The organism is Rhodococcus sp. NPDC080181, from assembly GCF_040702225.1.
Classification (GTDB): domain Bacteria; phylum Actinomycetota; class Actinomycetes; order Mycobacteriales; family Mycobacteriaceae; genus Rhodococcoides; species Rhodococcoides fascians.
The window spans coordinates 1-56,548 of record NZ_JBFBKN010000020.1; the positions used below are offsets into that span (position 1 = coordinate 1).

Consider the following 56,548-nt stretch of genomic DNA (forward strand, 5'->3'; position numbering starts at 1 on the left):
CCCACATCTGTGGCTCTACCGGCCAGGACCCACTCCTGTCGGCAACCCACGCTTACATGCGGAGGGGCCCCAGCCAAGACCTCCATACCGTCTACCTCTCGGCCCGCGCCCAGCACGCGATGACACGGAACGATTATCGGTACCGGGTTTCGGCCCAGTGCCCCGCCCACCGCCTGGGCCGCGCCCGGCACCCCGAGTCGACGCGCGATGTCTCCGTACGTCAGCGTTGCGCCCCGGGGAATCGCGCTGCACACGGTGTAGACCGAGGCGTCGAACGCCGAAACCTCGAGCACCAACGGGATCGGGCTCATGTCCACGGCGCGCCCGGCGAGGAGCGCCACGATTCGATCGATCGCGTCCTCGGCGAGAGCGTCGACCGGACCTAGGTCAGCGGCGAAGCCGGCCAGGTAATCGAGCATCGCCTCGTCCGACGGCTCGGGTAGTGCCACGGCCATCACGCCGTCCGCGCTCCAGGCAAGACCGCATCGCCCGATGGCCGTGTCGAAGAGGGTGCTGCTCGGCATGGGTCGAGTATCCACCGGACGCCGACAGGCAGTCCAGTCGAACGCCCAATGGACTTGAAAGTTCGATGCCAGTGGGTGAATATGGGCTGTATGGCCTCCAGAGTGCTCAATGCAACGTCACTGGCACGAGATCTCGGAAGCTGGCGCGGCGACGCGTCGGCCGATGGATCCGGCAGGCGCAAGGCCTCCCGTCCCACGTACAGGGCTCTCGCAGACGGGGTTCGACTGCTCATTCACGACGGCCGCATCCCGTTGGGTGTCGGGTTGCCGAGTGAACGCGATCTGTCCGCTGCTCTCGATCTGAGTCGTACCACGATCACCTCGTCGTATTCGGTGCTGCGTGACGAGGGTTATCTCATCAGCAAGCAGGGATCGCGCAGCACTGTGGCGTTGCCTGCCGCGCCGACCCCCAACGGCATGTTGATTCAGTCGACGTCGCCGTCGGGTCCGGTGGTGGATATGAGCCATGCGGCCATGTCGGCGGCCGACGGAACCATGACGGCAGCGTACGAGTCTGCGCTGCAGGCACTTCCGACGTATCTGCCCACTCACGGTATGGAGCCCATCGGACTCGCAGTGCTGCGGGAGGCCATCGCGCAGCGTTTCGTCGAACGTGGATTGCCCACCACTGCCGACCAGATCATGGTCACTTCGGGTGCGCAGCAGGCGGTTCGGTTGCTACTGGGTACGCTGACCTCGCCCGGTGACCGCGTCCTGATCGATCACCCGACGTATCCCAATGCACTCGAGGCCATCAGGCGCGTCGGTGCCCGGCCGGTGCCGGTGCCGGTCCGTCCCGTCGAAGGGGATTGGGATCTCGACGGAATCCGCAGTGCCGCAAGGCAAACCGCCGCCAAGGTGGCGTACTTGATTCCGGACTTCCACAACCCCACCGGGCAGGTGCTCGACGCGGAGGGGCGCGCCGAGCTCGCGCGCATCACCCGAGACACCCGAATGACGCTCATCGTCGACGAAACCATGGTGGACCTGTGGCTCGATGCGCCACCGCCGCCACCGGTCGCATCGTTCGGACGGGTGTCCGGTTCGGATATCGTCACGATCGGTTCGGCGTCCAAGTCGTTCTGGGGCGGTCTGCGCATCGGGTGGATCAGAGCGCATCCTTCGCTCGTCTCGCAGCTCGCCGGCTCGCGAGCAGCACATGACCTCGGTACCTCGATCGTCGATCAATTGGCGTCGTCGTTCCTGCTGCAGGACGCCGAACCCGCGCTGGAGGTCCGTCGATCCCAACTGCGGGAGCGTCGAGATGTGCTCGAAGATGCCCTGGCCGAACATGTTCCGGAGTGGAAGTACCGGCGCTCGGAGGGCGGGATGTCGCTGTGGCTTCAGCTCCCCGCTCCGGTGTCGAGTGCGCTCGCCGCTACTGCGCCCGCGTTCGGGGCAGTATTGGCCGCAGGTCCGCGGTTCGGGGTCGAGGGTGCGTTCGAGCGTTACCTTCGGCTGCCGTACACCCGTGAGCCGCAGGAGCTTCGGGCTGCGGTTGCGGCCACTGCCGCGGCGTATCGAGCCTTGGCACCGAGCGTCGAATCCGAACAGCCGGCCCTGGTGTTCTGAGCGGCGGTGTTCTGACCGCGAGCTCGAAGTTATGGACGAGAATCAGCCGTAAAGCGTCCATAACTTCGAGTTCGGCGCAAAGAATTACGCCCAGACGGATGCGATGTCGGTGGCGGTGGCGGGCGGTGGCGTCGGGACGCCGTTTTCGGTGCGCGAGAACCGCGGTGCCGGACGGTGCTGCGTCACGCCGCCGATGTCGATGAGCGAGTCTCGGTCCTTCATGTGTGGGTGGTTCGGAGCCTCGGCGAAGGTGAGGACGGGGGAGACGCAGGCGTCGGTGCCGTCGAAGATCGCGGCCCATTCGTCGCGGGTCTTGGTCAGGAATGTCGCGGTGAACGTCTCGCGCAGTTCCGGCCAGCGCGGCTTGTCCATCTGTGACGGTAGGTCTGCATCGGCGAGGCCGAGACCGGTCACGAGCTGGGCGTAGAACTGCGGTTCGAGGGACCCGACCGCCATGTACTTGCCGTCCGATGTCTCGTAGGTGTCGTAGAACGGCGCGCCGGTGTCGAGCAGGTTGACGCCGCGGTCGTCGCTCCATGCTCCGACGCCTCGCCAGGCCCAGATCATGTGCGACAGTGCTGCGGTGCCGTCGACCATGGCCGCGTCGACGACCTGGCCCTGTCCCGAATTCTGTCGTTCGTACAGTGCCGCCATGATGCCGAAGACGAGGAACATCGATCCGCCGCCGAAATCGCCGACCATGTTCATCGGTGGCACCGGTCGTTCGCCGTCGCGGCCGATAGCGTTGAGGACGCCTGTGACGGAGATGTAGTTGATGTCGTGGCCGGCGGTCTGTGCCCAGGGGCCTTCCTGCCCCCAGCCCGTCATGCGGCCGTAGACCAGTCGCGGGTTTCGGGCGAGGGCGTCGTCGGGCCCGAGGCCGAGCCGTTCGGTGACGCCGGGGCGAAAGCCTTCGATGAGGACGTCGGCGCGTTCGATCAGGCCGAGGACCTTCTCGATGTCGGCGGGATCCTTGAGGTTCGCTTCGACGATGGTGCGGCTGCGCAGCTGGTGATCGTGTGGAGAGACCTGTCCGGCGCGCTGGACGCGGACGACGTCTGCGCCGAGGTCGGCGAGCAATAGCGCTGCGTGCGGACCGGGCCCGATCCCGGCGAGTTCGACGACGCGGAGCCCTGCGAGCGGTCCACCAGTGTTAGCCACGTTTGTTGCCTCGTTCCGACTCGTCAGCTGCGATTGTGAATGGAGACTAACTTGTACTAGGGCGTCCAAGTGATGTGGGTGTGGATAATAGGGCTGTGACTGCCCCAGAACCCGTCCGCATCGGTACTCCACTCACGCCCGGTGCCACCCGGGTCATGCTCCTCGGAGCAGGTGAGCTGGGCAAAGAGGTCATCATTGCGTTCCAGCGCCTCGGTGTCGAGGTGATTGCCGTCGACCGTTACGACAACGCCCCGGGCCATCAGGTAGCGCATCACGCGTACACGATCGACATGAGCAATCCCGAAGAGCTGCTGGCGCTGATCGACGCTCAGCAGCCGGACTTCGTCGTCCCGGAGATCGAAGCCATTGCCACCGATGCGCTCGCCAAGGTGGAGGCCAAAAGACGCTCCGTGGTCATTCCGACCGCGCGTGCAACACAATTGACGATGAATCGCGAAGGAATCAGGCGGCTCGCGGCCGAGGAGCTCGGCCTGCCGACCTCGCCGTACGCGTTCGCCGATTCGTTGGACGAGGTGCGACAAGCGTTGTCCCACATCGGCTTCCCTGCTGTCATCAAGCCGGTGATGTCCTCGTCCGGCAAGGGGCAGTCGGTGGTACGGAGCGAAGCCGACGTCGAAACGGCGTGGGACTACGCGTTGAAGGGCGGTCGAGTCGACCTGGGCCGCGTCATCGTCGAGGGATTCGTCGATTTCGATTACGAGATAACACTTCTCACCGTGCGCGCGATAAACGGGACTTCGTTCTGCGAGCCGATTGGCCATCTGCAGGAGTCGGGCGACTACATCGAATCCTGGCAGCCGCAACCGATGTCCGACGCGGCACTCGCGTCGGCGCGCGAAGTGGCCGAGAGAATCACGACGGCGCTCGGTGGTCGGGGACTGTTCGGCGTGGAGCTGTTCGTGCAGGGCGACAACGTGTACTTCTCCGAGGTCAGCCCCCGGCCACACGACACCGGCCTGGTAACGCTTCGTACGCAACGGTTCTCGGAGTTCGAGCTGCATGCCCGCGCCGTTCTCGGGCTACCGATCGACACGACGCTGCTCTCCCCGGGAGCGTCGGCGGTCATCTACGGCGGTGTCGATGCGGACGGAATCTCGTTCGAAGGCGTCGCCGATGCCCTCGCGGTTCCCGAAACCGACCTTCGACTGTTCGGCAAGCCCGCCAGCTTCGTCCGGCGGCGAATGGGTGTTGCGGTGTCGACGGCGTCGGACATCGAGACTGCGCGGGCTCGGGCCCGCGAGGCAGCAGGCAAGGTTCGACCGACCGTCTAGATCGCGCCGTCTAGATTGCGGCCACCACCGCTGCGGTAGCAACGGCGTTGTTCATCGTGTGCAGTGCGATGCCCGGAATCAACGATCGGTGCAGTCGAACCAGCAGGGCCGCAGCAGAGCCGATGCAGACCATGATCAGCGCGATGGCGGGCAGCACGTGGACGGCCCCGAAGCACACCGCGGATCCGAGAACCGCGATCTGCCATCGTGTTCGGGTGTCGAACCACCCGAAGATCACCCGACGGAAGAGGACTTCCTCGAGTACCGGTGCGATCAGCACAGTGCAGACGATGGTGAGGGTTCCGGCGACCACACCCACGTCGAGTGCATCGAGAGTCGACGCGCTTCCGCCGGCATCCGAGGCGGGAGCTATGTCGACAGCGCCGGCGAGTGCAATGCCGACGCCCATGGCGGCGATCCACGCGACGGGTACTTCCCACAGCAGGTGCCACAGCGATCGTGGACCCGACGTGAGCTGCAGATCCTTCCACGTCCAGCCGCGGCGACTCAGCGACTGCCACAAGGTAACTGCGAACACCGCCGTCGCCAGCGGAATGGCGTACCCGAGTACCCAATTCAGGTCGAACACACCGACGAGAAGCACGACCGCGGCCACCACAGCGATGGCACCGATGAGCAGGCAGCCGATGGACAGCAGGGCGTCGCCGCCGGAAACAGGACGTTCGAAAGTCGCGGTTCGGGGCACAGGCGTCAACTTACCGGCGATCGGCGTGCACACTTGACCACCATGAGCGCTCTCGGAGAAATACTGGTCGGCCTGGTGATTCTGGTCGGACTCGTCGGCATCGTCGTGCCCGTCCTGCCGGGCACCATCTTGATCTTCGCGGCTGTTGCGGTGTGGGCGTGGGTTACCGGCGGCACCGCCGCGTGGACGGTGTTCGGCATCGCGACCGTGCTGCTGGTTCTGAGCGGCGTCGTGAAGTACACCTGGCCGGGCCGCCGGATGCGGGAGGCCGGAGTGCCGATGCGGTCGCTGATCGTCGGCGGCCTGCTCGGCATCGTCGGCTTCTTCGTCATCCCGGTCGTCGGGCTCTTCATCGGCTTCATCGCCGGCGTCTACGTGGCCGAACTACCCAGGCACCGCAACCATTCCGAGGCCTGGCGATCGACCGTGCATGCGACCAAGGCGGCCGGGCTGTCCATCCTGGTGGAGCTGTTCGGTGCGTTGCTCGCCTCGGCCGTGTGGCTCGGGGGAGCAGTACTGATCTAGGGGACCCGATACCAGGCCCGGGCATTACCGTCGAGCACAGCGGGGAGGTCGCCGCCGACGGCCCCGGAGATGATGTCGATGTCGGTCTCGGAGAACGGCCGTGGGGCTCGTGTACCGGGCAGGTCGGTGCCGAACAGCAGTGCCTCCGGGTTCACGCGGTGGATCTGCTGCAGGGTATCGACGATGTCGAGGTCCACGCGCCCGAATCCCGTTGCCTTGACGCGTACTCCGCGGTCGACGAGGTTCAACAGATAGGGAAGTCCCTGCGTCGACAGTCCCAGATGGTCGATGCTCACCGCCGGTAGTTTCGCGAGGATCGGCTCGAGCGAGAGCAGCAACGACGCGTCGACGTACAGCTCGGCGTGCCAGCCCACCAGTTCGTGCACGCGTCGGGCCTGCGTGGTGAGCATCTCGACGTCGGTTTCACCGCGTTTGAGGTTGAATCGCATCGCCCGCACGCCTGCCTCGTCGAGGGCGACGATCTCCTCGTCCGTGCACTCCGGATCGAGCTGAGCCACCCCCACCCAGCCGCGTCCGAGCGTCTCCAGTGCGGCCAGCAGATAGCTCTGATCGGTGCCCTGGAACGATGCGGTGACCACGGCACCGCCGGTGATCCCGAGCCCGTCGACGTCGTAGAGATAGTTCGAGACGGTGTACGGATCCGGCGTGTATCCCTGGTTCTCGATCAGCGGAAATCTGGGGTCGATGATGTGTAGGTGGGCGTCGAACACGGGTCCCAGCATGCCAGCTCGCCGATTCGCCGTCGCGGCGACCTGGCTCGGTGTTTGAATGCGAAACATGAAACCGGAGACCACCGTCGTTCTCGACGGATACACGTATTTCGAATGTCCCCGCTGGCACGACGGGAGGATCTGGGTATCGGACTTCTACAGCCATCGCGTCGTATCCGCCCTCGAGGACGGTTCCGATGTGCGAGTCGAGGCCGAGGTGCCCAATCAGCCGTCGGGCCTGGGCTGGTTACCCGACGGGCGGTTGCTGATCGTCTCGATGCGCGATTACAAACTGCTACTACGCGAGCACGATGGTTCGCTGACCGTCCATGCCGATCTGTCGACGTACGTGAAGGCGAACCTCAACGACATGCTCGTCGACGCGCAGGGACGCGCGTACATCGGCAATTTCGGATTCGACCTGATGAACTTCGCGCCCGTCGAGACGGCAGATCTGATTCGCGTCGACCCGGACGGGTCCGCGCACGTCGTGGCCTCGGACCTGTACTTCCCCAACGGAATGGCGTTCACCGATTCCGGTGAACTGCTCGTCGACGAGACGGTCGGGAACCGGGTCAGTGCCTTCGACATCGCCGAGGACGGATCACTGGGGGAGCGGCGTGATTGGGCGACGTTCGGTGAACTGCCGTCGTCGACGGACATGGCAACGGCCATGAGTGAGGTGAAGGTGGCTGCCGACGGCTGCTGCATCGACACCGACGGCACGATGTGGATCGCCGACGCACTCGGTCAGCGCGTGTTGCACGTCGCGCCGGGCGGAGAGGTTCTCGAGCAGCTCGACTTCGACCTCGGCGTGTTCGCGTGTGGACTCGGCGGATCCGACGGCCGCACGCTGTTCGTTTGCGCTGCACCCGATTTCAACGAGCATCAACGCAAGATCGAAACCGAGGGAAAGCTGCTGGCGGTTCGGGTGTAGAGCGCTCCGCGCATGTGAGTGAAAATTCGTAGCGGGCTACGAGGCAGGAGTGGAGCCTGCGGAACGACCCGCAGGCTCCACACTCACATGCGGCGCCAGCCGCTCTAGGCCTTGTCGGGCTCGGAGGCTTTCAGCATGTCTTCGCGCTCGACGACCTTGACGCGCTCGCGGCCTTCTTCTTCGCCGAGGGAGCGTTCGTGGGCGTCGAGGCGGTACCAGCCGTCCCAGGTGGTGAACGGAACCTGCTTGCCTTCGAGGAACGAGGTGACGGCATCGAGGTCCGGCTCGGCCGCACCGGCGAAGCTCGGCGCATCCTCGAGCAGGTTCGCGACTGTTTCGTTGGCGTCGCCCTTGGTGTGACCGATGAGGCCGACGGGTCCGCGCTTGATCCAGCCGGTGACGTACGTGGCGGGAACGGGCGTGGTGGAGTGCGGCGATTCGACGACGCGTCCGGCCTCGTTGGGGATGGTGCCTGCCTGCTCGTCGAACGGGAGCTGGCTGATGTTCTGGCTGAGGTAGCCCACGGCGCGGTAGACGGCCTGGACGTCCCAGTCGTTGTACTTTCCGGTGCCGCGGACGTTGCCGGTGCCGTCGAGTTCGGTGCGTTCGGTACGTAGACCGACGACCTTGCCGTCCTCGCCGAGTACCTCGTGCGGGGACTCGAAGAAGTGCAGGAACAGCTTGTGCGGGCGAGCGCCGACGTCGCGGATGGCCCAGTCCTGCAGGGTGTTGGCGACCATGTCGATCTGCTTGGAGCTGCGGCGAGCCTGCTCGGAGCCTTCGTCGTAGTCGATGTCCTCGGGGGCGACGATGACCTCGATGTTGGGCGAGTGGTCGAGCTCGCGCAGTTCGAGCGGGGTGAACTTGGCCTGAGCCGGGCCGCGACGTCCGAAGACGTGCACTTCGAGTGCCTTGTTGGCCTTGAGGCCTTCGTAGACGTTGGCGGGGATTTCGGTGGGGAGCAGTTCGTCGCCGGTCTTGGCGAGAACGCGTGCGACGTCGAGGGCGACGTTGCCGACGCCGAGGACGGCGACCTTCTCGGCCTCGAGGGGCCAGGTGCGGGGGACGTCGGGGTGGCCGTCGTACCAGGAGACGAAGTCGGCGGCACCGTAGCTGCCGTCGAGGTCGATGCCGGGGATGTTCAGTGCGCGGTCCGCGTTGGCTCCGGTGGAGAAGATGACGGCGTCGTAGAAGCGACGCAGGTCGTCGAGGTTGATGTCGGTGCCGTAGTCGATGTTGCCGAGCAGGCGAACCTGAGGCTTGTCGAGCACCTTGTGCAGGGCGGTGATGATGCCCTTGATGCGTGGGTGGTCAGGGGCAACGCCGTAGCGAATGAGCCCGAACGGGGCCGGCATCCGCTCGAAGAGGTCGATGCTCACGCCCGGTCCGCTGACATTGTGGTCGGACTTCATGAGCGCGTCGGCGGCGTAGATGCCTGCCGGTCCGGCACCGACGATGGCGACGCGGAGTGGACGAGTCTGATCAGTCATGTGCAGCGAGCTACCTTCTTCGAGGGAAGTGCGGACACCCCAGCATAAATTAAGGACAACCTGAGCTGGGGCAGTGGGCAACTTGCCGTATTCCCCGGGTTCCGGTAGGAATTGACCCGTGCAGACGACATACCTGGTCCGACGGTTCACCGTCGACTTCTGTCGCACCTGCACCAACATGTGTTGTCGGTGACCTGACCCGACGCCCAATCCCTGTTCCCCGACGTCGTCGGGACGGGATCCCTCCCTCGACGGCCGTGCCGCGACCAGTAGGCGCACCGCTGTCTCTCGGATTCGAGGACACATGACCACTCTGGAACAGACAGTTTCGCTCACTCTCGACAAGCTCGGCCCGTCGTTCGGTGCCGAAGTCATCGGTCTCGATGTCGCGTCGGCCTCCGATGCGCAGATCCACGCCGTCCGCCGAGCTCTCGTCGAGCACAAGGTTCTCGTGCTCCGAGGTCAGTCGATCGACGACGCAGGCCACATCGAGTTCGGCCGCCGACTCGGTGACCTCACCGCCGGGCACCCCGTGCACGACAGTGGTCACGTCGCCCCCGAGGTCTATGCCCTCGACAGCCAGGACAACGGTTTCGCCGACGTGTGGCACACCGACGTGACATTCATGGAGCGCCCACCGATGGGGTCGATCCTGCGGCCCGTCGTACTACCTCCGCACGGCGGCGACACCAACTGGGCCGACAGTCAACTGGCCTACGAGTCCCTGTCCGCTCCGGTTCGCCGAATGATCGACGGGCTCACCGCAATTCACGACGGCAACCGTGAGTTCGGCTACTACCTCGCGCAGAAGCGCGGCGGCAAGGGCAACGTGTGGGACGGCAAGGAAGTGACCGCGCTGGTTCCCGTCGAACATCCCGTCGTGCGGGTGCATCCGGAAACCGGCCGCAAGGGGCTGTTCGTCAATCCGGGTTTCACCTCCCACATCGTGGGCGTCTCGGAGGCGGAGAGCCGCGGAATCCTGGATCTGCTGTACGCGCACCTCACCAAGCCCGAGCACATCGTCCGCCACCGTTGGCGTCTGGGAGATCTGGTGCTGTGGGACAACCGCAGCACCTCGCACTACGCCAACCGCGATTACGGCACCGAGCACCGCAAGATGCATCGCATCACGTTGAAGGGCGACATCCCCGTCGGGCCCACTCGCTGAAGGACCCACTTACTACAAGGACCCACACACTGCAGGACCCAGCTGAACGCAGACCCGTCGGATCGAGGAAGATTGCCTACATGGCGTCGTGGAGTGAACGTAGGCAGCAGTGGGTCGACAGTCGTGAGGAAGCGCGCAACAACGCTTCCAAAGCGGCCGCCGACTCCGGTGAGCAGCGTCCGCCCACCGCGTGGCCGTTCATCATCGCTGCGGGCATCGTCGTCGTGCTGCTCGTCGGCATCTTTGCGGCGTCCAAGTTCGCCCCCGCGGAGGACAACGTGACACAGGCGCAGTTGCTCACCGACGCCGTCGACGGTTTCCTCGAAGCACAGAACACCGGTGACGCGGATCTGCTGCGCGCGAACACGTGCGCCGATCAGGTCGAGCGCCTGATTCCCGGCGACGACGCCCAGTACCGCACCGACCGCGCAGGCGACGTGGAACGCAACGGCGAGACGTCGATCGACGGAGTGCCCACGGGGTACGAGGTCAACGGCGACCGCGGCGTCGTCACGGTACCGCTGAAGGAAGAGAAATCCGGAGCGCGATCCGACGACGAATGGAAGTTCGTCCGGGTGAACGACACGTGGTTGGTGTGCAATGTCTGATCTCGGTATGTGTGACGTAACAGCAAGTGACGGAAGGCTGATCCAGTGACCTACGCAGGTGACATAACCCCGCAGGCGGCGTGGGAGTTGTTGCAGAGCAACCCCGATGCCGTTCTCGTCGACGTCCGCACGCACGCCGAGTGGCAGTACGTCGGCGTACCCGACACCTCCGGCATCGATCGCCCGACCCACCTGATCGAGTGGGTGAGCTACCCCGACGGCGCTCGCAACACCGGCTTCGTCGACGAGCTGAAAGCCGCAGGCGTGGACGGCGATCGGCCGGTGGTGTTCCTGTGCCGCTCCGGTCAGCGATCCATCGGTGCGGCCGAGGCCGCCACGGCTGCGGGGATCGGCCCGTCCTACAACGTGCTCGACGGTTTCGAAGGTGCCACCGATGCTGACGGCCACCGCGGTGCCGTGGGGTGGCGTGCGGTCGGGTTGCCCTGGAGGCAGTCGTGACGAACATTCCCAGAGGCGGGGGTTTTCAGAAGCCGCTACCCGACGGTGTGGGTCAGGGAACGCTGGGAGTTCGCGGCGGTCTGATGCGATCGGGCTTCGACGAGAACGCCGAAGCGCTGTATCTCACTTCGGGTTTCGTCTACGAGAGTGCCGGTGCCGCCGAGCGGGCGTTCACCGGTGACATCGATCATTTCGTGTACTCGCGCTACGGCAACCCGACGGTCAAGATGTTCGAGGAGCGGTTGCGGCTGATCGAGGGTGCCGAGGCGTGCTTCGGCACGTCGAGTGGAATGTCGGCAGTGTTCACCGCGCTCGGCGCACTGTTGAAGGCCGGCGATCGATTGGTCGCTGCGCGTAGCCTTTTCGGTTCCTGCTTCGTGGTGTGCAACGAGATTCTGCCGCGCTGGGGTGTCGAGACCGTCTTCGTCGACGGCGAGGACCTCGAGCAGTGGGAGCAGGCGCTGTCGGTGCCGACGACCGCGGTGTTCTTCGAGACTCCGTCCAATCCGATGCAGTCGCTCGTCGACGTCAGGCGGGTGTCCGAGATGGCGCACGCCGCCGGCGCAACGGTGGTGTTGGACAACGTGTTCGCGACGCCTCTGCTGCAGCGCAGCCTGGAACTCGGTGCCGACGTGGTGGTGTATTCCGGCACCAAGCACATCGACGGTCAGGGCCGGGTACTCGGCGGTGCGATCCTGGGATCGAAAGAGTACATCGACGGTCCGGTGCAGACGCTGATGCGGCACACCGGCCCGGCGCTGAGCCCGTTCAACGCCTGGACACTGCTCAAGGGCTTGGAGACGATGCCGGTGCGCGTGCGGCATTCGGTGAACTCCGCGCTGCAGATCGCCGAGTTCCTCGAAGGGCATTCGGCGGTGCGGTGGGTCAAATACCCGTTCCTGCCGTCACATCCGCAGTACGAGCTGGCGACGTCGCAGATGTCGGGCGGCGGCACGGTCGTCACGTTCGAGCTCGATGCCCCCGAGGGCGCAGGCAAGCAGCGTGCTTTCGAGTTGCTCGACGGCCTGAAGATCGTGGACATCTCGAACAACCTCGGCGATTCCAAGACGCTGATCACCCACCCGGCCACCACCACGCACCGCGCGATGGGGCCGGAAGGTCGTGCCGCAGTGGGCATCACCGATGGCGTCGTGCGGATCTCCATCGGTCTCGAGGACACCGAGGACCTGATCGGGGATCTGGACCAGGCGCTGAAGTAGCTGGGTCAGAGTGTCACCGGTAGCGGCTTGTCGATGAGGGAGTAGTGTGCGGCATCGCCGGCGACCACTCGGCTCTTCTCTCCGTTGGGGTGCACCGGCACGTCGCCCGCCAGGGTGATGCGTTCGAGGCGGCGGTACTGATCGTCCCAATCTGCGACGGCGTAGTGCTGGGTGGCGCGGTTGTCCCAGATGGCGACGTCGCCGAGGCTCCATGTCCAGCGAACAGTGTTCTCCAGCCTGGTCACTCGATTCTGTAGGAGATCGAACAGCGTCTGCGACTCCTTGGTCGACAACCCGATGAAGTTCTTCACGAAGTGGCCCAGAACCAGAGTCTTCTCACCGGTCTCGGGGTGTACTCGCACCACCGGATGCTCGGTCTCGAAGTAGGTGGACTGGAATTCCTTCCGGTACTCCGCGATCTTCGAGTTCTGAATTTTCTCTGCCGCTGTCGCCGCATAGTCGTAGGTGTTCGAGTGGGTCGCCCAGAGGTTGTCGACCAACGCCTTCAACGAATCCGGAAGCTGCGCGTAGGCGGCAGTCTGTGACGCCCACGTGGTGTTCCCGCCGTATTCCGGGAGGCTGACCGCACGCAGGATCGAGGCCTTCGGGATGCGGTCGACGAAGGTCACATCCGAGTGCCAGCTGTTGGCCTTGCCGTAGTCGGAGTCGATGGACAGCGTTCTGGTGCCGCGAGAAGTGACCGTGGGGTGCGGAGTGGTCGGCGATCCGAGTAGTTCCGCGAACGCGTACTGGCTTTCGTCGTCGAGGTGGTGCTGGCCGCTGAAGAAGATCACCTTGTGTTCGAGCAGAGCGAGCCGAACGAACTCGACGGTGTTCGCATCGAGGTCGCCACCGAGTCGTACTCCCTCGATGCGGGCACCGAGATTGCCGCCGATCTTGATCGCACGCAGAGCTGTGTCGTTCTCGACAAGAGTGTCCACCGACATGTCGGTACCTTTCGCTGGTTGAAGAACTGCCCGAATTGCGCCGGTGCAGTGTGGAATTCAACAAGCTGACCATTGTCGATCGTCGATGTACACAGTTCGATTCACAGTGATCTCAACGCGACGGGCGATCGGTAGCGGTGACCGGAGCGACGTCAGTGCTCGAAAACGCTGAGTACCGTGCGGAACTTGGCCGTGGTCTCGTTCAGTTCGGCATCGGGGTCGGAATCTACGACGATGCCGCCGCCCGCTGTGGCCGTTCCAGAAAGTCCGTCCGCAGCGAGTTCGATGCAGCGGATCGTGACCATCCACTCGCCGTCGCCGCTGCCGTCGGTCCACCCGACGGCTCCGGCGTAGAAGCCGCGGGAGCCCTCGACGTCTGCGATCGCAGCCATGGCCGCGGCTCGGGGAACGCCGGCGACGGCAGCGGTGGGATGTAGTGCCAGCGCGAGATCGAGCGCCGAGGTCGCGGGATCGGCCAAGGTGCCGACGATGGGCGTCGACAGGTGCCACAGCTGTGGAGTGCTGCTGAGTTGTGGTGACGCGGGCACATCGAGCGTCTCGCAATACGGCTCCAACGCAGCACGGATCTCGTCGATGACAAATCGGTGCTCGGCCTGGTCCTTGGCGCTGGCCGCCAACGCCGCGGAGATGCGTGCTTCTTCGTCGGGATCGGTGGAACGCGCAGCCGTTCCGGCGAACGGATGGCAGGTGACGATATTGCCGCGCTTGCGAACCAACAGTTCCGGGCTCGCGCCGACGATGCGCCCACCCAAGTCGCCAGTGGGAGAAAGGTCCGCCAAAAAGCCGTTGCCCATCGGATCGCGGGAAACCAGCGCGCTCAACATCGAGGCGGGATCGATCGGTGAATCCGCGCTCAATTCGATGGCCCGTGCGAGCACGATCTTCTCGGCAACACCGGATTTCAGCTGCTCGACGACATCGCGCACTCGCTGCACATGAACTTCCGGATCGGGAATCTGTCGCGCGACGGTGACCGCCGGTAGCGGCGGCAGTTCGTCCGACGTCGACCAGGGTCCGTCGAGTCGGTAGAACTCCTCCGGTTCGATCAGCGCGGTGGCGTCGGACATATCGAAAGGAATTGCGCCGACGACGTTTCGGCCCTCCCGCACCGCGGCCACCGCGTCGGCGACATCGGGAAAAGTGTGCCGGACGCCCAGTCCGACGACGTGGTGATCCTGCCGGGACAGTACGAATTCGAGTGTCATCAGAACGGGTTCTGAGTGCGGCCCACCAGGTCTGCGACCGAATCGAGGACCTTGGTCGGTCGATACGGATATTGCTCGACGGATTGGACCGTCGAGATTCCGGTGAGGACCAGGATGGTCTGCAGCCCGGCTTCGAGACCGGAGAGCACGTCGGTGTCCATCCGGTCGCCGATCATCAGCGTGTTCTCGGAATGCCCGCCGATCGCACGCAGCGCCGACCGCATCATCAACGCGTTGGGCTTGCCCACGTAGTACGGCTCCTTGCCGGTGGCCTTGGTGATGAGCGCGGCGACCGAACCGGTCGCGGGCAGCGAACCCTCGCGCGACGGACCGGTCGCGTCGGGGTTGGTGGCGATGAAGCGCGAACCCTTCTCGACGAGACGAATGGCGGTGGTGATGGCCTCGAACGAGTACGTTCGGGTCTCCCCGAGCACCACGTAGTCGGGGCTGGAGTCGGTGAGGGTGTAACCGATGTCGTGCAGCGCGGTGGTCAGGCCGGACTCGCCGACGACATACGCGCTGCCGCCGGGCCGCTGATTACCGAGGAAGGTGGCGGTGGCGAGAGCAGAGGTCCAGATCGACTTCTCCGGAATGTCCAAGCCGGTGAATGCGAGACGTGCGCGCAGGTCACGTGGGGTGCGGATCGAATTGTTCGTCAACACGATGAACGGGATCTCGTTGGCCTGCAGCTCGGCGAGGAACGTGTCGGCACCGGGGATCAGGTGATCCTCGTGGACCAGAACTCCGTCCATGTCCATCAGGTACGTCCACGGCAGGGGCTTCTCGATATCGGTCACCCCTCCATTGTGGACCATCCGGCGAGCTGCGGACCATCTTCTCGACGCGGCCTAACTCGCCCGCCGCTCGTGGTCGCGTCGCGAGTTGGCCCGATGCACCAGCCGTTCGCGGGCCGTCATGCCGCCCCACACTCCGAACGGTTCGTTGGCTGCCAACGCGAACCGCTTGCAGGCGTCGAGCACTCCGCAGCCGGCGCACACCTGCTTGGCGCGATCCTCGCGTTGGCGACGCGCGGTTCGCCCCTCACCCGAGGGGGAGAAGAAGATCTCCGAGTCCTGACCCCGGCACAGTGCGTCGAGCTGCCAGTCCCAGGATTCGGCGGCAGACGAGGAAATCCTGCGTTCGATCATGGCAATTGCGGTGTTCTTCGACGGGGCAAATTCGTTCGGCATCGTGGCGACCCATTCCTTTCGTCGACGCTGTCGCTAGGAACCCTTGCCGTGTCGAAGGCGCGAGGCAATGGTTGAAATCAGGGTGATTCGAGACCGCGGTTCAGGACACGACGGGGGTGTACCGATAGAGGGCGTTCACTCGGTCGTCCAGCATGAACAGCGGAAGGATCACAGTCTGGATCGCGGCGATCACAGCAGGGAGATAGTCGCCTGCGACGACATACATGAGACTGCCGAGACCGAACAGAATCAGTGTCGTACGGGGAAGGAGCCACGTCGGATTTCGGTCAGTTCGCCTGAGCGCGTACAGAATTGCGGCTGCGATCGCCACGAGGATGGCGCTGTGAGTGGCCAGACGTATCGAATCGGACGTGTCGGCCGCCTGGAACGTGCCGATCACGACCAGCGAACCGAGAAAGACAACACTCGCTGCGTTCAGCTGCCGATAGCGCGGCGTTCTTCGAAAGCCATCGTCACCGATCCTGGCTTTCCGCACGTGCATGGGTCGAATTCTCGCACGAGGGTGGTGGAGTTCGTCGACCCTCCACAGATCCAACCCGGGGGCGGTTGCGCCGGTGGCAAGGGTTGAAATCATCGTGATTGTAACCGAATGCGCACCTGCACTTGACATTTCGATAAATTGTTCTGTACGTTCCTGTCACCATCCAGAGCGACCGAGAGACCTTGGTTCGATGACGTCGCAGCAACCCCGCCCTTACGGCGTGTGGGTGCTACCGCCAGGACCGATGGAGGCACGACCGATGAACATCTGCATCTGTACGCACGCTTGACCGATCGGCGTACTCACAGCACGAAATCTTCGAAAGGCAACCCAGCGATGATCGCTGCCCATCCGACCCGGCGGTTCCGGTGACTCAACTCGACTCTCGACCCGTTGCGGATACGACGGACGACATTCCCGACGAACAGCTCGTCGTTGCACGCACGTGGCACCCGTTGCGCTGGGTGATCGCGGTCGCAACGCTGATCGTGGTCGGTCAGTTCCTGCACGGCTTCGTCACCAACCCCGGCTGGGATTGGGGCACCTTTGCGCAGTACTTCACTGCAGCATCGGTGATGTCGGCGCTGTGGTTGACCATCCAGCTCACCTTCTGGGGAACGCTGATCGGTTTCGCCATCGGTATCGGCCTGGCGGTGGCCCGGCTGTCCGACAATCCTGTGCTGCAGGTTATTTCCTGGTTCTACATCTGGGCCTTCCGTTCCATCCCGTTGATCGTGCAGCTTCTGTTCTGGTTCAATATTGCGTACCTGTACCAGACTCTGTCGTTGGGAATTCCGTTCGGTCCCAGCTTCTTTCAATTCGACGTCAACAACGTCATCAGTGGATCGACGGCGGCCATCATCGGGCTGGCCCTGCACCAAGCGGCCTACTCCGCCGAGATCGTTCGGGCCGGCATCATCTCGGTGGACCAGGGGCAACTCGAAGCTGCAGCAGCGCTGGGTATTCCGAAGAGGCGGGAGTTCTTCAAGATCGTTCTGCCGCAGGCGATGCGAGGGATTCTCCCCAACGCAGCCAACGAGGTGATCAGTCTGTTCAAAGGCACGTCGATCGTGTCGGTGATGGCCATTGCCGAATTGTTCTATCAGGTGCAGGTCATATACGGACGCAACGGGCGCGTGGTTCCGCTGCTCATGGTCGCGACCGTCTGGTACATCATTCTGACGTCGGTGCTGTCGATCGTGCAGTTCTACGTCGAGCGGCACTACGCCAAGGGCGCGGTACGCAACATTCCGCTGACGCCGATCCAGCAGATTCGCCACAAGCTCTCCAACGTCACCTTCGCGCCGAGAGGGGCAACCCGATGACCACTCTCGATGCCTCCACATCCACATCCACTGCCGCAACGAGATACGCGGTCGAGGTGCGCGGCGTCCACAAGTCCTACGGCGGGCTCGAGGTGCTCAAAGGCGTCGACCTCCTCGTACGTCCCGGTGAGGTGACCGCGATTATCGGCCCCTCGGGTTCGGGCAAGTCGACCCTGCTGCGCGCTCTGAACCATCTGGAGAAGGTGGATCAGGGCACGGTCCGGATCGGCGGTGATCTGGTGGGATATCGGCGCAAAGGCAACAAACTGCACGAACTCAGCAACAAGGAGATTCTGCGGCAGCGTTCCCAGATCGGTTTCGTGTTCCAGAACTTCAATCTGTTTCCTCACCTGACGGTCCTCGAGAATGTCATCGAAGCCCCGATCTCTGCGCAGAAGCGCACGCGTTCCGACGTCGAACCCGAGGCGCTGGCTCTCCTCGAACGAGTCGGGGTGCACGCGAAAGCCCACGATTATCCGCGACGACTCTCCGGCGGACAACAGCAGCGGGTCGCCATCGCGCGTGCACTTGCCCTGCGTCCCACAGTCATTCTGTTCGACGAGCCGACGTCAGCGCTCGACCCCGAATTGGTGGGAGAGGTTCTCGAGGTCATCCGCGGCCTGGCACGCGATGGTGCCACCCTGGTGATCGTCACGCACGAGGTCGGGTTCGCCCGCGAGATCGCCGACACCGTCGTCTTCATGAATGGCGGCGTCATCGTCGAACAAGGCTCTCCTGCAGAGCTTCTCGATTCACCCCAGGAGGAACGCACCAAGTCGTTCCTCGCTCACGTTCTATAGCTGTCACTCACACTTCACCTGCACCCACGAACGGGGAAAGTCATGTCCGGATCATCTCGTAGGCTCGCGGTAGTAGCGTCCGCATTCGCTGTCCTGGCACTCACTGCGACAGCATGCAGCGAGCCCACTGCCGAATCTCAGGTCGTCACCGAGGACGGCGGATCGTTCGATCTTTCACCCGAGCAGGCCGACCGCGTTCGCGCCCAGAAGGTCGACGAGATCGCAGCCGAAGTGCCGCAAGCGATTCGCGATCGCGGCACCCTGATCGTCACCGGGGCGGGCGGTACCGCGCCACCGCTGCGTTTCTACGCGACCGACGACACCACCATCGTGGGGTCCGAGGTGGACTTCTCGTACCTGATCGCCGACATTCTCGGTCTCGACGTCGATCTTCAGGTCGCAGATTGGTCGCAGAACTTCGTAAAGATCGACTCCGGCGAGAACGACGTGTTCATCTCCAATGTCACCGTCACCGAGGAGCGCAAGGACAAGTACGACTTCGCGACCTATCGACTGGACAACCTCGCTTTCGAGGCGCAGAAGGACACCGATTGGACAGTCGAGAAGCGTCAGGACAGCGCAGGCAAGAAGATCGGTGTCGGCTCCGGTACCAACCAAGAGCAGTTGCTGGTCGACTGGAACGAGCAGAACGTAGCCGAGGGTCTGGCTCCAGCCGAGATCGCTTATTACCAGAACACCTCCGATTACTACCTGGCGCTCGGGTCAGGCCGTATCGACGGGTACCTGGGACCCAATCCGTCCGCGGTTTATCACGCGGTAACCGGTGGTGAAACCAAGATCATCGGCACGTTCTCGGGTGCCGGAGATGCGCTGCAGGGTGAAATAGCAGTACTGACCAAGAAGGACAATGGGCTCATCGACGCCGTGCAGGACGCAGTGAACCACGCCATCGAGGACGGCAGCTATCAGAAGGTGATCGATCGTTGGGGCCTGCTGTCCGAGGCAGTGACCGAGTCCGTCATCAACCCGCCCGGGCTACCCCGCAAGGAAGGTTAGACAACTGAGCAGAGTTGACGTCGGCCGGGAAGCTGGTCGCTGATCTGGTCGACAGTTAATCGAGACAGGAAACACATGAGCGCGACGTTCGATGTCATCATTCGCACTGGTGACACGGGTCCAGGACGCGTGGACTTCGTCGAGGTCGATCAGCACGATCGGCTGGCGACGCCCCTGCTGCAAGAACTGGCGATCGAATATTCGTCCCGGTACGGCCGGAGCCCCGGTGTCCAATACGAGGAACTGAAGTCCTATCCCGCCCGGGAGTTCGCACCGCCGGGTGGTGTGTTGGTAATTGCCTTGGCCGATGGCGTTCCTGTTGCCGGAGGTGCGTACCGGAAATACGACTCGGAAACCGCAGAGCTGAAACGTATTTGGACATCGAAAGTGCACCGCGGCAGGGGATTCGGCAGACTCGTCGTGGCCGAGCTGGAACGCAGCGCACGTGATCGCGGATATCGCAGGGTCTACCTGACGACCGGCTGGAATCAGCCCGAGGCCGTTGCGCTGTACCTGGCAGCTGGATACACCCCGCTCTACGACCGAATTTTGCCGTCCAGAACAGTCGGATCGCACCCCTTCGAGAAGAGTCTCGAATGAGCCCGGTTCAGTGATGCCCCACTACGGCCCGAGTGGGGTGCGGTATCGCCGAGCAATGTTTGTCAGCCCGACGTGTCGGCGTGGTGTTCCAGAGCTGCACCGACCCAGAACTGCAGTGCCTGTTCGCTCGTCAGCGCTTCTGCATCGACGGTGATCCAGCCTTCACCCATCGACCGCCCCTTGCCCATGACGGCATGGTGGGCCCCATCGAGCTGGAGGTATTCGGGTTCGCGTACCCCGTCCACGCGAACGAGCAAGGCACGGTTTTCGGTGCCGACACACACCACCATTCTGTCTCGCACCATGAACGCCAGACCGCCGAACATCATCTGCTCACGCAGACTCTCCTGGTCCCAGAGAGCGTCGCGGATGCGGTCCGCAAGAAGCTCGTCGTACGCCATGAGCTCGTATTCCTCCTGTGATGGTTGTATCGATGGAACCCCCTGGTCGTATCGAGCGCAACTGTGGGTCGACGCAATGGGGGATTCGGTATCTGCGTTGCAGTCCTGCCGGAGGCAGGGCTGTGTCGATGGCCGGGTGGTGCGGCTGACAGGGCTGTGCCGTGGTGGTGGTGTGGGTCGTCAGGCGGGTTGTCGTGGTTCTTCGTCGCCGGTGTCGCCTGTGTCGCTGTGGTGGTCGGGTGGGTAGAGGACTTCTTCGGGGTGGTGTGCGTGGTTGATCAGCCCACGGCGTGTGGGGTCCATCCCTGTTGGTGGGTGCCACAGGGTGCGGCCCGGGTAGCGATGTGCGGCTGTGGTTTTGGTGGTGGCCCACTTTCCGGGTTCGGTGCCGACGAGTGCGTGGTGCATGTCGCAGGCGAAGGTGAGGGAGTCGATGTCGGTGGGTCCGCCCTCGACCCAGTCGTCGACGTGATGTGACTGGCACCAGGTCGCCGGGCGGGTGCAGGAGGGGAAGCTGCAGCCGCGGTCGCGGGCGATGAGGACGATGCGTTGGTCGGCGGAGGCGATGCGTTTGGATCGGCCCAAGTACAGGGCTCTGCCGTTGTCGTCGAAGACGGTGAGGTAGTGGTGGGCGTGCGAAGCCATGCGGATGGCGTCGCGGATCGAGACGCGGGATCCGGTGGCGGTCATGGCGTAGCCGCAGGCGGCGTCGAGGTCTTTGAGGGTCATGGTGACGATGGCGGTGACGGGTAGGCCGCGGTGGGTGCCGAGGGTGCCGGAGGCGAGGGTGTGCCGGAGCGCCATTTTCAGGGCGTCGTGGCGGCGTTCGTTCTGGGTGCGTAGATCCCGCGCGGCGGCAGCGTCGCGAGCAGCGGTGTCCGATGCGTCGGCGTCGGCGTGGCCGCCGGGTTCAGCAGCGCTGCCGGAGCCGGCATCGTCGTTGGTGTCCTTGGGTGCCGCTGCGTCCTTGGCTGCAGCTGTGCCGTTAAACCCTGTGCCGCAACCACAGTCGTCACCGTCGCACTCGCCGCAGTCGCCTTCGCAGCAGTCCTCGTCACCGCAGTCGTCGTCACTGCAGTCACTGTCCCCGTTGCGGGTCGTCCCATCCCACAGGCCTGCATCGCTCGACCCGGCATCACCGGACGACGGCTCGGACGTCGGCTCGGGCTGCTCTGCAGTGGACTTGCTGTCAGCTTCATCCTCGTGGACGACCGATGTCGGGTCGGCAGGATTGTTCACACCGGGTTTCGCGGCTTTCGAGAACAAGGCTTCGAGGTAGGCGCGTAGTTCGGAGTCGACGCAGAACTTTCCTTCTGACATGCCGTCGGAACCCTGCTCACCGAGGTAGAAGAACGCATCCCGTTTCCGTGGCCTCGGGTTCGCGTTCTTGTCTTCGTCTTCGTTCTCGTCGAAGTCGCCGTCGGGGTCGAGGATCGAGTCCAGGTGCGCCACCAGCGGTGCGAAGTCGTCGGGCCGTCTGGTCGAGGCGAGACCCACCAACTGCTGTTCGGCGCGATCGCGGGTCTGCGGATCGACACTCGACGGTAGGTGCCGGAAGAACTCACGAATCATCTGCACGTGCTTGGCGTCGAGCAACCCTGCCCGCACCGCTGCAGCGGTGTGTGGCAGCAAAGGCGGTAGCGGTTCGCCGGACAGTGCGGTGCGGTCACCCAACTCTGCGGCCAGACGTACTCGCGCACCGGCTGTTCGTGGGGTGATTCGCAGCATCCATGCCACCGAGCACGGCACCGACCCCGGATACACGTCGAGGCCGTGTTGTGAGATCAGCTCGTTGAGCCAGGTGTGCGAGTAGGCGGTCACCGATCTGGTGAGCGCTTCCATGCGTTGGATCACCGCACGCCGGTCGGCGTTCGACCACGCCACCGACCCTTGCCCCGCCAACTCGGCAACCGCCGACTCCACCGCCTCGACCAACCCCGCCAAGACAGGGTCGGACACGACGGGGGCAGGAGGCACCGTTTCGATGCCGTCCACCCCTGATCCGCCGTCCCCCGAAAGCATGAACAGAATCTACCGCGACCCACCGACAAGTATTCGAACGTTTGTTCCCGCATCATTTGGCTGTCGCTGCGGCCCAGCTGGAGTCGGAGCCCGGCACTATGCGGCCAATTACATATGGACCAAAAGTGTGACGTTGTCGGTTTTGTACAACCACGAGTCGCAAAGATGCTGGTGGCGGCGTTCAATATCTCCCAAGGCGGACGTAACGACCACAGCAGCGTTGCTTGCATCGGTGACGAAAGCCACTGCTCGACGGTATCTCCGAACGCGACTGTCGAGCCGGTGTCCAATGTTGTGTGTTGACCCAGTGGGGATGATCGACATGAACGACTCGTGTGGCTCCGCGCTTTCGTGCAGTTCGCCCAAGGACATGATCACCCGTCTCCAGTTCGGCACCGCCGACCTGTGGCCAGAGGACGCGGCGCTTCCTGCCCGCTGGCGCTACATGGCCGATCTGGTCGACTCCGATCGCGGTATTCTCGCTGAGCTCCACGGTTCGGTGTCGACGCAGGTGGCGGATGCTCTCGCTGCGGCTGCGGAACTGTGCAGACAATCGGCCGATGAGCCTGTGACCGCCGGAGACTGGGCGCTACTCGGACGAGCGCTGGCGTGGCTCGGCCCCGGCGGTTCCGATATCGATCGCGCGTTGCTTGCTGTGGGAGAAGAGTTGACACTGATCGGTCTCGACGGTGCGGAGCATGACTTCTCGGTCGCGACCTGGCTCTGCATGGACGTCCTCGTCCGATTCGCTCATGCCGGCGAAGCGATCGACTGCTGGGTGCACCTCGTAAATGCGCCAGAGTTGAACAAGGTTGCCTCGCATGATGATTCGAGATCTTGCGCGAGTGGGAGCGCTGGACTGGCGCTGGCCGTCTGAACGGTAGGCGTCGGTCCGACCGCGCTTCTCGCGTCTGTTATCGGCGGGTTTTCCTACCCCGGTTGGCAACCGGGGCGATGCTCTCGTAGTATCGGAAACTGTAGGACCATCCAGAGCGACCGAGAGACCTGGCTCTATGACGTCGCAGCAACCCCCCGCTCGTCGGGTGAGGGTGCTACCGCCGGGACCGATGGAGGATTGCACGTGAACACCCGAGTTGCCGCAGGCTTCGTCAACGGTTGCCGCCGTCTCCATGTCGATCTGTGCCGCCTCAACGGTTCGACCTGTCGCAGCTGACATTTCGTCACAACTCGTACTTCACACCTCACCTCATCATCTGCGCGCACTCCTTCCTGGGCACACCCAGCTCGGATGCGGATCGTGCGCGCGATCGACCAGATATCGGAGACACCTACGTGTCCACTCGTCCTGCATTCCTGGTGGCCGGCCTGATCGCCACTACGGCCACAGTCCTCGCCGGATGCGCCGGTGGTGCCGCCACCACGGCCGCCGACGCCGGTCCGGCCCAGCCCGGCGGAACTCTGCGTTACGGCTTGTCCGGGGCCCCGACCTGCTCGGATCCCGCCCAGTCCGGCACCAACCAGACCATCTACGTCACCCGTCAGGTCGTCGATTCACTCACCGATCAGAACCCCGAAACCGGTGAGATCGAACCGTGGCTGGCCGAGCGGTGGGACGTGGGTGCCGATGCGAAATCCTTCACATTCACGCTGAAGGACGGCGTCACCTTCAGTGACGGCACGGTGCTCGACGCGGCGGCGGTGAAGGCGAATTTCGACGCGATCATCGGCCTCGGCGCAGCGAAGGCACCGTTGGCGGCGAGCTATCTGACCGGTTATCAGAGCGCCACGGTGGTCGACCCCTCGACGGTGCGCATCGACTTCGCAGCACCGAATGCGCAGTTCCTGCAGGCGAGTTCGACACCTCAGCTCGGAGTTCAATCTATCGCGACCTCGGCGCAGTCGGCCGAGTCGCGGTGCTTGGGTACCAATATCGGATCGGGACCGTTCACCTACGCGGATTACCAGCAGGACCGTTCAGTCATTCTGGCCAAGCGAAGCGGATACAACTGGGGTTCAGCGGTATTCGGTCACACCGGCGAGGCCTATCTCGATCGCATCGAATTCACCATCGTGCCCGAGTCGGGCGTTCGCACAGGAAGCTTGTCCTCCGATCAGCTCGACGCCGTCAGCGACGCGTTGCCGCAGGACGCTCCGCAGATCGAAGCGACCGGCGGCCGAATTCTGACCACCTCGAACCCGGGAGTCCCGTTCGGCATTCAGCCCAACGTAACTCGCGGTGCGCTACAAGACCCCGCCGTCCGGACGGCCCTGGTACCGGCGATCAACCGTCAGGAACTCGTCGATACCGTCCTCGGGCCCGACTTCCGCACGGCGACAAGCACGTTGGCCAGCGCCACCCCAGGTTACGTCGAACTCGCCGATGTCACCTACGATCCCGAGAAGTCGAAATCGCTGCTCGACGACGCCGGCTGGGTTCCCGGTGCCGACGGAATCCGTGAAAAGGACGGGCAGAGGCTGAGTTTCGAGGTCATGTACTCCGCAGTGTTCGCTGGCAACCAGGCGATCCTGGAGTTGACGCAGCAGCAGCTACGTGCGGTGGGCGTCGACCTGCAGCTCGAGTTGGTCTCGACGTCCGAGGCGACAGCACGTCAGGGCACCAAGGACTACGACTCCACGTACTACAACAGCACCCGCGCCGACGGCGACATTCTGCGCACCACGTTCGCCGCCGACGGACGTAACCTGAACGCGCGCAACCCAATTCCCGATCTGGATGCTTCGCTGACCGATCAGCTCTCGACCACCGATGCAACGGCGCGCAACGACATCCTCGCCACCGCTCAGCAGCAGGTGCTCGACAACGGACTGTGGATCCCCACCATCGAGCTGTCGCAGGCCGTCGGCGCGGCGTCGAAAGTGCAGGACCTGAAGTTCGAGGCCTCCGCTCGACTGCAGTTCTTCGATACCTGGCTGAGCGCATGATCCGGTACCTCGGGCAGCGCGTACTGCAGGCAGTGGCAGTGCTGTGGGCCGCGTTCACCATCTCGTTCGGCGTGCTGTTCCTGCTGCCCTCGGACCCGGTCAGTCTCGCTGTCGACTCTGCCGGTTCGGGCACACCGGTCGACGCGGCGGCCGTCGCAGAATTGCAGGCCCGCTACGGTTTGGACCAGCCGGTGTGGGTGCAGTATTGGCATTCGCTGACCGGGGCTGTGCAGGGCGATTTCGGATTGTCCATCGCCACCGGACAGCCGGTGACGACGGCGATCCTCGATGCCGTGCCGAGCACGCTCGGCCTCGCAGGCACCGCACTGGTATTGGCGGTCGTGTTCGGGTCGGCACTGGCGTACGCCGCGACGTACACCCGAACGCCGTGGCTGAAAAATCTGTTGTTCGCACTCCCGCCGCTCGGGGTGGCTGTACCGACCTTCTGGGTGGGACTGCTGTTATTGCAACTGTTCTCGTTCCAGTTGAGGTGGTTCCCGGCCTTCGGTGACGCCGGAGCGGCTGCACTGGTGTTGCCTGCGGTCACGTTGGCATTGCCGACCGGTGCGGTCATCGCTCAGGTGTTGGCCACCAGCATGTCGACTACCTGGAAGCAGCCGTTCGTCGATGTTGCTCGCGCCAAGGGCGTCTCGCGGCTACGGGTGCAAACGCGGCATATAGCGCGGCTGTCGTCCATCCCGGCTTTCACGATCGCGGGTGTGTTGGTGGGGACGCTGCTCGCCGGATCGGTCGTCGTCGAGACGGTCTTCTCGCGGGCCGGAGTGGGACGGCTGACCCAGACCTCGGTATTGGCCCAGGACATTCCGGTGGTACAGGGCATCGTGGTGCTGACCTCGCTGGTGTTCGTTGTGGTGAACCTGGCCGTGGACCTGCTGTATCCGCTGATAGACCCGCGCATCGTGCGCGAGTACAAGCCTGCGCGCGCGGTCGCGGAACCGGAGAAAGCTCATGTCTGACAATCTGATTCGTGACCGCGAGGTTCGGGCAGCGGCGTTGCTCGAGGCAGAGCCGGTGCCGTCGACAGCTCGGCGTCGCCGGGTTCTGACGGACGCCCTGAAGCACCTGTGGCTTGCCTTGTCCGCGCTCGTGCTGCTGCTCGCGCTGGGATTCGCACTCTTCCCCTCCGTGTTCGCGAGCGGAGACCCGTTGGTGGGCGTGCCCGCCGACAAGCTCCAGGCCCCCAGTACGGCACATTGGTTCGGCACCGACAACATCGGCCGTGACGTCTTCACCCGCGTGGTGCACGGCTCCGGCCTGTCGTTGACCGCGACACTGCTCGCCGTCGGGATCGCACTGGTCGTCGGATCGATCGTCGGCCTGATCTCCGGGGCAGTCGGGGGCCTCGTCGACGCCGTGCTGATGCGCATTGTCGATGTGCTGCTCTCGATTCCGACGCTGTTGCTGTCGCTGGCCCTGGTCACAGCGCTCGGCTTCGGAACCGTCAACGTCGCCATCGCCGTGGGGGTCACCCTCATCGCCAACTTCGCCCGGGTCATGCGGTCGGAGGTGTTGCGTGTGCGTCGATCGCTGTATGTCGAGGCGGCGTACGCCTCGGGTGTGCGATGGTTCGACGTCTTTCGCCGACACATCCTCCGCAACTCGTACGGTCCCGTGATTGCCCTCGCAGCAGTCGAATTCGGTATGGCGGTCCTGGCGGTCTCGGCGTTGAGCTTCCTGGGATTCGGCGCTGTTCCGCCTACACCGGAGTGGGGATCGCTGATCTCCGAGGGTCGGAACTTCCTCGCCACCGCTTGGTGGATGACCACCTTACCGGGCCTGGTGATCGTGGCAGTCGTGCTGTCCGCGCACCGTCTCGGGCACGCACTCGAGAGGCGATCCGAATGAGCCCCATCCTCGAAGTCGACAACCTCTCGGTCGGCTACGGCACGACGACGGCCGTGCGCGGAATTTCGTTCACCGTCGAACGCGGCGAGGTACTGGCCGTCGTAGGCGAATCCGGTTCGGGAAAATCCACCACGGCCCACGCGGTCATCGGCTTGCTGGCCGGCAACGGTCGGATCCGAAGTGGCTCGGTGACCTTCGACGGCCGGCGCCTGGACACCGCGTCGGACAAGACACTGAATCGCTTGCGCGGTCGGCATATCGGGCTCGTCCCGCAGGATCCGACCACCTCACTGAACCCCGTCGTACGCGTCGGAGACCAGGTGGCCGAGGTGCTGCGTGTGCACGGGTTGGCAGATCGGCGTACCGCGAAGCTCGAGGCGATCCGCATTCTCACCGACGCGGGCCTCGACAACCCCGAGGTGCGGGCACGCCAGTACCCGCAGGACCTGTCCGGTGGGCAGCGGCAGCGGGTACTGATCGGTATCGCTCTCGCGTGCCGCCCCGAACTGGTGATCGCCGACGAACCGACCAGCGCCCTTGACGTCACCGTGCAACGACGCATCCTCGACCATCTGGACGCCCGAATTGCCGAGACGGGTGCCGCAGTTCTGTTGATCACGCACGATCTGGGCGTTGCGGCCGATCGCGCCGACCGGCTGGTCGTCATGAGTGGTGGTGAGATCGTCGAAACCGGTCCGACTGCAGAGGTGTTGGCGAACCCCACCCATCCCTACACACAGAAGCTGCTCGCGGCCGCGCCGTCTCTGAACTCGACGCTCCGTCCGGCCAGGACGGGTGCGGGCGATCCAATTCTGTCCGTCTCGTCGGTGTCGAAGCGTTTCGCCATCGGACGAGGCGTTCACCTGGATGCGGTGCGAGACGCCACGATCACGGTCGAGCGGGGTCGAACCGTCTCTGTCGTCGGCGAATCCGGTTCGGGGAAGTCCACCCTGGCGCGTATCGCGATCGGCCTGGAAACACCCTCCGCGGGCACGGTCACGTTCGACGGAATCGATGTCACCGGCCTTCGTGGCACGGCGAGGCGGGAGCTGCGGCGTCGAGTCCAGATCGTCTATCAGAACCCGTACGCATCACTGAACCCGAAGTTGCGCGTCGGCGAGATCGTGCGAGAACCGCTGGACGCGTTCAAGATCGGGACGTCCCGAGACCGCTCGGCGCGTGCCGCGGAACTGCTCGACCAAGTGGCTCTGAGCAGTGACCACCTGGCGCGTCGCCCGGCCGAGTTGTCGGGTGGTCAACGTCAACGTGTCGCAATCGCTCGGGCACTGGCGTTGGCACCGGAGGTGGTGGTGCTCGACGAGCCCGTATCGGCCTTGGACGTGTCGGTGCAGGCACAAATTCTTTCGCTGCTCGGCGATCTGCAATCCGAGTTCGGTCTGAGCTATCTGTTCATCTCGCACGACCTGGCCGTGGTTCGCCAGATCAGCGACACCGTGGCTGTGATGCAGTCGGGTGTGATCGTCGAATATGGCAGCACTGCTTCGATATTCGACAAACCCCAGCAGGAATACACCCGCGAGTTGCTCGCGGCCATCCCAGGAACAGCGACACAGAGAGTGGGTACCGGTGTCTGACAAGCTTTTCGTCACGGCAATCGAACCGAGGGGAACCGGCGCACATCCACAGGCGTGGCGGCGACAGGATTCTCGCGCCGAGGAAGTGTTCACCGCGGCATTCTGGATCGAACAACTCCGCGCGGCCGACCGGGCCGGGATCGATCTGGTCTTCCTCGCAGACTCCTTCGCTTCCCGGACCCTCGAGGCGGTTGCCGTGGCAGCCCGGGCTGCTGCGCTCACCGAACGCATCGGTTTGATCCCGACGGTCACCGTCACCCACACCGAGCCGTTCCATATCTCGAAGCAGATCGCGAGTCTGGACTTCGCCTCACACGGTCGCGCAGGTTGGCAGGTCGAGGTGTCCGGCGGCGCGGAGCAGGCAGCACTGTTCGGGCGTAAGGGCGAGCAGAACGAAGAGAGCCTGTGGCAGGAGGCCGACGAGGCCATCGAGGTCGTCACTCGGCTGTGGGACAGCTGGGAGGACGACGCCGAGATTCGAGACGCTGCGACGGGTCGGTTCGTCGACCGAGACAAGTTGCACTACATCGACTTCCAAGGTGAGCACTTCTCGGTGAAAGGGCCGTCCATCACGCCGAGGTCACCTCAAGGACAGCCACTGGTAGCAGTGCGCGCCCACTCCGCCGAATCCACCGCGGTAGCGGCCGCCAGAGCGGACATCGTGCGGATTGCTGCAGACTCGATCGAGGGCGCAGCTGCCCTCGCGGCGCGTGTTCGACGGGCCGTCGTGGCCGAGGGCCGCGACCCGGTGGACGTGTTCGTGCTACTCGACGTCGAGACCTTGGTGTCGGAGACCGCGGCCGAAGAATTGGCGCAGCTCGACAACTGGGCAGGCCGGGTACGTACGCCGCAATCGCTGCAGTACGTGGGCGACGTCGCCGGGCTGAACTTGCTACTCGGAGCGGCCGAATCCGCGGGACTGGACGGGGTCACCCTCGTGCCGCTCGCGCTTCCGTCGGGAGTGAAGACACTCCCGGCCACGGACAGCAGAACCGGAGCGACGGTGCGCGAGCGCCTCGGCCTGGCTCGTCCGACAAATCGTTTTGCAGCACCCGAAAGGAACAGTCGGTGACGATCTCGAAGCGGACCAAGAAGCAGATCCACCTCGGCGCGCATTTCCCTGGCGTCAACAACACCACCGTCTGGACCGACCCGGCGTCGAAGAGCCAGATCGAATTCGATTCGTTCGTCCACCTGGCCGAGTCCGCAGAGCGTGGGCTGTTCGACTTCTTCTTCCTCGCCGAAGGTCTGCGATTACGCGAGCATCGCAACAAGATTCACGATCTCGACGTCGTCGGCCGTCCGGACACGCTCACGGTGTTGAACGCGTTGGCATCGGTGACGACGAAGCTCGGACTCGCCGGGACGATCAACACCACGTTCAACGAGCCCTTCGAGCTCGCCAAGCAGTTCTCTTCGCTGGACCACCTGTCCGACGGGCGCGCGGCGTGGAACATGGTGACCTCGTCCGACGCGTTCACCGGAGAGAACTTCCGACGCGGTGGCTACCTCGACCGGGCCGACCGCTACGTGCGAGCGAACGAGATCATCGACGTCGCCCGAGAGTTCTGGGATTCGTGGCAGTCCGATGCGTTCGTCGTCGACCGGGATCGAGGTGTCTTCGGCCGAGAATCCGAGATCCGCACGGTCTCGCATTCGGGTCCTCAATTCGATGTGACGGGCCGCTTCACGTTGCCGCGCAGTCCGCAGGGACACCCGGTGTTGTTGCAGGCCGGCGATTCCGACGAAGGTCGTGAGTTCGGTGCGGCCAAGGCGGATGCGATCTTCACCATCCACGGGACGCTGGAGGACGGGCAGAAGTTCTACACCGACGTCAAGGGAAGGTTGGCCAAATACGGCCGCGAGCACGCCGACCTGAAGGTGCTGCCCGCCGCGACGTTCGTCCTCGGGGACTCGGCCCAGGATGCAGCCGAGAAGGCCGACCATATTCGGCACCAGCAGGTCAGCGGCAAGACTGCTATCTCGTTTCTGGAGCAGGTGTGGGGACGAGACCTGTCCGAGTACGACCCGGACGGACCGTTGCCCGACGTCGAGCCGAGTGGTGACGTGAGCATCACCCGTGGTCGCGCTCGCCACGGTGACCCGAGAACCCTTGCGCAGCAGTACCGTGAGCGTGCCGAGGCCGAGAACCTGAGCATCCGGGAGCTCATCATCGCGGTGACGACCCGGCAGCAGTTCGTCGGAACGCCGGCACAGGTAGCTGAGGACATCGACAGCTACGTCCAGAACGATGCGTGCGACGGGTTCATCCTCGTCCCGCACATCACGCCGGCCGGGCTCGACGAGTTCGTCGACAAAGTCGTCCCACAGCTGCAGGATCGCGGTAGTTTCCGTACCGAGTACACCGGGAACACGCTGCGTGATCACCTCGGTCTGCGTCACCCGTACCAACAGCGTGAAGGAGTGCGAGCATCGTGAGCGAATTCGAGCAGGACTGGAAGCAGTGGCACGCGGACCGGGAAGCGTCCTACGGCGATCCACTGGGATGGTTGTCGCTGACCGGATTGTATTGGCTGACCGACGAGTTCGAGATCGTTGCCGATCTGCCCGGCCGATGGCGGGCCGATGCGGACTCGGTGACCGTCGAGGGAGTGGACGGGGTGACGACTCTGAATCCGGTGGAGGGTGCGCCCGGGATCCTCGTCGGCGACGGTGAACGCCGTATCGAGGTCATCCGCCGCACCGGCGCGGTGGCGCTACGGGTCCACGATCCTAAAGCTTCGACCCTGCAGTCCTACAACGGAATACCGGCCTTCGAGCCCAGTGAGGAGTTCGTGGCCCGCGCCACGTTCACGCCCTACGACGCCCCGGTCACCGTGACGACAGGTGCCGTGGTCGAGGGTCTCGAACACCACCACACTGCGGTGGGCACCCTCGATTTCGAGCTGGCCGGTACAGCCCAGCAGTTGGTTGCGTTCGGCGGCAACGACACTGGTTTGAAGGTTCTGTTCACCGATGCCACGAGCGGGGTCACCACGTACCCGGCAGCGCGGATCCTTGCTGTGGCGGAACCCGAGGATGGCTCCGTGACACTCGATTTCAACCGAGCGGCGAACCTGCCGTGCGCGTTCACCGACTACGCGACGTGCCCGGTCGCGCCGGCGGAGAACCGGCTGACGGTGGCTGTCGAAGCAGGGGAGAAGACGCCCGGATGACGCGCGTGCCGCTGTCCGTTCTCGACCTGGCACCGATCAGCGCTGGGTCGAGCACTGCTCAGGCGCTCCGGAATTCGCTCGATCTGGCACGACAGGCCGAAGAGTGGGGCTACGAGCGCTACTGGGTTGCCGAGCATCACTTCGTCGCTGCGGCCAGTTCTGCGCCTGCCGTACTGGTGGGTTTGATTGCGGCTGCCACCAATCGCATTCGTGTCGGATCGGCTGCGGTCCAGCTCGGTTTCACGACAGCTGCTGCCGTAGTGGAGTCCTTCGGAACGGTGGACGCGCTGTATCCGGGTCGTATCGATCTTGGTGTGGGTCGATCCGGGCAGCGCAGAGCAGCAGCCCTGACCGGTGCACAGCAGGCTGCGCCCGAGCACGCGGTGTCATCGGAACACGGTGGACTGTTCCCAGTGGCGCCCGCTGCGGCGACCCCGCGAACGACCCCGCTGCTGGCTGCGTCTCTGGCTGCGCTGCAGCAGCCGCACGCTGAGGTCTCGGAATTCGTCGATCAACTCGACGACCTTGTTGCGCTGCTTGCCGGTAGCTACGAGCGCGACGGGGTGCCGTTGACGGCACGCCCGGGTGTCGGGGCCGATGTGGCGCTGTGGCTGTTCGGCAGCAGCGCTGGGCCGACTGCCCGTGAGGCCGGTGCCCGCGGTCTGCCGTTCGCGGCGAGTTATCACTTCAGCCCGGGGACGACTCTCGAGGCGATCGACGAGTATCGCCGTGCTTTCGTGCCGTCGGCCCGGTTGTCCTCGCCGTACGTGGCGGTGTCGGCCGATGTGGTTGTTGCAGAAACGGATTCGCAGGCCCGTGAGCTGGCAGTGTCTTTCCCGCAATGGGTGCACAGCATTCGCAGCGGTCGAGGTGCGATCGAGTACCCGGATCCGAAGAACGTGGCACCGCTGACCGGCGAGCAATACGAGCTCGTCGCTGATCGAGTGGACACTCAGATCGTCGGATCTGCGGCGACGGTCGCGGTGAAGCTCGACGCCCTGCAGGAAGCGACCGATGCGGACGAACTCGTGCTCACCTCGGTCACATACGACCATGCGGACCGGCTGCGCTCGTACGAATTGCTCGGTAGGGAATGGGGACTGCCGCGCCTGCGGATCTGAGCGGAACATTTGCGTCGTGGTGACCGTTGTACCGCGCATGACACGAGTTGCAGTTGCAGCGTCCTACGGTGGACCGGACGTCATCGAGATCGTCGAACGAGAGCTGCCTGAACCATCCGAGGGCCAGGTTCTGGTCGAGGTCAAGGCGATCGGCGTCAACCCCTTCGACTACAAGAGCTACAGCGGCGCCTTCGGTACCGACGGGTCGAAGCTTCCGATTGCGTTGGGCAGCGAGGCGTCGGGCATCGTGGTGGCGGTCGGAGGAACCGTCGAGGGCCCGGTCGGTCCTGTCGCCGTCGGCGACGCGGTGGTTGTCTCCGGCCAGAACGGTACGTACGCCGAGAGGATTCTGGTTCCTGCGCGGTTCGTGTTCCAGAAGCCGGAAGCGTTGGACTGGAACGTTGCTGCGGGAGTACTCGCCGTGGCTGGAACGGCCTACGACGCACTCGAATCCGTCGATGTCACGAGCGGAGACACTGTTCTCGTGCACGGGGCGGCGGGCGGCGTCGGGTCCGTGGTGGTTCAGCTCGCTCTGGAGCGCGGGGCCACCGTCATCGGGACTGCGCGCCAACAGAACCACGACGCGCTCCGGTCCTACGGTGTCGAGCCCGTCGAATACGGCGACGGACTGATCGACCGGGTACGAGCAGCCGCACCGAATGGGGTGGATGCGGCAATCGACACGGTGGGCACCGAGGAGGCCGTCGACGTCTCTCTCGAATTACTACCGGACAGAGCGAGATTGGTCAGCACGGCCGCCTTCGGGCGAGCTTCGGCAGACGGGTTCCTCACCGTCGGTGGGCCGGTCAGTATGGAGCGTCGACGCCTCGCATCCCCGGTGCTGTTGGAGCAGGCGGGTGCAGGCGTATTCGAGGTCACGGTTGCCAAGACGTTTCCCCTCGCCGATGCGGCGAGAGCACACGCCGAGCTGCAGTCGACGCACCCGCGCGGCAAGTTCATCCTGATTCCTTGACGAGTACCGGGGGCTCAGAACGCTTCACGAGCTCGTACTCGGACCGATGAACTCCTCGGTCACTCTCTGCGCGATGCCGTCGGGATAGGGGCCGGGGAGGATGAGAACGACATGATCGAATCCGGCGGCCACCGCGTCGCCGATGTCGTTTCTCAACCTCTCGGGTTCTTCGAACGACACCCCGAGAGCGATCGATCGGGTGATCGCCCCTGGATCGCGCCCGATCTCGGCGCAGTACCGGTCGAGTAGTCTGCCTCTGTCCAGTGCGTCGGCCAGGTCCCCACCGGGAATGTTCCATACGTCGGCGTGTTCGGCGACGAGGCGCAGCACTCCTGCCGCCCGGCCGCCGATCACGATCGGCGGGCCCGGTCGCTGAATCGGTTTCGGATTCTGGAACGCCCCGACGAGGTCGACGTGGCTGCCGTGAAAGTCGAAGGGTTCGCTCTCGGTCCAGAGCCTACGAATCACCGTGAGCGATTCACCCAGTCGCGCAACAGCGTTCGCAGCGTCGCTGTAGGGCAGCCCGCTCCCGTCGTACTCCCGTCTCGCCATCGGCACGCTCGGCCGTGATCCGGCACCGATGCCGAAGTCCAGCCGCCCGTCCGAGACCGTGTCGACCGTGACGGCGATCTTCGCGAGAATCGCGGGTGGACGAATGCGGTTGCTGGTGACCATGATTCCCAATCGCAACCGCTCGGTGCGAGCGGCCAATGCGGACAGCATGGTCCAGCCTTCGAAGATCGGGCCGTCGAGGTCACCGCCGATGGGCATGAGGTGATCGAACAGCCACGCGTGCTCGATTTCCGGAATGCCGTCTGCCTCGCGCCACACCCGGAGCAGGTCGGCGTAGGAGACGTTCTGGGGAGGGGTCATGATCCCGTAGCTGACCATGTCAGCGTCTCCGCAGGGAGGCTTCGAGCAGTGCCGGCGGGGTGTCGAACTTGTCGTCCGGCGCGAGATCGACTCCCGGAGCTACGATCTCGTCGATTCTGTCGAGGACATCGGCCGGGAGGACGGTGTCGGCGGCAGCGAGCTGCGAGTGTAGGTGCTCGACGGTACGCGGCCCGACTATCGCGCTGGTGACTCCCGGATGAGCCGTCACGAAACCGAGTGCGAGTTGGATCAGTGTCAGTCCGGCTTCGTCGGCAACGCCGACCAGTTTCTCGACGGCGTCGAGTTTGGCCCGTCCCGTGGGAGTGTCCGTGCCGAATCGCTCGGGCATCATCGCCGCGCGGTTGGTGGTGGCCTCGCGCCCGGCCCGGATGGCTCCGGAGAGGAAGCCGCCCGCCAGGGGACTCCACGCGAGAACGCCCATTCCGTACTCCTGCGCGACCGGAAGGACGTGGGATTCGATGCCGCGCTGCAGGATCGAGTACGGCGGCTGCTCGGTGACGAACCGCCCAAGACGGTGCTCCCGTGCGGTCCACTGCGATTGCACGATTCGGTAAGCCGGGTAGGTGGAGGAGCCGAAGTATCGAATCTTCCCGGCACGCTGCAGATCTGTCAGCGCCGAGAGGGTTTCCTCGTCGCTCGTGGTGGAGTCCCAGCGGTGTATCTGGTAGACGTCGACGTGATCGGTACCGAGTCGGCGCAGACTGTTCTCCAGTTCGGTGACGATCCAGCGGCGGGAGCTGCCCTGATGATTGCGTTCGTCGCCCATGGGGTTGAACACTTTGGTGGCCAGCACGATGTTCTCGCGCCGACCTTCGATCGCCTTGCCGACCATTTCCTCGGATTGTCCCTGGCTGTACATGTCCGCGGTGTCGATGAGGTTGATACCGCCGTCGAGTGCGGCGTCGACGATCGCGGTTGCCTCGTCTTGCGTGGTGCGTCCGATGGCACCGAAGTTCATCGCGCCGAGCGAGAGAGTGCTGACCTGGACGCCGGTGCGTCCCAGTGTGCGGTATTGCATGGGGAACTCCTTGTGGCCTCTGGAGGGGTTACTCTGCGAGTAAGCGGAACAACGTTCCGTAAACAAACATACGGAACGTTGTTCCGTTTGTCGATGGCTGGAGGAACAGTGACCGAGGCCGAAGCCGAGCAGCCCAGAAAGCGGGCGGATGCGAGGCGCAACGAAGCGACCCTGCTCGACGCGGCGGCGGCTGCGTTCGTCGAGTCGGGAGTAGAAGTGCCGGTGCGCGATATCGCCAGGCGGGCCGGCGTCGGCGTGGGAACCATCTACCGGCACTTCCCGACGCGGGGCGACCTCGTCGTCGCCGTCTTCCGACATCAGGTGGAGGCCTGCGCCGTCGCCGGTCAGGAGCTTCTCGCCGGCCGCGAATCACCGCACGCGGCGTTGGTGCTCTGGATCGATCGGTTCGTCGACTTCCTGGTCACCAAACACGGTCTGGCCGAGGCCATGCAGTCGGACAGCGCCGGATTCGAGACCTTGCACAGCTACTTCCTGAACCGGCTGGTTCCGGTGTGCGAGTCATTGCTCGACGCCGCTGTGGACTCGGGGGAGATCGCCCCGGGGCAGACCGCATTGGAGTTGATGCGGGCGGTCGGCAACCTGTGCATCGGTGCCACGGACAGCCGCTACGACCCGCGCAAGATGGCGCGGGTGCTGATCGCCGGACTGCGCATCGCGCCGTGATCCGGTCCGTTGTTCGGCCGACCGACGGTTCAGCGGCTGTGCCGCAGTAGTTCTGCCGCGAGCTGGTCGTTGTGTCGGAAGAAGCCGGCGTTGGTCCTCGGCCGCGGAAAGGCGCTCGACCACGTGTGTCCGGCGACCCACGGACCCACCGCGTAGCGGTTCTCGGCAACCTCTCCCGACGCGGTGATCAATCGAGAGCGCCCGTCGACTGCTACTTTCGCTGCGCTGTGCTCGGTGGCGCGGATGTCGGTGATGTCGCCGCGCGCATGGAGGGTGCGTAGCAATTCGTCACCGGCGGCGGCGATCGATGCGACGGGTAAGCGCGCGTCGATCAGAGTGTCGGCGTGCACCACCACATCGTGTGCAGAGCTACGGGCGACGAACGACCCGTTCTCCGGGGAGAAGGTGACATCGGGGCCGAGGAAGTGAACGATGTTCGCCCGGCTGAGGGCCAGGAGTTGTTCGAGTCGTTCCGGTGGCGGACCGCTCGCGATGAAACTGAAGAACGAGTGCAGCCACCCTTCCACATCGCCGGCGACCGACTGCGCCCGAATGCGCCCGCGTCGCAACAACTCTCCGATGGTCATGTACACCGAGAGCAGCGCCGAGAAGACGGCGGCATCCGAGCTGTAGTAGGGATCTGCTCGACGACGAAGGTCCGTCTCGATGTAGGTCTGCAGCTCGGTACGTACCTCGTCGAGTCCATCGAAACGCCGTCCGGCAAAGGGTTTGTCGAGCCGTGCCAGATCGATGCGGTCCTCGTCCTTCGGAACGAATTGCTCCACGAAGACGGTGAGTTCTGGGGAGTTCCAGATGATTTCACTGAATCCGATCTCGAACTCCGGCCAGGAGCCGACTGTTCGCTCGGGGTGGGCCGTGAACAACTCGTAGTAATGAGCCCAGGCCAGTTCTTTGGATGCGAGCGGCCAGATTTCGTCGCGGAAGTGCAGGGGGCCGTGGCCGGGGAAGGCGTCGGCGGTGAAGAACTTCGGGAGGGGCGGGCGCGCCGCGGCGATGTCGTAGGAGATCTTCGCGTGGTACGGAACTCCGCGCCGCGAACCCGCATAGAGAATCGGTTCGCGGCCGGAGGCGGTGTACTCGAGCACGCCGTCCGCGTTGCGGGCGAACGATCCACCGCGAGTTTCCGCGAGCAACACCATCCAGTCGATGAATGCCAATCCGAGCCCGGCAATCAGCACCGGTTCTCCCGCAGGCACTCGGCTGGGATCCAGATCTGCGGTGTATCCGGGGCCGATGTACGTCAGCCCATGGGTTCGGGAGAACTCATCGAGCTGTGATTCACGGTGCGATGCAAGCGCATCCGGATGTCCCTGTGCCAAGAGCACGGCATCGGCGCGGATGGTCGATCCGTCGTCGAGTAGCAGTACCTGGTCGGCGGTCAGGTCCGTCACCCGTGCTCGATGAACGTGAACGTGCGTGTCGGTGTCGGCAACGGCGTGCTCGAACACCCAGCTGAGGTAGCGACTCTGTAGAGTCCGCGACGCGAAGGAATGCGGACCGAAATCGCGCAGTTCGTCGCGCAATTCGGGGTCCTGGCGCAGGGTGTGGGCATGTTCCAGAACCCACTGCGCCAGCGTCGGACCGGGGCGGATCGGACCGTCGACGACGGTGGTGTCGTCGGTGAACATGGTGACGTCAGCGGCCACCGAATTCATCCACAGCAACGGTGGTTGACTGCTACGCCAGATGCGACCGGCCCCCGGAGGGAACGGATCGACGACGTGGATGTGCAGCTCCGCATCGGACCGGCGCGCCAGCAATCGTTCGAGTACACCGGTGCCGCGCGGACCCGCACCCACAATGGCGATAGTGAACGATTTCACCGGCGGCCCTCCATCTGACACTGTCCCGCTACGACAAGTATGCACACGCCGAAAGTCGTTGCTGCAGCGGCAAAAAATCACGATGAGCGAATGTCTTGCGTCCTGGCGGTCGGCTACCCTTGCTCCATGAACTCGTCCGCGGACCACTTGGTCGAGCAGTACCTCGATGCACTTCGACGGGCCGACGTCGATGCGGTCCTGACTCTGTTCGCACCCGGTGCGGTTGTGCACTCGCCGCTGTACGGACCGACGCCCGCATCCGACTTCTATCGCGCGCTTTTCGCGGACACCTCGGGTGCGACGCTGACCTCGAAGGGCGTCGCCGAAGGTCGTACGTCCGAAGGCGCTCGACTCGTCACGTTCTGGTTCCATTTCGACTGGAGACTGCCCTCGGGTGTGGCGGCCCCGTTCGACGTGGTCGACGTCGCCGAACTCGACGAGAACGGACGCATCTCTGCACTGTCCATCGTCTACGACACCGTGAATGTGCGTCCGGTCTTCGAGCGCGAAACCGGGTCCTCGTGGAGGTCGACGTAGGTCGCACGACCTGATCGGGGACAGTAGAGAGGTGGTCCGGGCCCGCAAAAGCGGTGACCTCGTGCTGACACTGCGCGTCTACGTACCGGCATCTACGTCGTTCGAATCAGCGTGATCGCAACGGGTGTGCTCTACAGCTGATGAACCTAGGGTCCACGTATGACCTGGCTGAAAGCACTGGCAGCGGCGTTGATCGATCGACTCGGAGCTCACCCTGCCTGCACCGCCGCGGCGCTGGACTTCGGAACTCGTGGTTGAGCCGTCCGGTGAAGATCGTCGGTACAGGAAGCAGGACCACGATGAGCGCGAAGGGCTGAACCGAGGATGACCGAGACGTTGTACTTCGCCGTCGAACTCGACGGGTTCGACGAGACACCCGCGCTCCTGAAGGAGAACGCGGCCGACGCCGAACGCGCCGGCTTCACCCTCGTCACCTTCGGTGACTCGCTGATCTCGTCACGAGAGCGACTCGACGCCGGTACCAGAGCGGCATTCGTCGCCTCCACCACGTCCACCCTCGGCCTGGCTCCCACGGTCCACACTCTGACGACCGAACCGTTCTTTCTCGCAACACAACTCGCGAGTGTGGACCACGCATCGCACGGCCGCGGGGCCTGGGTGGTCGGCACCGACAACAGCGCGGACACTCACGCGGCTGTCGGATCCGAGGTCCGCTCCGAGACCACCGCCGAAGTGCGTGACGTCATCGACGTGGCTCGGCGGCTGTGGGATTCGTGGGAAGACGACGCCGTCGTTCGAGACGCGGAGTCCGGCCGGTATCTCGATCCCGCGCGAGTGCATCACGTGCGTTTCGAGGGCGAATTCTTCGACGTCGTAGGGCCACTGATCACTCCTCGTCCGCCGCAGGGGCAGGTGGTCGTCATCGGCGACGCCGACCTGGGAGTCACCGATCTGCTCGATGTCGCACTCGTACGCGGCGACGGTATCGGCGAGCAGGCCGACGCCGCTCGCCGCGACGGGGCCGCGCTGGTGTTCGCCGATATCGACCACCTGTCGAAGGCCGAGGCCCTCGCCGGTGTCGTCGACGGCGTCCGGCTGCACCTCGGTGGTGCGGCGTTGAAAGAGCTTGCGGTACCGGCACATCTGATTCGTCGACCGACGCCGGGACTGTCGCTGCGGGAGAACCTGGGGTTGCCGCGTCCGGTCAACCGCTACGCCGCGGCTGCGCACGAGTAGAGAAGAGCTGTCATGGGCATCATCGACCATCACCCGGACACCGGCGCACCGTTCGACCCGAACGCGCAGATTCATCTGGGCGTGTTCTATCCAGGGATCGGCGCGCAGACGGTCTGGGAGGATCCGAACGCCCCCGATCAAGTGGCCACCGACACGTTCGTCGAGGTCGCCGTCACACTCGAACGCGGTTTGTTCGACGCGTTCTTTCTCGGGGACGGTCAACGCGTGCGAGAGAACCGTGGCGACATTCTCTCCACCGACATCGCCGGCAGGCCCGACGCCATCACGCAACTGGCGGCTCTGGCGTCGGTGACCGAGCGCATCGGACTTGTCGCGACCCAGAACACCACGTACAGCATCCCGGTGGAGTTGGCTCGTCGTTTGGCCAGCCTGGACGCGCTGTCGGACGGGCGCGCCGGATGGAACATCGTCACCACCGACAACGCCTGGACGGGTGAAAACTTCAGGCGCGGAGGGTGGTTGGAGCACGAACGCCGTTACGAGCGCGCCACCCAGGTGGTCGAACTGGCGAAGCAGTACTGGGCAGGTTCCCCTGTGGAGTCCCACACCGATCTGCTCGAAGCGGTTGCGGCACCCAACGTTCGGTCCAGTGGGCAAGGTAGGCCGGTGCTGTTCCAGGCCGGCGATTCGCCGGGAGGACGGGACCTCGCAGCCCGGCACGCCGACGTCGTCTTCTCGGCCAACAACGCCTACGACGCAGCGGTGGCCTACGCCAAAGATCTTCGTGCCCGGACGGTCGCCTACGGCCGACCCGCCGATGCCGTGAAGATCTTGCCCGGGGTGACCGTCGTACTCGGTGATACCGAAGCCGAGGCCGAAGAAAAGGTTCGGTGGCTTCGATCCAACGCGCACAACGGTGTTCGAGCCATCGCCTTTCTCGAGCACTATTGGGGCAAGGACCTCTCGGCGTACGACCCGGAGGGCCCACTACCCGACATCGATCCGGTGGACGCCGAGCTGGATCCGTCACGCGGCACGCTGTCCATCGACGCTCGGACCGGCAAACTGACTCAGATCGCGCAATGGCGAGCCCTCTCGGAAGAGAAAGGGCTGTCCATCCGAGAGTTGGTGCTCGAAGTGTCGCCGGCGTCGCGCTTCCACTCGGGAACCCCTGCGGCAGTGGCAGACCACTGGGCAGCCCTCGTGCGTCACCGTGTGGTCGACGGCTTCAACATCAACCCGTACCACTTGCGCGACGCCATCGGCGATCTGGTCGACAAATTGGTCCCGGCATTGCAGGAGCGAGGGGTGTTCCGTACCGAATACACCTCGACGACGTTGCGGGGACACCTGGGCCTCGACGGTGACGCTGCTTCCGACCGTGCACGGGCGTCGTGAAAATACGTCACGCGACGGACGGGAAGCGGTAGCTTGATCAGGTGCTGGTTCTGGGAGCGCCCGATACGGCGGGGCAGAAGCGGGAAGTGACGCGATTGCTGTCCCTCGGTGCGACTACCGTCGAGTGGCGGTATCCGGATGGCGCCGATTTCGTCGTACTGGCGGATACGGAAGGCAACCGCTTCTGTGTCATCGACAACGCGAGAGCTCCCGAGGGCTTTCGATTGGACTTCGACCGCATCTCCGGTCGAAGCTAACGATCAGGTCTCGGGTCGGGTCCGATGGGAACGTGAACGCTCTACCATGGGCCTATGACTGCTGACCCGACCACGCCTGCACCGTCGACCAGCTCGGCGAATTGGAAGCGGCGCGGCATCCTGCTCGGTGCCGGCGTCGTTCTTCTGTTGATCGCTTACTTCGTTCTGGCGGCGTTCCTGCCGCGGTGGTGGAGCCTGCGCGTCGAGAGCCTGGCGGATCGCACGTTCACCAAGGGAATTCTGTGGGGCCTGCTGTTCGGAATCGTCTGCACGTTCGCGCCACTGATGTTCTTCTGGAGTGCGTGGTCGGTCCGAAAGGGAAGGGCGGGAAAGCAGTTGGCGATCGGATCGGTGATTCTCGCAGTCGTCACCGCCATCCCGAACCTGCTGACTCTGACCATCGTTCTGGGTACCAGCAATGCCGCCCACGCCGGCGAACGCACCCTCGATACCAGCGCACCCGGCTTCCGCGGCGCGACGGCACTGGGCGCGATCATCGCGGTGGTTCTGGTCGCGTTGCTCGTGTTCGTGGTGGTACGTCGGAACCGTCGACGTCGAACAGCAGCACTGACGCGGTAGTCGTGTAACTGATCTCAGGCGCTGCGCAGCACCGACGGCTCGGTGATGACGCGGATTCCGGGCTCGGGGTCGAATCGGTAGCCGGTGCCGCGGACCGTCGTGATCAGTCGGCCGTACTGCCCGAGTTTGGTTCGCACCCTGGAGAGATGGACGTCGACACTGCGGCCGCCGTTCGAGTCACTCAGCTCGGATCTGTTCACCACGACACGAGGATGCTGGGCGAGATAGGCGAAGATCTCGAACTCGGTGTGGCTGAACCGAACGCTCTTGCCGGCGAGAACCACATCGCGCGCGGGTAGGTCGATGACAAGGGGAGCGTTGAGTTCGTTCACCCGGACGTCGAAACGCGTCAGGATCTTGGCATGTGGTGCATAGCTTTTGGCGGCGACGCGGAGAGCATCGGCGAGGGCGTGCAACTGCGGTCGGGTCAATCCCTGCAAGGATGACGTCCCGGAATCGGAGATGCGAAGAACGACGGTCGCTTCGGTGCTCATGGCTGTGGCTCCTGTGACAAGTGTCGACTGTGACAAGTGCTGTCGACGGTGGGTAGGTCGGATGGTCAGCGTGGGCAGCGACAGTTCGTGTTCACGCTGTCACAGTGCACGACGACGACTGATCGCACCAGCAATAAACTCACCGTGATTGCAGCGGTTGACGGCGGCCCGTAACGCGTGGTCCGATCGAGCGTGACCGATGTAGCGCAGTCCCGAACAGACCTCGTCACCCGCGCCGTCGACTGGAACCATCCCGACGCCGAATCGCTCCGTGCAGCAATGGCATCGGAGGTGGGTCCCCGATACGCGGACCGAGCGGCCTTGATGGCGAAGACGCAGGCCAATGCCGTGAACGAAGGCGACGTGCATCGCACGTTCGTCGTCTATCGGTGCGATGCGCAGAACGTCGAGCAGGCCGTCGGGCATGCCGCTCTGCGGTGGAACGGCCCCGACCTCGAACTGAAGCGAATGTTCGTTCATCCTGATCACCGTGGGTCGGGAGTCTCCACCGCGCTGCTGCAGGCGTCCGAGAATGCGGCCCGCGACCAGGGATTGCGGCGTTTGATTCTGCAGACCGGTGATCGTCAGCCCGACGCGGTGCGGCTGTACGAGAAGAGCGGCTACACCCGCATCCCGGTGTTTTCGCCGTACGAACTGCTGCCGTTCTCCAACACTTTCGAGAAGCGTTTGTGACTCACTACCGACGCAGAATCACGAACGTAGGGTCATGATTTCGGCCCCGCTGTCGGTGATGACGACGGTGTGTTCGCTGTGCGCGGTGCGGCAACCGGTGGTGCTGCGCAACGTCCACCCGTCGGGGTCGGTGACCAGCTCATCGGTATCCGCCATCACCCAGGGCTCGAGCGCCAACATCAGGCCGGGGCGAAGGCCGTAGCCGCGGCCGGGCCTGCCGGTATTGGATACGTGCGGATCCTGATGCATGGTCGATCCGATTCCGTGACCACCGAACTGAACGTTGATGGGAAAGCCGGCTTCACGAAGAACCGTCCCAATGGCGTGGGAGATATCGCCGATCTTGTTGCCCGGACGTGCCGCGGCGATACCCGCGGCCAACGCTCGTTCGGTGGCATCGATCATCGCCAGGCTCTCTGCCGGCTTGTTCTCGCCGACGACGAAACTGATGGCCGAGTCCGATGCCACGCCGCCGAGGATCACGGCAAGATCGAGGGTCAGCAGATCGCCGTCGGCCAGGTTGTAGTCGTGCGGCAAACCGTGCAGCACAGCGTCGTTGACCGACGTGCAGATGTAGTGGCCGAACGGTCCGCGCCCGAAGGACGGCGCGTAATCGACGTAGCACGACGTCGCCCCCGCCCCGAGGATGATGTCCTTGGTCCATTCGTCGATCTCGAGCAGGTTGGTGCCGACGGTCGCGCGTTCGCGGACGGTCTCGAGAATTTCGGCGACGAGTGCACCGGTTTCACGGGCAAGGGGAATCTTGCTCGGGGGCAGGATTTCGATCACGGAATGCCTTTCGGTTCGATGCGAATAACTATACCGGTATAAGTATTGGTGACGGAGTGGGTCGTGAGCAACTGACCGAGCCCGACATGGGACGCTGACCGACGTGTCTGTTCACCCTCTCGACGATCCCATTCGTACCTCCCTCGGTGGTCCGCTGTCGCGGTTTGCGATCACGCGCGGCCGAGTGATTCGCGCTGATCCCCAGGTCTCGCCCTTTCTGGCGCATCCCGACGTTCTGCAGCCACGGGATTGGGACGACATCGCAGTGCTGTTCGGGCCGCGGAGCATCGTGGGATTGCGGGGGCCGGTGCTGGATGTGCCCGAGGGGTGGTCCGTGGTCGACAGCTTCGGGATCGTTCAACTCGTGGGCACCGAACTCGAGACTCGGCCGTTGGCCGAGGCGGTAGAACTGACAGCCGACGACGTGCCCGAGATGCTCGATCTCGTGCGACGCACCGAGCCGGGCCCGTTCCTTCCTCGCACCCGCGAACTCGGCACGTATCTCGGTATCCGACGAGGCGGCGCTCTGATCGCGATGGCAGGGGAGCGCATGCGTCCGCCGGGGTGGACCGAGATCAGCGCAGTGTGTACCGACCCGGCTCATCGCGGACAGGGCTTGGCCACCGAGCTGGTCCGCGCGGTCGGTCACGGCATCAGGGCCCGAGGCGACGAGCCTTTCCTGCATGCCGCCGCGACGAACATCCGCGCTATCGAGCTGTACCTCTCCATCGGATTCTCTCTGCGCCAGACCTCGCAGCTGACGCTGGTGAGAACGCCGGAACGAGCGGCCGACGTCTGAGGTCAGAATGGCGGCTCCTCGTCTTCTTCGTTGGTCGGTTCTGGCTCGGGGGTCGGGTTGTCGGGGTAGGCGATGACGCCTGATCGTCTGGGTTTGGTGGGGATGTACGGCCGGAGGTCGTTGCCGATGATGGGTACGGCTGTTCCGTTGGCTGGCAGGGTGATTCGGGTGGTCTTCGAGGTGGAGGTCCACAGGATGGCGCCGCCGGGGAGTATGACGGCGGTCCAGTAGCCTGCGGTTTTGACGCTGTGGTGGTATTCGCAGAGGCATTGGAGGTTGTTGACGGTGGTCCAGCCGCCGCCGAGGGGATTGGCGTGGTCGAACGGGTTGACGTGGTCGAGTTGGCAGCGTGTGGCGGGTCGGTGGCAGCCGGGGAAGCGGCAGTGGCGATCGCGTAGTCGTACGGCGGCGGTGGTGAGGGCGTCGGGTCTGTAGATCAGGGCTCGGTCGGTGAGTGGGTCGCGCGGGGGAGGTCGATGTCACCGGCCTCGAATGCGGCTTTCAGCAGAGGAAGCCGGGTATGCAGGGCCACGCCGACGGACACGTACGCTTCGGCGACGGTGGCGGAGCAGCTCAACGCGAGTGCCATTTCGGTGCGTCCGTACCGGCTGTACTGCCGATGCTTCGCATCCTGCGCGATGCAGGTGAGGTGGAAGTCGTAGCAGGCAGCGATCTTTCGGGCCGCATGCCGATTCTCTTCCCGCGCGGCACTGGTGCAGCCATTTTTCACCCCCCGGTGACCCCCAGTTCAGAACGTGCGTTCGAACCGAAGAAAGAGTATCTCGACCCACCGACAGGTTTCGAGATCACGGTTGCGAGAGCGTCCCGAGCAGGCCTACCGTTAACTATGCGAACAACATCCACGGCCCACTACGACGACGGTCTCGTGCGCGTGGACGATAGCGGGGTCACGTTGCGGCACTACTACTTTCCGTTCGGGATCGAGAAGTTCGTCCCCTACTGCGACATTCGCGCCGTCGACACCGCCGTGCTGGGCAACTGGAACGGACGTTGGCGGCTGTGGGGCGCGTCGACAACCGACCAGTGGCTCCCGCTGGACGTCATGCGTCCGAAGAAGGACACTGCAGTGGTGCTCACCATCCGCCGCGTCTCGCCGGTCTTCACCCCCGACGATCCTGAACTCGTTGCCCGACTCATCCGCGAACGCATCACCGCTCCAGCGTGACGCGCCCCGACGAGCGGTTCACCCTCGCCAGTGAACGCACCTTTCTTGCCTGGCTCAGAACATCGCTCGGGTTGCTCGCCGGCGGGATCGCAATCGTTCACCTGGTTCCCGGATTCAGCACCGGCTGGGTTCGCACTGCACTAGGTCTGATTCTCATCGGCCTCGCGGCCGCCGCACCCGTCATCGGACTACGGCGATGGATGCGTGTACGTGCCGCCCTCGAGAGCGGAGCGCCCATGCCCGAGTCCCGGGACCTGTGGATCTTCGCGGTCGGCATTGGCGCAGTAGCAGTATTGGCTGCGGTGGTCACTGTTCTGGGGATCCAGTAGCACACCGCCAATCGCCACAGGTGCACAATCGAAGTACTAGACGACCAACGACAGGAGTTCGGCGTGGCGCAGGGTCTCAAGCTCGGGTACAAGGCATCGGCGGAGCAGTTCGGGCCGCGGGAGCTCGTCGAACTCGGTGTTCTCGCCGAGCAACACGGTATGGACTCCGCGACTGTCAGTGACCACTTTCAACCGTGGCGTCACGAGGGCGGTCACGCCCCGTTCTCGCTGGCCTGGATGACGGCCGTCGGCGAGCGCACGAAGACGATCCAGCTCGGTACCTCGGTGCTCACGCCGACGTTCCGTTACAACCCGTCGGTCATCGCGCAGGCGTTCGCCACGATGGGCTGCCTCTACCCCGGACGCATCATGCTCGGAGTGGGAACCGGTGAGGCGCTCAACGAGATCGCCACCGGGTTCACCGGCGAGTGGCCGGAGTTCAAGGAGCGTTTCGCACGACTGCGTGAGTCGGTTCGCTTGATGCGCGAGCTGTGGCTCGGCGATCGCGTCGACTTCGAGGGCGAGTACTACACGACCAAGGGCGCGTCGATCTACGACGTCCCCGAGGGCGGCATCCCCGTCTACATCGCGGCCGGCGGACCCGTCGTCGCGCGGTATGCAGGACGCGCGGGTGACGGCTTCATCTGTACGTCGGGCAAGGGCATGGAGCTCTACACCGAAAAGCTCCTCCCGGCCGTCGAAGAGGGTGCAGGCAAGGCAGAGCGTGACGCCGGCGAGATCGACAAGATGATCGAGATCAAGATCAGCTACGACACCGATCCCGAACTGGCACTGGAGAATTGTCGCTTCTGGGCTCCGCTGTCTCTGACGCCGGAGCAGAAGCATTCCATCGACGACCCGATGGAGATGGAGAAGGCTGCCGACGAGCTGCCGATCGAGCAGGTCGCCAAGCGTTGGATCGTGGCGTCGGACCCGGACGAGGCCGTCGAGAAGGTCAAGCAGTACACCGACGCGGGCCTGAACCACCTCGTGTTCCACGCGCCCGGACACGACCAGAAGCGCTTCCTCGAGCTGTTCGAGAAGGATCTGGCACCGCGCCTGCGCAAGCTCGGCTAGTTACGTCGAAGTGCGGGGATCGGCCGAGAGTGCGAACAATCGCATGTCTCGGTCGGTCCTGGTTTCGTACTCGCCGTAAACCTCGACCATCGCGTCGAACTGTCGGTAGATACGCGCCTTCTCGTCGCCGGTGATTCGGGTGGCCGTCACCGGTATTTTCCTGCCGCCGATGGCCACCACGGCCTTCGGATCGGCCAGAAGATTCGACGTCCATGCCGGATGGTGTTGTTGGCCGAAATTGGATCCGACGACGAAAATCCGATCACCCTCCCGGTAGTACAACAGCGGACTCGTCCTCGGCTTACCGGATTTGCGTCCGGTGGTGGTCAACAACACCACCGGGGCAGCGATCGGCCCGAGGACGGTGAATCGGCCGTTCGACTTGGTCAACAACCAGCGGTCGACGCCTGCGAGGTTTCTGATCACCCACGAACCGGGCTTGGTCGACGCGAACTTGACGGCGGGCTTGCGGATGAACGATGTCTCGCTGCCCCAACGAACATCCGGAAACGGTGATTCGGCCATGGCTCATGGGACAACCCGACTGTGCTCGGTGTCAACACCCCAACCATTAAGCTGGCGGCCATGGCTGAGTCCACCGGCGCCGAGACGGCTGACATGTATCCCTCGAGTATTTATGTCGCGTCACCGGAAGGCGACTCCGGCAAGTCCACGATTGCGTTGGGTGTGCTGCAGATGCTCGCCGCGACGACGGCCCGGGTCGGTGTGTTTCGGCCTATCGCTCGCTCGACGGAGGAGCCGGATTACATTCTCGAATTGCTCGTCGAGCACACGACCGCCGATCTGAGTTACGAGCAGTCTCTGGGGGTCACTTACGAGCAGGTGCATTCCGATCAGGATGCGGCGCTGAGCGAGATCGTCAGTCGGTATCACGAGGTGGCTGCGCAGTGCGACGCCGTGGTGATCGTGGGTAGCGATTACACCGACGTCGGCAGCCCGAGTGAACTCGGCTTCAATGCGCGCATCGCGGTCAATCTCGGTGCCCCCGTGCTCCTCGCGCTGCGTGGCTCCGATCGAACCCCCGACGAGATTGCTCAGTTGGCGGCGCTGTGCCAGGCCGAACTGCGGCAGCACCACGCCCATCTCGCCGCGATCGTGGCGAACCGGTGCGATCCGGATCAGTTGGACGCCGTCACCGACGCATTGGCGTCGGTCGACGTTCCTGCGTGGAGCCTTCCCGAGATCCCGTTGCTCGTCGCGCCGACCATGGCGGAGTTGCTCGACGCGGTGGACGGAACGCTCTACAGCGGCGACTCGTCGTTGCTGCAGCGAGAAGCGATGCGGGTGATGGTCGGCGGTATGACGGCCGAGCACATTCTGGAGCGGCTCACCGAAGGTGTCGTCGTCATCGCGCCGGCAGACCGGTCCGACGTACTTCTCGCACTCGTCAATGCTCATGAGGCGGAGGGTTTTCCGTCCCTCGCCGGCATCATCATGAACGGCGGCATCGAACCGCACCCGGCAATCGCACGACTGGTCGCCGGTCTCGGTCCGAGACTGCCGATTCTGACCACCGAGCTCGGAACCTTCGACACCGCATCGGCTGCGGCGCAGACCCGTGGCCGTGTTGCCGTCGGTTCTCAGCGCAAGGTCGACACCGCGCTGGGCCTGATGGAGCAGCGGGTGGACGCCAAAACCCTTCTGGGACGGCTCGATATCGCCATCCCGACCATCACGACGCCGCAGATGTTCGAATACCAGCTGATCCATCGAGCGCGTGCCGATCGCAAGCACATCGTGCTCCCCGAGGGCGGCGACGACCGGATTCTGCGGGCCGCCGGAAGGCTGTTGCAACGCCAGGTCGCGGACCTCACGATCCTCGGCGAAGAAGGCCCGATTCGACGTCGTGCATCGGAACTGGGAGTGGATCTGGATTCGGCGACCATCCTCGACCCCAAGAACTGTGACTACGCCGAGGAATTCGCGCAGGAGTACACGGAACTGCGCAAGCACAAGGGGATGACGATCGAGCGTGCCCGCGAGATCATGGCCGACATCTCCTACTTCGGAACCATGATGGTGCACAAGGGCATTGCCGATGGCATGGTGTCGGGAGCGGCGCACACGACCGCGCACACCATCAAGCCGTCGTTCGAGATCATCAAGACCACCGAGGGCGTGTCGACGGTCTCGTCGATCTTCCTGATGTGCCTGTCCGATCGCGTACTGGCCTACGGCGACTGCGCCGTCGTGCCGGACCCGACGGCCGAGCAATTGGCCGACATCGCCATCTCCTCGGCGCAGACCTCGGCCCAGTTCGGTATCGAACCGCGAGTGGCGATGTTGTCGTACTCCACCGGCGAATCCGGCTCGGGAGCCGACGTCGACAAGGTGCGGCAAGCGACGGCCATCGTGCGCGAACGTAACCCGGAACTGTTGGTGGAGGGCCCCATTCAATACGACGCGGCCATCGAGCCGTCGGTCGCGAAATCGAAGCTGCCGGATTCCGACGTGGCAGGCCGCGCGACGGTGTTCATCTTCCCCGACCTCAACACCGGCAACAACACCTACAAGGCCGTTCAGCGCAGCGCCGGTGCCGTCGCTGTCGGGCCGGTACTGCAGGGCCTGCGCAAGCCCGTGAACGACCTCTCGCGTGGGGCACTGGTCGAGGACATCGTCAACACCGTCGCCATCACCGCCATTCAGGCGCAGGGTATCTCCCAGCAGGAGGCACAGGCGTGAGCATCCTCGTCGTCAACTCGGGTTCCTCCTCGGTCAAATTTCAACTGGTCGATCCCGATTCGGGCGAATCGCTGGCCAGTGGGCTCGTCGAGCGCATCGGTGAATCCGACGGCCGCGTCGAACTCGACCATCGCGGCGAGAGCGTCGAGCGTACCCAGCACATCGAGGATCACGGTGCCGGTCTGGCGCTGGCGTTCGAGATGCTCGCGGACGCGGGAATCGAACTGGGCTCAGACGTCACCGCCGTCGGGCACCGAGTCGTCCACGGAGGAACGGTGTTCTACCGTCCGACGATCATCGACGACGCCGTTGTGCAGCAGATCTCGGACCTGAGCAGTCTTGCACCGCTTCATAATCCGCCGAACGTACTCGGCATCGAGGTTGCCAGGAAGCAGCTGCCGGACGTCCCGCACGTGGCGGTGTTCGACACGGCCTTCTTCCACTCGCTGCCCGACGCAGCCGCGACCTATGCCATCGACGCGACCGTCGCCGCCGAGCACGACATCAGGCGCTACGGCTTTCACGGCACCTCGCACCACTACGTCTCGGACCAGGTGTCGCAGTTCTTGGGACGCGATCTCGCAGACCTGAACCAGATCGTCCTGCACCTGGGCAACGGAGCCTCGGCATCGGCGGTCTCCGGGGGCAAGGCAGTCGACACCTCGATGGGCCTGACCCCGCTCGAAGGACTCGTCATGGGTACTCGCAGCGGCGACATCGACCCCGGCGTCATCATGCATCTGCGCCGCAGCGCAGGTATGAGCGTCGACGACATCGATGCCTTGCTGAACCGGCGGTCCGGACTGATCGGACTGTCCGGGGTCAACGACTTCCGGCAACTACAACAACGGATCGACGACGACGACGCCTCCGCGCGGCTGGCGTACGACGTCTACATTCACCGACTGCGCAAGTACATCGGCGCGTACATGCTCGGACTCGGCCGGCTCGACGTCATCACGTTCACCGCGGGTGTCGGCGAGAACGCGTCCGCCGTGCGTGCCGACGCCCTGGCGAACCTCGAGGGATTCGGCATCGAGATCGACCCGGAGCGTAATGCAGTGCGCAGCAAGCAGGCTCGGGTCATCTCGACCGACTCGTCGACCGTGACCGTGTTGGTGGTGCCGACCAACGAGGAGCTGGCGATCGCTCGGGCGACGGACGATCTGGTTCGTGACGGCGACTAGAACAGTGAACGGGGCCGGATAGCGTTCGCCAGGTCCACCAGTGAGAAGCGATGCGCGCGATCGGTGGCGTTGCGGGCCAACGCCCGCAGCCCCTTCTCGGTGCCACGCCGCAATCCGTCCTCGGTGAACGGGACGCTGAGAATCGGCTCCCGTTCGGCCGTGGCGGCGTGGCCGGAGACGATCCAGTCCAAGGCCATCGCGAGCACCAGCGTCCGCATCTGCAGTGCTCGGCTCTCCGCCTTGGGGAGCAGCGCCACTCGCCGTGCGGCAGAGCGGAAATCGGCCTCGGACAGCTCGGCGCGCGAGCGATCCATCAGCAAGGTCAGCACACTGGTCATCCGTGCCATCGAGTAGTGCCGCGAGCTGATCGGCACCTGGTCCAGTGCCGCGATGGCACCGGTCTGATCACCGCGGCGCTGCAGCTGCCGGGCCAGACCGAACGCCGAGCTGACGATGCCCCTGTTGGTGCGCCACACAGCGCGGTACAGGCCCTCGGCTCTGGCCCGCCATTTCTCGGCGTCCTCGTCGTTGCCGAGCGCGACATGCCCCAACAATTCCGACGTGGCACCGAGCGCGAGTTTGGGCGCGAGCTCGCCGGGCATCGCTCCGAGCACGTTGTCGAAACTCGTGAACGCAGAATCGTATTCGTGGTGCAGCAAGGCGATCAATCCGGCGTACCACTGCACCCGCCACGGATCGGCGGCATGATCCTCGGATTGCACCTTCGACAGGATGTCGGTGGCCTCCACGACGTGCCCCAGATCGAGGTGCGCCTTGACCTCGGCGAGGGTGATCTCCAGGCTCGCTCCCGCGGGCGCGGAACCGGTGGCACCTGACGTACCGGCCGACACCCGCTCGATGCCGTTCCGCTTGGCATGCTGGAGCGAGTCCAGAGTCTGCTGAGCTTCGACGTGCACGGCGGCAGCCAGCAGGGGAGCGCTCGGATCGTTGGGATCTACCAGGGGAACCGGCAGTGCGGCAACCACTTCGGCTGCCGTCATGCGCTCGTGGCGTACTTTGCCGTCGACGTAGGTATCGGTACGACCCACCGACTGCTCCGTACCGAACGTCGTACGCGGCGGGCTGAACACCGCGGACAGGCCGGGCCGCTCGACGCCCGTCCGGATCGCCAGGATCTCGCGCAGTACGCCGGTCGCCTGCCCCGCGAACTCGTCCGCGGACCGGAACCGCCGCGTCGGGTCTGCGTTGGTGGCTCGAAGCAGCAGGCGATGCAGCGACGGGAACTGCTGCAGCACTTCCGATTCTGCGACGGAGGGCAGGCCGTCGAGGTACTTGCCGTTCTTCGACGGCATGTCCAGCGTCAGCACCGCGAGGGTGCGGCCGACGGTGTAGATGTCCGACGCCACCGTCGGCCCGGTCTTCACGATCTCCGGTGCCTGGTACCCCACCGTGCCGTACAGGTAGCCGTAATCCTCGATGCCCGCGACCGCGCCGAGGTCGATCAACTTGATCTGGTCCTCGGAGACCATGATGTTCTCGGGCTTGAGATCGTTGTAGACGAGCCCGATCGAATGTAGATAACCCAGTGCCGGAAGCACTTCGAGAACATAGGCGAGCGCCTGCTCGACCGGCATGCGGGCGTCGTCACCGCATGCGGTCAGGATGTCGCGCAGCGAACGACCACCCACGTACTCCATGACGATGAAGCCGACGGAAGTGCCGTCGCCGCGGGGTTGTTCGACGAAGTTGTAGATCTTGACGACGCCGGGATGCGCTACCTCGGCCAGGAATTGACGCTCCGCGACCGCGACCGCATGGGCTTCCTCGTCGCCGAAATGCAGTAGGCCTTTGAGCACCACCCAGCGGTCGCTGACGTTACGGTCGATGGCCAGGTAGATCCACCCCAGACCGCCGTGCGCGATGCAGCCCTGAACGTCGTACTGGCCCACCACCCGATCACCCGGCTCGAGCAGCGGCGTGAAATCGAAGGTGGTGCCGCAGTGCGGGCACACGCCCACCGAGATGTCGGGCTCGCCCGGTTCGCTGCGCCCGACCTTGGCGTTGCACTTCCAGCAGAACCGTTTGTGCTGCGGCACCGTAGGGTCCGACATCACCGCGGTCGCCGGATCGATCGGCTCCACCCGCGGAACCTCCACCAGGCCGCCGCCCAGACGACGCCGAATACCGGTGCTGCGGGAACGACCGGACCGAGATCGACCGGTTCTGGCCCGAGTGGACGCGCTCTGCGACATGCCGGATTTGGCGGCTGTGGATTTGGCAACCGCGGATTTCGAGTTGTCCTCACCTACCGGCGAATTCGGCCCCGGAGTCGGTGCGGTCCGGTCGTCGATCGGCGACCGGGACACCGCCTGCGTGCGTTCGACGCCGTCGGTCGACGTCGCTTCCGGTCGCGCTACCGCCTGTGTGCGTTCGACGCCGTCCGTCGATGTGAGCTGATCCCGTGACACCGCCTGCGTGCGTTGCGCGGGAGCGGTGGGTTGCTGTTCGTCCTCGTCCATGACGTGCGCCTCTAATCGCTGTACGACGCGGTGGGTGGACCGGGGGAGGGGCCGAGGACCGTCAGCCACTTGTTGTAGATGCGGTTCCAGGTGCCGTCGGACCTGATGCGTGCCAACGTTCCGTTGACGAATCGTACGAGATCCTCGTTCTTCTTGTTGATGCCCACGCCGTACGGTTCCGGGCTCAGACTGTCGCCGACGATCTCGAGGTACGGGTCCTGTGCGGCAAGCCCGGCCAGGATGGCGTCGTCGGTGCTGATGGCGTCGACCTGTCGTTGTTGCAGTACCACCAGGCAATCCGACCACATCGGCACCGTCACCACGGTCGCGGCCGGCTGCACCCGCTGCAGGCGACGCAGCGACGTGGTGCCCTCCACCGCACACACCCGCTTGCCCGCCAGATCCCCGACCCCACGGATACCCGAGCCCTGCACCACCAGAACTCGGTGCTGCGCTTGGAAGTACACGGTGGAGAACTGGACGTCCTTACGCCGGGCGCACGTGATCGTCATGGTTTTCACCACGATGTCCACCGTCGAGTCCTGCAAAGCTTCGAGGCGCTGTGCGGACGTCAGAATTCGGAAGTCCAACCGGTTCGGGTCTCCGAACAGGTCGCGTGAGATCTCCCGAGCGATGTCGACGTCGAACCCGACCAGCTGCCCGGTCATGGGGTCGCGAAAGCTGAAAAGGTTACTGCCCGTGTCGAGGCCGACGACGAGGCGACCCTTGGCTCGGAGTGCATCGATGGTCGGCTGCGGAGGCAGTGGCGCGTCGGTGCCGGTCGGTAGCGGCCGCAGACTGGCCGTGGGGCGGGCGCACTCGTCGTCCGCCGGTGTTTCGGTGGGCCGAGCCGCGACGGTTGCTCCGTCGGGCAGAGGCGGTTCGGTGAACATCGTATCGCTCTGTGCCGCAATTCTTTCCGGCGGCGAGCATCCGACGAGCAGGGCGGTCGCGACGAGGCCGGCGGCGAGTAGGCGTCTCACAGGTATTCACGCAGCCTCGGGAACAGGCCGACTCCGAACGCCACCGAGGCCACCACCGTGAGCACGTACGCGCCGTTGGACAAGCCCGACAGGACCCAGACCGATCGATCGATATTGGAGCGTAGTTCGCTTCGGGCACTGTCGATCCCGTCGACCAGCACACTGTCGAGAGCGTTGAACGCAGCCGCCGAATCCGAATCACCCGATCCGGTCGCTATCGACACCGCACCGTTGAAGTCGCCCACCTCGAGCGCCGAATCGATGCGCGCATGCGAGGCCGACCAGTTGTTCAGGGCCTCGGTCACCTCGGGGTCGCCCTCGAACATGTCCGCGAGCCGAGAGACGTTGCCGGCGAACGACTGTCCGTAATCCTGACTGCCACCGCGGCGGGCCAGGTCGAGTGTCTCGTCCGCCCTGGCCTGCTGGGCCAGAATGAACCCCGTCGTGTAGGACTTCAGCGGCGCCACCCCGCGGTCGATAGCGCGGTCGGTGGCGATCGACGAGATCAACCCCACCACCAACATCCACCCGAGCAAGCCGGCCAGCGCGGCCGTGGCACCGAGAAAACCGACATTCAGTGTGCGACGCGTCGTCCGGGACAGATACCACTGGGCGAGACCGGTCATCAGCAACAGGAACACCACCGACCCGATCGCGAAGTACGGGGGACTGGTGAACCTCTCCTGATCGGCCGAGACGCGGGAGGCCTGCTCGGTGTACAACTTCTCGGCCAGCGGCAACAGGCTGGACTGCATCATCGTCGACGCCTCGCCGAGATATGCCGCACCCACCGGGTTCCCGCTGCGATTGTTCGCTCGCGCCGTCTCGACCAGCCCGCTGTACACCGGCAACCCGGTAGCGATCTGCGTCAGCACCGCGCTGGTGGCCTCGTCCTTGTCGGTGACCCCGGCGGACGCGGCGATCAATTCCGACGACGCCTCACCCAACGCCTGCGAGTACCGGTCACGTACTTCGGGTTGCTCGAGCCCACCGGCGATGAAGGCCGACGCGGCCGCCGCGTCGGCCACCGATAGGGCACCGTAGAGATTCTGAGCCGAGTTGGCGAACGGCTCGGTGCGCACCAGCAGTGTCCCGAGAGTGTCGACTCGATCGGTCACCGCCGTGGACGCGAGATTTCCGACCGTCAGCGCCAGGACGACCAGCGCGGTACCCATCGCGACCAACCGCGCAGGCGTCGAACGCATCGTGTATCGAACCGGTGGCTTGCCTGCAGCGGCACCGACGTGGGGTGCCGTTGTCGGGGGGACGGCAGCAGAGGGAGTAATGCCGGCCGCGATCACGCATCGAGCATATAAGCAGGCGGACCGCACTGCAGCCACTACAGCACAGACACTGCGGCGAGGCGGTTCACCTAGGGTGGGGAGCATGCGCGGTGACGGG

Annotated in this window: 58 protein-coding genes and 2 riboswitches (1 of these 60 cut by a window edge); of the genes, 36 read left to right on the forward strand and 22 right to left on the reverse strand. The window is 64.5% G+C overall.

Annotated elements, in window-relative coordinates; translation table 11 throughout:
* Positions 1-524, reverse strand: a 524-nt coding sequence (locus tag AB0O58_RS20320) for a methylated-DNA--[protein]-cysteine S-methyltransferase (protein ID WP_366238692.1), incomplete at its 3' end; no start/stop codon positions are given.
* Between the two features lie 90 nt (positions 525-614).
* Here AB0O58_RS20320 and AB0O58_RS20325 point away from each other — a divergent pair.
* Complete coding sequence (locus AB0O58_RS20325) at positions 615-2,096, forward strand: PLP-dependent aminotransferase family protein (protein ID WP_032373687.1); 1,482 nt, start codon at positions 615-617, stop codon at positions 2,094-2,096.
* 84 nt (positions 2,097-2,180) lie between these two features.
* Here AB0O58_RS20325 and AB0O58_RS20330 read toward each other — a convergent pair whose 3' ends face one another.
* The gene (locus AB0O58_RS20330) at positions 2,181-3,257 is read right to left on the reverse strand and encodes a CaiB/BaiF CoA-transferase family protein (protein ID WP_032373688.1); all 1,077 of its coding nucleotides are present in this window, start codon (positions 3,255-3,257) and stop codon (positions 2,181-2,183) included.
* A gap of 95 nt (positions 3,258-3,352) precedes the next feature.
* Between AB0O58_RS20330 and purT the strand changes: the two genes are divergently transcribed.
* Positions 3,353-4,549, forward strand: a complete 1,197-nt coding sequence (gene purT, locus AB0O58_RS20335; RefSeq protein WP_032373689.1) for a formate-dependent phosphoribosylglycinamide formyltransferase — start codon at positions 3,353-3,355, stop codon at positions 4,547-4,549.
* Between the two features lie 10 nt (positions 4,550-4,559).
* Here the strand turns inward: purT and AB0O58_RS20340 are convergent, their stop codons facing one another.
* Positions 4,560-5,255: a type II CAAX endopeptidase family protein gene (locus AB0O58_RS20340; protein ID WP_155288749.1), complete on the reverse strand. Its 696-nt coding sequence runs from the start codon at positions 5,253-5,255 to the stop codon at positions 4,560-4,562.
* Between the two features lie 42 nt (positions 5,256-5,297).
* On the opposite strand from AB0O58_RS20340, the gene AB0O58_RS20345 reads away from it, so the two are divergent.
* Complete coding sequence (locus AB0O58_RS20345; protein ID WP_032371480.1) at positions 5,298-5,780, forward strand: DUF456 domain-containing protein; 483 nt, start codon at positions 5,298-5,300, stop codon at positions 5,778-5,780.
* On the opposite strand, the gene AB0O58_RS20350 is transcribed toward AB0O58_RS20345, so the two are convergent.
* Entirely contained in the window at positions 5,777-6,523 is a 747-nt protein-coding gene (locus AB0O58_RS20350; protein ID WP_032364983.1) for an amidohydrolase family protein, read from the reverse strand. The two genes, AB0O58_RS20345 and AB0O58_RS20350, sit on opposite strands and share 4 nt — an antisense overlap.
* Positions 6,524-6,578: 55 nt before the next feature.
* On the opposite strand from AB0O58_RS20350, the gene AB0O58_RS20355 reads away from it, so the two are divergent.
* Entirely contained in the window at positions 6,579-7,448 is an 870-nt protein-coding gene (locus AB0O58_RS20355) for an SMP-30/gluconolactonase/LRE family protein (protein WP_027494282.1), read from the forward strand.
* A gap of 104 nt (positions 7,449-7,552) precedes the next feature.
* Here the strand turns inward: AB0O58_RS20355 and AB0O58_RS20360 are convergent, their stop codons facing one another.
* A complete protein-coding gene (locus AB0O58_RS20360) occupies positions 7,553-8,938 on the reverse strand; it encodes an FAD-dependent oxidoreductase (RefSeq protein WP_032364954.1) in 1,386 nt (461 codons plus the stop codon).
* Between the two features lie 304 nt (positions 8,939-9,242).
* Here AB0O58_RS20360 and AB0O58_RS20365 point away from each other — a divergent pair, with 304 nt between their 5' ends.
* The 4 genes from AB0O58_RS20365 (at position 9,243) to AB0O58_RS20380 (ending at position 12,393) form a co-directional block, all read left to right on the forward strand.
* Positions 9,243-10,106, forward strand: a complete 864-nt coding sequence (locus AB0O58_RS20365) for a TauD/TfdA family dioxygenase (RefSeq protein ID WP_063216150.1) — start codon at positions 9,243-9,245, stop codon at positions 10,104-10,106.
* A gap of 80 nt (positions 10,107-10,186) precedes the next feature.
* On the forward strand, positions 10,187-10,714 hold the full coding sequence (locus AB0O58_RS20370) for a hypothetical protein (protein ID WP_032374700.1): 528 nt from the start codon (positions 10,187-10,189) through the stop codon (positions 10,712-10,714).
* Between the two features lie 45 nt (positions 10,715-10,759).
* Positions 10,760-11,173 carry a rhodanese-like domain-containing protein gene (locus AB0O58_RS20375; protein WP_032371475.1) on the forward strand — a complete coding sequence of 138 codons (414 nt, stop codon included), beginning with the start codon at positions 10,760-10,762 and terminating at the stop codon, positions 11,171-11,173.
* Positions 11,170-12,393 (forward strand): O-succinylhomoserine sulfhydrylase, encoded by a 1,224-nt coding sequence (locus AB0O58_RS20380; RefSeq protein WP_032364984.1) that lies wholly within the window; start codon positions 11,170-11,172, stop codon positions 12,391-12,393. Before AB0O58_RS20375 ends, AB0O58_RS20380 begins: the two co-directional genes overlap by 4 nt.
* Before the next feature lie 5 nt (positions 12,394-12,398).
* Here the strand turns inward: AB0O58_RS20380 and AB0O58_RS20385 are convergent, their stop codons facing one another.
* From AB0O58_RS20385 to AB0O58_RS20405, 5 genes are all read right to left on the reverse strand, one after another.
* The gene (locus tag AB0O58_RS20385) at positions 12,399-13,340 is read right to left on the reverse strand and encodes a TauD/TfdA family dioxygenase (RefSeq protein WP_366238693.1); all 942 of its coding nucleotides are present in this window, start codon (positions 13,338-13,340) and stop codon (positions 12,399-12,401) included.
* Between the two features lie 152 nt (positions 13,341-13,492).
* Positions 13,493-14,566 carry an isochorismate synthase gene (locus tag AB0O58_RS20390; protein ID WP_366238694.1) on the reverse strand — a complete coding sequence of 358 codons (1,074 nt, stop codon included), beginning with the start codon at positions 14,564-14,566 and terminating at the stop codon, positions 13,493-13,495.
* The gene (locus AB0O58_RS20395) at positions 14,566-15,324 is read right to left on the reverse strand and encodes an HAD-IIA family hydrolase (protein WP_068053998.1); all 759 of its coding nucleotides are present in this window, start codon (positions 15,322-15,324) and stop codon (positions 14,566-14,568) included. The genes AB0O58_RS20390 and AB0O58_RS20395 overlap by 1 nt, the downstream gene beginning before the upstream one ends.
* A 90-nt stretch (positions 15,325-15,414) precedes the next feature.
* Positions 15,415-15,714 carry a WhiB family transcriptional regulator gene (locus AB0O58_RS20400; RefSeq protein WP_032364985.1) on the reverse strand — a complete coding sequence of 100 codons (300 nt, stop codon included), beginning with the start codon at positions 15,712-15,714 and terminating at the stop codon, positions 15,415-15,417.
* 142 nt (positions 15,715-15,856) lie between these two features.
* Positions 15,857-16,351, reverse strand: coding sequence for a hypothetical protein (locus AB0O58_RS20405; RefSeq protein WP_366238695.1), 495 nt, complete (start codon positions 16,349-16,351; stop codon positions 15,857-15,859).
* 63 nt (positions 16,352-16,414) lie between these two features.
* Positions 16,415-16,509: riboswitch (SAM riboswitch) on the forward strand.
* A gap of 162 nt (positions 16,510-16,671) precedes the next feature.
* On the opposite strand from AB0O58_RS20405, the gene AB0O58_RS20410 reads away from it, so the two are divergent.
* From AB0O58_RS20410 to AB0O58_RS20425, 4 genes are all read left to right on the forward strand, one after another.
* A complete protein-coding gene (locus AB0O58_RS20410) occupies positions 16,672-17,583 on the forward strand; it encodes an amino acid ABC transporter permease (RefSeq protein ID WP_222058452.1) in 912 nt (303 codons plus the stop codon).
* On the forward strand, positions 17,580-18,383 hold the full coding sequence (locus AB0O58_RS20415; protein WP_366238696.1) for an amino acid ABC transporter ATP-binding protein: 804 nt from the start codon (positions 17,580-17,582) through the stop codon (positions 18,381-18,383). Before AB0O58_RS20410 ends, AB0O58_RS20415 begins: the two co-directional genes overlap by 4 nt.
* Before the next feature lie 42 nt (positions 18,384-18,425).
* A complete protein-coding gene (locus tag AB0O58_RS20420; protein WP_366238697.1) occupies positions 18,426-19,400 on the forward strand; it encodes an ABC transporter substrate-binding protein in 975 nt (324 codons plus the stop codon).
* A 75-nt stretch (positions 19,401-19,475) separates the two neighbouring features.
* Positions 19,476-20,000: a GNAT family N-acetyltransferase gene (locus tag AB0O58_RS20425; RefSeq protein WP_366238698.1), complete on the forward strand. Its 525-nt coding sequence runs from the start codon at positions 19,476-19,478 to the stop codon at positions 19,998-20,000.
* A gap of 62 nt (positions 20,001-20,062) precedes the next feature.
* Here AB0O58_RS20425 and AB0O58_RS20430 read toward each other — a convergent pair whose 3' ends face one another.
* Complete coding sequence (locus AB0O58_RS20430; RefSeq protein WP_366238699.1) at positions 20,063-20,401, reverse strand: TfoX/Sxy family protein; 339 nt, start codon at positions 20,399-20,401, stop codon at positions 20,063-20,065.
* Positions 20,402-20,581: 180 nt separating this feature from the next.
* Positions 20,582-22,423, reverse strand: coding sequence for a DUF222 domain-containing protein (locus AB0O58_RS20435; protein ID WP_366238700.1), 1,842 nt, complete (start codon positions 22,421-22,423; stop codon positions 20,582-20,584).
* A 370-nt stretch (positions 22,424-22,793) separates the two neighbouring features.
* On the opposite strand from AB0O58_RS20435, the gene AB0O58_RS20440 reads away from it, so the two are divergent.
* The 10 genes from AB0O58_RS20440 to AB0O58_RS20485 all read left to right on the forward strand — a co-directional run bounded on the left by AB0O58_RS20440 (position 22,794) and on the right by AB0O58_RS20485 (position 34,058).
* Positions 22,794-23,300 carry a hypothetical protein gene (locus AB0O58_RS20440; protein ID WP_363799149.1) on the forward strand — a complete coding sequence of 169 codons (507 nt, stop codon included), beginning with the start codon at positions 22,794-22,796 and terminating at the stop codon, positions 23,298-23,300.
* A 103-nt stretch (positions 23,301-23,403) separates the two neighbouring features.
* A riboswitch (SAM riboswitch) is annotated at positions 23,404-23,497 on the forward strand.
* Positions 23,498-23,716: 219 nt separating this feature from the next.
* A complete protein-coding gene (locus AB0O58_RS20445; protein WP_363799146.1) occupies positions 23,717-25,327 on the forward strand; it encodes an ABC transporter substrate-binding protein in 1,611 nt (536 codons plus the stop codon).
* On the forward strand, positions 25,324-26,304 hold the full coding sequence (locus AB0O58_RS20450; protein ID WP_048316449.1) for an ABC transporter permease: 981 nt from the start codon (positions 25,324-25,326) through the stop codon (positions 26,302-26,304). Before AB0O58_RS20445 ends, AB0O58_RS20450 begins: the two co-directional genes overlap by 4 nt.
* Positions 26,297-27,193: an ABC transporter permease gene (locus AB0O58_RS20455; protein WP_366238701.1), complete on the forward strand. Its 897-nt coding sequence runs from the start codon at positions 26,297-26,299 to the stop codon at positions 27,191-27,193. The genes AB0O58_RS20450 and AB0O58_RS20455 overlap by 8 nt, the downstream gene beginning before the upstream one ends.
* Positions 27,190-28,788 carry an ABC transporter ATP-binding protein gene (locus tag AB0O58_RS20460; protein WP_366238702.1) on the forward strand — a complete coding sequence of 533 codons (1,599 nt, stop codon included), beginning with the start codon at positions 27,190-27,192 and terminating at the stop codon, positions 28,786-28,788. Before AB0O58_RS20455 ends, AB0O58_RS20460 begins: the two co-directional genes overlap by 4 nt.
* Positions 28,781-29,860: an LLM class flavin-dependent oxidoreductase gene (locus tag AB0O58_RS20465; RefSeq protein ID WP_366238703.1), complete on the forward strand. Its 1,080-nt coding sequence runs from the start codon at positions 28,781-28,783 to the stop codon at positions 29,858-29,860. The genes AB0O58_RS20460 and AB0O58_RS20465 overlap by 8 nt, the downstream gene beginning before the upstream one ends.
* A gap of 2 nt (positions 29,861-29,862) precedes the next feature.
* A complete protein-coding gene (locus AB0O58_RS20470; RefSeq protein WP_048317248.1) occupies positions 29,863-31,227 on the forward strand; it encodes an NtaA/DmoA family FMN-dependent monooxygenase in 1,365 nt (454 codons plus the stop codon).
* Complete coding sequence (locus tag AB0O58_RS20475) at positions 31,224-31,964, forward strand: DUF1684 domain-containing protein (protein WP_366238704.1); 741 nt, start codon at positions 31,224-31,226, stop codon at positions 31,962-31,964. The genes AB0O58_RS20470 and AB0O58_RS20475 overlap by 4 nt, the downstream gene beginning before the upstream one ends.
* The gene (locus AB0O58_RS20480) at positions 31,961-33,085 is read left to right on the forward strand and encodes an LLM class flavin-dependent oxidoreductase (protein ID WP_366238705.1); all 1,125 of its coding nucleotides are present in this window, start codon (positions 31,961-31,963) and stop codon (positions 33,083-33,085) included. Before AB0O58_RS20475 ends, AB0O58_RS20480 begins: the two co-directional genes overlap by 4 nt.
* Positions 33,086-33,122: 37 nt before the next feature.
* Positions 33,123-34,058 (forward strand): NADP-dependent oxidoreductase, encoded by a 936-nt coding sequence (locus AB0O58_RS20485; RefSeq protein ID WP_366238706.1) that lies wholly within the window; start codon positions 33,123-33,125, stop codon positions 34,056-34,058.
* A 24-nt stretch (positions 34,059-34,082) separates the two neighbouring features.
* Here the strand turns inward: AB0O58_RS20485 and AB0O58_RS20490 are convergent, their stop codons facing one another.
* Entirely contained in the window at positions 34,083-34,949 is an 867-nt protein-coding gene (locus tag AB0O58_RS20490; RefSeq protein WP_032388992.1) for an LLM class flavin-dependent oxidoreductase, read from the reverse strand.
* A 1-nt stretch (position 34,950) separates the two neighbouring features.
* Positions 34,951-35,970, reverse strand: coding sequence for an aldo/keto reductase (locus AB0O58_RS20495; protein WP_366238707.1), 1,020 nt, complete (start codon positions 35,968-35,970; stop codon positions 34,951-34,953).
* Positions 35,971-36,078: 108 nt separating this feature from the next.
* Here AB0O58_RS20495 and AB0O58_RS20500 point away from each other — a divergent pair, with 108 nt between their 5' ends.
* Complete coding sequence (locus tag AB0O58_RS20500; RefSeq protein ID WP_283315906.1) at positions 36,079-36,654, forward strand: TetR/AcrR family transcriptional regulator; 576 nt, start codon at positions 36,079-36,081, stop codon at positions 36,652-36,654.
* A 29-nt stretch (positions 36,655-36,683) separates the two neighbouring features.
* Here AB0O58_RS20500 and AB0O58_RS20505 read toward each other — a convergent pair whose 3' ends face one another.
* Entirely contained in the window at positions 36,684-38,498 is a 1,815-nt protein-coding gene (locus AB0O58_RS20505) for an FAD/NAD(P)-binding protein (protein ID WP_366238708.1), read from the reverse strand.
* A 126-nt stretch (positions 38,499-38,624) separates the two neighbouring features.
* On the opposite strand from AB0O58_RS20505, the gene AB0O58_RS20510 reads away from it, so the two are divergent.
* The 5 genes from AB0O58_RS20510 (at position 38,625) to AB0O58_RS20530 (ending at position 42,427) form a co-directional block, all read left to right on the forward strand.
* Entirely contained in the window at positions 38,625-39,035 is a 411-nt protein-coding gene (locus tag AB0O58_RS20510; protein ID WP_094715126.1) for a nuclear transport factor 2 family protein, read from the forward strand.
* Positions 39,036-39,359: 324 nt separating this feature from the next.
* Entirely contained in the window at positions 39,360-40,232 is an 873-nt protein-coding gene (locus AB0O58_RS20515; RefSeq protein WP_222090666.1) for an LLM class flavin-dependent oxidoreductase, read from the forward strand.
* 12 nt (positions 40,233-40,244) lie between these two features.
* Positions 40,245-41,591 (forward strand): LLM class flavin-dependent oxidoreductase, encoded by a 1,347-nt coding sequence (locus AB0O58_RS20520; RefSeq protein WP_366238709.1) that lies wholly within the window; start codon positions 40,245-40,247, stop codon positions 41,589-41,591.
* A gap of 41 nt (positions 41,592-41,632) precedes the next feature.
* Positions 41,633-41,848, forward strand: a complete 216-nt coding sequence (locus tag AB0O58_RS20525) for a VOC family protein (RefSeq protein ID WP_157889861.1) — start codon at positions 41,633-41,635, stop codon at positions 41,846-41,848.
* A 54-nt stretch (positions 41,849-41,902) separates the two neighbouring features.
* Positions 41,903-42,427, forward strand: coding sequence for a hypothetical protein (locus AB0O58_RS20530; RefSeq protein WP_027494251.1), 525 nt, complete (start codon positions 41,903-41,905; stop codon positions 42,425-42,427).
* 14 nt (positions 42,428-42,441) lie between these two features.
* Here the strand turns inward: AB0O58_RS20530 and AB0O58_RS20535 are convergent, their stop codons facing one another.
* Positions 42,442-42,921, reverse strand: coding sequence for a winged helix-turn-helix domain-containing protein (locus AB0O58_RS20535; RefSeq protein WP_032366689.1), 480 nt, complete (start codon positions 42,919-42,921; stop codon positions 42,442-42,444).
* Positions 42,922-43,200: 279 nt separating this feature from the next.
* Between AB0O58_RS20535 and AB0O58_RS20540 the strand changes: the two genes are divergently transcribed.
* On the forward strand, positions 43,201-43,614 hold the full coding sequence (locus AB0O58_RS20540; protein WP_080736226.1) for a GNAT family N-acetyltransferase: 414 nt from the start codon (positions 43,201-43,203) through the stop codon (positions 43,612-43,614).
* A gap of 18 nt (positions 43,615-43,632) precedes the next feature.
* Here AB0O58_RS20540 and map read toward each other — a convergent pair whose 3' ends face one another.
* A complete protein-coding gene (map, locus tag AB0O58_RS20545; protein WP_032366687.1) occupies positions 43,633-44,403 on the reverse strand; it encodes a type I methionyl aminopeptidase in 771 nt (256 codons plus the stop codon).
* Between the two features lie 103 nt (positions 44,404-44,506).
* On the opposite strand from map, the gene AB0O58_RS20550 reads away from it, so the two are divergent.
* Positions 44,507-45,202, forward strand: a complete 696-nt coding sequence (locus tag AB0O58_RS20550) for a GNAT family N-acetyltransferase (RefSeq protein WP_094643879.1) — start codon at positions 44,507-44,509, stop codon at positions 45,200-45,202.
* Between the two features lie 436 nt (positions 45,203-45,638).
* Here the strand turns inward: AB0O58_RS20550 and AB0O58_RS20555 are convergent, their stop codons facing one another.
* A complete protein-coding gene (locus AB0O58_RS20555) occupies positions 45,639-45,932 on the reverse strand; it encodes a DUF222 domain-containing protein (protein WP_032374718.1) in 294 nt (97 codons plus the stop codon).
* Positions 45,933-46,049: 117 nt separating this feature from the next.
* Between AB0O58_RS20555 and AB0O58_RS20560 the strand changes: the two genes are divergently transcribed.
* The 3 genes from AB0O58_RS20560 to fgd all read left to right on the forward strand — a co-directional run bounded on the left by AB0O58_RS20560 (position 46,050) and on the right by fgd (position 47,794).
* On the forward strand, positions 46,050-46,388 hold the full coding sequence (locus AB0O58_RS20560; RefSeq protein WP_206497678.1) for a hypothetical protein: 339 nt from the start codon (positions 46,050-46,052) through the stop codon (positions 46,386-46,388).
* Positions 46,385-46,717 carry a DUF202 domain-containing protein gene (locus AB0O58_RS20565; protein WP_027498497.1) on the forward strand — a complete coding sequence of 111 codons (333 nt, stop codon included), beginning with the start codon at positions 46,385-46,387 and terminating at the stop codon, positions 46,715-46,717. Before AB0O58_RS20560 ends, AB0O58_RS20565 begins: the two co-directional genes overlap by 4 nt.
* Before the next feature lie 63 nt (positions 46,718-46,780).
* A complete protein-coding gene (fgd, locus tag AB0O58_RS20570) occupies positions 46,781-47,794 on the forward strand; it encodes a glucose-6-phosphate dehydrogenase (coenzyme-F420) (protein WP_032369842.1) in 1,014 nt (337 codons plus the stop codon).
* Here fgd and AB0O58_RS20575 read toward each other — a convergent pair whose 3' ends face one another.
* Complete coding sequence (locus tag AB0O58_RS20575) at positions 47,795-48,319, reverse strand: nitroreductase/quinone reductase family protein (RefSeq protein ID WP_032369841.1); 525 nt, start codon at positions 48,317-48,319, stop codon at positions 47,795-47,797.
* A 60-nt stretch (positions 48,320-48,379) separates the two neighbouring features.
* On the opposite strand from AB0O58_RS20575, the gene pta reads away from it, so the two are divergent.
* Both pta and AB0O58_RS20585 read left to right on the forward strand, forming a co-directional pair.
* On the forward strand, positions 48,380-50,497 hold the full coding sequence (gene pta, locus AB0O58_RS20580) for a phosphate acetyltransferase (protein WP_179274113.1): 2,118 nt from the start codon (positions 48,380-48,382) through the stop codon (positions 50,495-50,497).
* Complete coding sequence (locus AB0O58_RS20585) at positions 50,494-51,684, forward strand: acetate kinase (RefSeq protein ID WP_032374721.1); 1,191 nt, start codon at positions 50,494-50,496, stop codon at positions 51,682-51,684. Before pta ends, AB0O58_RS20585 begins: the two co-directional genes overlap by 4 nt.
* On the opposite strand, the gene AB0O58_RS20590 is transcribed toward AB0O58_RS20585, so the two are convergent.
* The 3 genes from AB0O58_RS20590 to AB0O58_RS20600 are packed head-to-tail and all read right to left on the reverse strand — an operon-like array spanning position 51,681 to position 56,448.
* Entirely contained in the window at positions 51,681-54,164 is a 2,484-nt protein-coding gene (locus AB0O58_RS20590) for a tetratricopeptide repeat protein (protein WP_366238710.1), read from the reverse strand. The two genes, AB0O58_RS20585 and AB0O58_RS20590, sit on opposite strands and share 4 nt — an antisense overlap.
* Before the next feature lie 11 nt (positions 54,165-54,175).
* Positions 54,176-55,147, reverse strand: a complete 972-nt coding sequence (locus AB0O58_RS20595) for a glutamate ABC transporter substrate-binding protein (RefSeq protein WP_032365120.1) — start codon at positions 55,145-55,147, stop codon at positions 54,176-54,178.
* Entirely contained in the window at positions 55,144-56,448 is a 1,305-nt protein-coding gene (locus AB0O58_RS20600) for a hypothetical protein (RefSeq protein ID WP_032365121.1), read from the reverse strand. Before AB0O58_RS20600 ends, AB0O58_RS20595 begins: the two co-directional genes overlap by 4 nt.
* Before the next feature lie 85 nt (positions 56,449-56,533).
* Here AB0O58_RS20600 and AB0O58_RS20605 point away from each other — a divergent pair, with 85 nt between their 5' ends.
* Positions 56,534-56,548, forward strand: partial view of an NUDIX hydrolase gene (locus tag AB0O58_RS20605; RefSeq protein ID WP_032365122.1) — the beginning only. Its footprint extends 822 nt past the window's final position; 15 of the gene's 837 nt are visible here — the first part of the coding sequence; it begins with the start codon at positions 56,534-56,536; its stop codon lies beyond the right edge, outside the window.

Bases quoted from the DNA above. Each gene is read 5' to 3' on its own strand.
- AB0O58_RS20440 (WP_363799149.1), top strand. From the start codon at position 22,794: ATGATCACCCGTCTCCAGTTCGGCACCGCCGACCTGTGGCCAGAGGAC.
- AB0O58_RS20360 (WP_032364954.1), bottom strand. From the start codon at position 8,938: ATGACTGATCAGACTCGTCCACTCCGCGTCGCCATCGTCGGTGCCGGA.
- AB0O58_RS20560 (WP_206497678.1), top strand. From the start codon at position 46,050: ATGCGAACAACATCCACGGCCCACTACGACGACGGTCTCGTGCGCGTG.
- AB0O58_RS20435 (WP_366238700.1), bottom strand. From the start codon at position 22,423: ATGCTTTCGGGGGACGGCGGATCAGGGGTGGACGGCATCGAAACGGTG.
- AB0O58_RS20405 (WP_366238695.1), bottom strand. From the start codon at position 16,351: ATGATTTCAACCCTTGCCACCGGCGCAACCGCCCCCGGGTTGGATCTG.
- AB0O58_RS20430 (WP_366238699.1), bottom strand. From the start codon at position 20,401: ATGGCGTACGACGAGCTTCTTGCGGACCGCATCCGCGACGCTCTCTGG.
- AB0O58_RS20490 (WP_032388992.1), bottom strand. From the start codon at position 34,949: ATGGTCAGCTACGGGATCATGACCCCTCCCCAGAACGTCTCCTACGCC.
- AB0O58_RS20480 (WP_366238705.1), top strand. From the start codon at position 31,961: ATGACGCGCGTGCCGCTGTCCGTTCTCGACCTGGCACCGATCAGCGCT.
- AB0O58_RS20345 (WP_032371480.1), top strand. From the start codon at position 5,298: ATGAGCGCTCTCGGAGAAATACTGGTCGGCCTGGTGATTCTGGTCGGA.
- AB0O58_RS20390 (WP_366238694.1), bottom strand. From the start codon at position 14,566: ATGACACTCGAATTCGTACTGTCCCGGCAGGATCACCACGTCGTCGGA.
- AB0O58_RS20535 (WP_032366689.1), bottom strand. From the start codon at position 42,921: ATGAGCACCGAAGCGACCGTCGTTCTTCGCATCTCCGATTCCGGGACG.
- AB0O58_RS20510 (WP_094715126.1), top strand. From the start codon at position 38,625: ATGAACTCGTCCGCGGACCACTTGGTCGAGCAGTACCTCGATGCACTT.
- AB0O58_RS20460 (WP_366238702.1), top strand. From the start codon at position 27,190: ATGAGCCCCATCCTCGAAGTCGACAACCTCTCGGTCGGCTACGGCACG.
- AB0O58_RS20325 (WP_032373687.1), top strand. From the start codon at position 615: ATGGCCTCCAGAGTGCTCAATGCAACGTCACTGGCACGAGATCTCGGA.
- AB0O58_RS20425 (WP_366238698.1), top strand. From the start codon at position 19,476: ATGAGCGCGACGTTCGATGTCATCATTCGCACTGGTGACACGGGTCCA.
- pta (WP_179274113.1), top strand. From the start codon at position 48,380: ATGGCTGAGTCCACCGGCGCCGAGACGGCTGACATGTATCCCTCGAGT.
- AB0O58_RS20415 (WP_366238696.1), top strand. From the start codon at position 17,580: ATGACCACTCTCGATGCCTCCACATCCACATCCACTGCCGCAACGAGA.
- AB0O58_RS20365 (WP_063216150.1), top strand. From the start codon at position 9,243: ATGACCACTCTGGAACAGACAGTTTCGCTCACTCTCGACAAGCTCGGC.
- AB0O58_RS20450 (WP_048316449.1), top strand. From the start codon at position 25,324: ATGATCCGGTACCTCGGGCAGCGCGTACTGCAGGCAGTGGCAGTGCTG.
- AB0O58_RS20385 (WP_366238693.1), bottom strand. From the start codon at position 13,340: ATGTCGGTGGACACTCTTGTCGAGAACGACACAGCTCTGCGTGCGATC.
- AB0O58_RS20575 (WP_032369841.1), bottom strand. From the start codon at position 48,319: ATGGCCGAATCACCGTTTCCGGATGTTCGTTGGGGCAGCGAGACATCG.
- AB0O58_RS20495 (WP_366238707.1), bottom strand. From the start codon at position 35,970: ATGCAATACCGCACACTGGGACGCACCGGCGTCCAGGTCAGCACTCTC.
- AB0O58_RS20370 (WP_032374700.1), top strand. From the start codon at position 10,187: ATGGCGTCGTGGAGTGAACGTAGGCAGCAGTGGGTCGACAGTCGTGAG.
- AB0O58_RS20530 (WP_027494251.1), top strand. From the start codon at position 41,903: ATGACTGCTGACCCGACCACGCCTGCACCGTCGACCAGCTCGGCGAAT.
- AB0O58_RS20420 (WP_366238697.1), top strand. From the start codon at position 18,426: ATGTCCGGATCATCTCGTAGGCTCGCGGTAGTAGCGTCCGCATTCGCT.
- AB0O58_RS20515 (WP_222090666.1), top strand. From the start codon at position 39,360: ATGACCGAGACGTTGTACTTCGCCGTCGAACTCGACGGGTTCGACGAG.
- AB0O58_RS20590 (WP_366238710.1), bottom strand. From the start codon at position 54,164: ATGGACGAGGACGAACAGCAACCCACCGCTCCCGCGCAACGCACGCAG.
- AB0O58_RS20455 (WP_366238701.1), top strand. From the start codon at position 26,297: ATGTCTGACAATCTGATTCGTGACCGCGAGGTTCGGGCAGCGGCGTTG.
- AB0O58_RS20485 (WP_366238706.1), top strand. From the start codon at position 33,123: ATGACACGAGTTGCAGTTGCAGCGTCCTACGGTGGACCGGACGTCATC.
- AB0O58_RS20355 (WP_027494282.1), top strand. From the start codon at position 6,579: ATGAAACCGGAGACCACCGTCGTTCTCGACGGATACACGTATTTCGAA.
- AB0O58_RS20520 (WP_366238709.1), top strand. From the start codon at position 40,245: ATGGGCATCATCGACCATCACCCGGACACCGGCGCACCGTTCGACCCG.
- AB0O58_RS20395 (WP_068053998.1), bottom strand. From the start codon at position 15,324: ATGGACATGGACGGAGTTCTGGTCCACGAGGATCACCTGATCCCCGGT.
- AB0O58_RS20540 (WP_080736226.1), top strand. From the start codon at position 43,201: ATGGCATCGGAGGTGGGTCCCCGATACGCGGACCGAGCGGCCTTGATG.
- AB0O58_RS20400 (WP_032364985.1), bottom strand. From the start codon at position 15,714: ATGATCGAACGCAGGATTTCCTCGTCTGCCGCCGAATCCTGGGACTGG.
- AB0O58_RS20350 (WP_032364983.1), bottom strand. From the start codon at position 6,523: ATGCTGGGACCCGTGTTCGACGCCCACCTACACATCATCGACCCCAGA.